Source organism: Mesorhizobium sp. B2-4-17 (assembly GCF_006441275.1).
Taxonomy (GTDB): Bacteria; Pseudomonadota; Alphaproteobacteria; order Rhizobiales; family Rhizobiaceae; genus Mesorhizobium.
In genome coordinates this window covers 56298-113112 of the sequence record NZ_VFUX01000004.1, presented here as the reverse complement: position 1 = coordinate 113112, position 56815 = coordinate 56298, and the positions used below count along the sequence as shown (strand labels likewise).

Genomic DNA, 56815 nt, shown 5'->3' with positions numbered 1-56815 from the left:
CTTTGCCGACGACCAGCGCTACTACAAGATGGCCAACCGTTCCTATCTCGACTTCGCGGTCCAGATGGGTTTCATCACCGAGGCGGAGCCAATCGTCTTCCAGCTCTATTCCGAACCGCTGCAGCGCTTTCGGCTGGCCGCGCGCGGCCACGGGCGTGTGCAGCCCCCGGAGGCCGCCGAGCGACAGCGCATCGAGACCTACATGGATCCGCTGCCGTTCTGGTACATGCCGTTCGAGGAAGCAGTCGTCGATCTCGAAAAATATCCGCTGCACGCGCTGTCGCAGCGGCCCATGCACATGTATCACTCCTGGGGCTCGCAGAATGCGTGGCTACGGCAGATCACCAGCCAGAACCGGCTGTTCGTGCATCACCGGACCGGCGCCAGCCTCGGTCTCGTCGACGACGACTGGGTGTGGATCGAAAGCATCAATGGCAGGGTGAAAGGGCAGATCAAGCTGATCGACGGGGTGAACGAAAGCACGGTCTGGACCTGGAACGCCATCGGCAAAAGGCGCGGCAGCTGGGGGCTTAAGGACGATGCCGCCGAGAGCAATCGCGGCTTCCTGCTCAACCACATCATCGGCGACCAGACATCGGCTGACGCCAGTGGCAGACGCTATTCGAATTCCGATCCGGTGACCGGCCAGGCGGCCTGGTTCGATCTGCGCGTGCGCATCGCCAAATGCGCGGCGGAGGAAGCCGGTTTCACCGAGCCGCAATTCGAGCGTTTTCACCAGCCGCCGCATTTCGAGCCTTCGCCCGACACGCTCCGTTTCGGCGCCGAATTCCGCCACGAGAGAGAAGCCACCGAATGACCTGCCTGCCCTCTCATACGGACAAACGGCTCGGCCTTGTCATCGATCTGGACACCTGCGTCGGCTGCCAGGCCTGCGTCACCGCTTGCAAGGAATGGAACACCGGTGGCCACATGGCGCCGCTGACCGACATCGACCCCTATGGCGGCCATGTCGACGGCGTCTGGTTCAACCGCGTGCATAGCTACGAGCACACCACCGAAATGGGCGGCCGCACGGTCAACTTCCCACGCTCCTGCCTGCATTGCGAGACGCCGGCCTGCGTAACCGTCTGCCCGACCGGTGCCTCCTACAAGCGGGCCTCGGACGGCATCGTGCTGGTCGACGAGGATAAGTGCATCGGCTGCAAATTGTGCAGCTGGGCCTGCCCTTACGGCGCGCGTGAGTTCGATACCGATGTCGGCGTGATGAAGAAATGCACGCTCTGCGTCGATCGCATCTACAACGACAATCTGGCAGAGCAGGACCGCGTGCCGGCCTGCGTCGCCGCCTGCCCGACCAGCGCCCGGCATTTCGGCGATCTCGGCGATCCCCAGTCGGCGGTTTCGCAGCTGGTAAGAGAACGCGGCGGTGTCGACCTGATGCCGGAACTCGGCTATCGCCCAACCAACAAATACCTGCCGCCGCGCGCCCACACAACGCGCGCTGCATCGGTGGCCGCTCCGGCCTTGGAGCCGGTACGGGCTGAGGGCGGGTTCCTTGGCTGGGTCGACCGCATGCTTTCGAACTAGCCTCGCCAGACCATGCATCCCGCCTTCTCCGTCGTCTTCTTCACCACCGCCACCGGCGCCGGCTACGGCCTGCTCGCGCTGCTTGGCGTGCTGGCGTCGCTTGGGTTCATCCCGGACGATTTCTGGCTGGGCTTGGTCGGCCTGGGACTGGCGCTCGGACTGATTGTGGTCGGACTGTTGTCCTCAACCGGCCATCTCGGACGGCCGGAGCGGGCCTGGCGGGCCTTTTCGCAGTGGCGCAGCTCCTGGCTATCGCGTGAAGGTGTTGCCTCCATGGCCACCTTCATCCCGGCAGGACTGTTCGGCATCGGCTGGGTCATTCTTGGCCGCCTCGACGGCTGGGTGGCGGCCGTCGGGCTTCTGGCCGCCACTAGCGCCATCGTTACGGTCTGTATGACAGGCATGATCTATGCCTCGTTGAAACCCATCGCCCAGTGGCACAGCCCCTACACCTTGCCCGGCTATCTCATCTTCTCGGCGATGAGCGGCAGCGTGCTCCTGAACGCGGTGTTGCAAGGTTTTGCACTGCGTTCGAAAATCTTTCTGGCGTCTTCCGTGCTGCTCGTCCTGCTTGGCTGGATCTGGAAACTGGCAACCTGGCGCTACAACGACCGGCTGGAAATCGCGACCACCGCCAACACCGCGACGGGGCTTGCCGGCGGCACGGTGCGGACGTTGGAATGGCCGCATACCGAGGAAAATTACCTGCTCAAGGAAATGGGCTTTCGCATCGCGCGCAAGCACAGCGCGAAGCTGCGCCGGATCACGCAGGCACTGGCCTTCGCATTGCCCATCCTGTTGCTGGTCGCCGCCTTCGCCTTGCCCTGGCCTTTCGGCGCGGCGCTATCAGTGCTCGCCGCGATCGTCCAATTCGTCGGCATGCTGGTCGAGCGTTGGCTGTTCTTCGCCGAAGCGAAGCACACGGTTACCTTGTACTACGGACGTTAAGCTCAGCCGGGGCGCAACATCGAACCGGAGATAGCGAAGATGCGGTCGGTGCCAAGCATGTACGCCATCAGCGATTCCAGGCGGAACAGCCCGGCATAGGCGCGGTCGAGCACGTTGAGCGAACCGGTATAGGCGCCGAAGGCGGGCATAATCATGCGGCCGCCATCGCCGGCGAAGCAGCGCCTGCGCACTGAGCGCCCGCGCTGCACGATGCGGGCGCAAGGGTGGAGATGGCCCGCGATCTCGCCTTCGACCCGCAGCTTCGACGGCTCATGCCGAAACAGCAGCGAGCCGATGGCCAATTCCCGCACCGTTTCGCCCGCCAGATCGGCGGGCGCTTCCGGATCATGGTTGCCGGCGACCCAGAACCATTGGCGACCTCGCATCAGCGCTTCCAGCCGCTCACGAAAGCTCGCATGCATGCGCTCGGCGCCGCCGCCGTCATGAAAGGAGTCGCCCAGGCTGATGACGATCGACGGCTGATAGTCTGATATCACGACCTGCAGTCTGAGCAAGGTCGCGCCTGTATCGTAAGGCGGGATCAGCGTGCCGCGCCTTGCCAGAGACGACCCCTTTTCCAGATGCAGGTCGGAGACCGCGAGCAGTTTTAGCTCTGGAAAATAGAGCACGCCGCGCGGATCGCAGACCGCACGCTCGCCGGCAATGCCGACAAGGTCGGCCTCGGCGATCAGCGATGCACGCGCCAGCGAGAAATTCATGCCTCACTCATTCCCGGGCCCATGGCCTCTTCGACCAGTGTCGCCGCATCCATCAAAAGTGTTTCATCGGCTTCGCCGTTCACCGGCATTCTGCCAATCTCAAGCATGATCGGCACCGCGAGCGGCGAAATCTGCTCCAGATTCTTATGCATGATTCGACCCTGGATGCGCGAGAGCATGTCCGCAAGTCTACTGACATCCAGCAGACCGGCCGCCGCGTCCGCGCGCGTTGCCTGAAGCAGGATGTGGTCGGGCTCGTGGCTGCGCAGAACGTCATAGATCAGGTCGGTGGACACGGTGACCTGGCGGCCGCTCTTCTCCTGGCCCGGATGCCGTTTTTCGATCAATCCTGAAATCAGGGCGCAATTGCGGAAGGTGCGTTTGAGAAGCCAGCTGTCGGCGAGCCAGGCCTCCAGATCGTCACCCAGCATGTCCTGGTCGAACAGCGCGCCGAGAGACGGTTTGCGGGCTTTGAACATCGCCCCCATGTCGCCCAGCGACCATATGGCCAACGCATAGTCGGTGGCGACAAAGCCGAGCGGCCTGGCACCCGCCCGGTCGAGGCGACGGGTGAGCAACATGCCGAGCGTCTGGTGGGCGAGCCTGCCCTCGAACGGATAGGCGACCAGATAGTGGCGGTTGCCACGCGGGAAGGTCTCGATCAGCAGGTCATCGCGTTTGGGCAGAATCGATTTGTCGGCCTGGAACCGCAACCAGTCGGCCACTTGCTCCGGCAATTGCTTCCATCGCTGCGGATCGTCCAGCATGACGCGTACTTGTTCGGCGAGGTATGTCGAAAGCGGAAACTTGCCGCCGCCATAATAAGGCACCTTGGCATCGCTGCCGGGCGCGTTCGACACGAAACATTCGCTTTCGCGGATGCCTTCGAAACGAAGAACTTTGCCGGCAAACATGAAAGTATCGCCGTGGGTCAGCGTTTCGAGGAAGGCCTCCTCGATCTTGCCCAGAACCCGACCGCCGCGCGACGCCGAGCCCTTGCTGCCGGCCTGGACGTACCTCACATTGAGCGCAGGCACCTCGATAATGGTGCCGACATTCAGCCTGTATTGCTGGGCAACGCGCGGGTTGGAGACCCGCCATAATCCGTCCTTGTTCAGGCGGATGCGGGCGTAGCGCTCGTAGTTCTTCAGCGCATAGCCGCCGGTGGCAACGAAATCGATGACGCGGTCGAATGTCTGGCGATCAAGATCAGCGTAGGGCGCGGCCGTCCGGATCTCCTCGAACAGCGCATCGGCACTGAACGGCGCACCGCAGGCGCAGCCCAGCACATGCTGCGCCAGGACGTCGAGCCCGCCATTGACCAGCGGCGGCGTGTCCTGCGCCCCGAGATAGTTGGCGTCCAGCGCCGCCCGGCATTCCAGCACCTCGAAGCGGTTGGCCGGGATGAGGATCGCCTTCGAGGGTTCGTCCATGCGGTGATTGGCGCGGCCGATGCGCTGCGCCAGGCGGCTTGCTCCTTTCGGCGCGCCGACATGCACGACCAGATCGACGTCGCCCCAGTCGATACCCAGGTCGAGCGTGGAGGTGGCGACGATAGCGCGCAGTGTGTTGTCACCCATGGCCTTTTCCACGCGCCGGCGTTGCGCAACGTCAAGCGAGCCATGATGCAGCGCGATCGGCAACGTATCCTCATTGACCCGCCACAATTCCTGAAACAGCAGCTCCGCTTGGCTGCGCGTGTTGACGAATAGCAAGGTCGTCTTGTGGCGCTTGATTTCGCGGTAGATTTCCGGCGTAGCATAACGAGCCGAATGTCCGGCCCAGGGCACGTGCTCTTCCGAATCGAGGATCGATATTTCGGGCTTCGCACCGCCGGTGACGACGATCAATTCGGCCATTTCGCTGGGTGGGTTCTGGCTGACCAGCCAGCGCCGTAACTCATCCGGTTCGGCGACCGTCGCCGAAAGGCCGATCGTCTGCAGGCCAGGAACAAAGCTGCGCAGCCGCGCCAGGCCGAGTGCCAGGAGATGGCCCCGCTTGGAGGTCACCAGCGAATGCAGTTCGTCGAGCACGACATAGCGCAGATCCTCGAAGAAGCGCCTGGCATCGGGAGCCGCGATCAGCAGCGCCAGTTGCTCTGGCGTGGTGAGCAGGATGTCGGGCGGCACGAGTTTCTGCCGCTGGCGCTTGTGGGAAGGCGTGTCGCCGGTGCGCGTCTCGATAGTGACGGGCAGCCCGATCTCTTCCACCGGCTTGCCGAGATTGCGCTCGATGTCGACGGCCAGCGCCTTCAGCGGCGAAATGTAGAGCGTATGGATGCCGCGATGCGCGTGCCCTGGTTTTCGCCTCGGCCGGACGGCCAGTTCGGTCAGCGACGGCAGGAAGCCTGCCAGCGTCTTGCCGGCGCCGGTCGGTGCGATCAGCAGCACCGATTGCCCGGCTTGAGCCTTCGCCAACAATTCGATCTGATGGGCGCGCGGCGACCAGCCCTTCTCGCCGAACCATTTTACGAATGGCTCGGGCAGGGCGATCGCGGCAATCTGGTCTGCGAGGCGTGGCTGCTCTGTCACACGCCAGAGGTAGCGCGGCAGCGGCCAGTCGCCAAGCAGAATCGGAACAAAAGGGGATCGCGCTATCTACTTCGCCATAAGAGATTGGCGAAATGTTCGGGGAAAGCACCCCTCGCCTCGTTTACGGGGAGAGGATGCCGGCAGGCAGGTGAGGGGCAGCGCCAACGGGTCCGAGGTTCGCGCCGCCCCTCATCCGCCCTTCGGCACCTTCTCCCTGTATAGTGACTGGGAGAAGGAAGGAAACCTACGGCCGCCGAAACCCTGTCGGGCCGCCATAGAGATAGCCGATGCGGGCGATGGCATCCTTCAGCCCTTCGCGCGAGACCAGCATGGTGTGGCCGTTGGCGTGGATCATGGTCTCGGCATCGGTCATGATGGCGACATGGCCTTTCCAGAAGACGAGGTCGCCCCGGCGCAATCCAGCATGGTGCGGACCCGGATCGAGCGGCTCGCCGATGCTTGCGGCCTGCATGTCGGAATCACGCAGCACGTCCCTGCCGGCCATACGCATCGCCAATTGCACCAGGCCCGAACAGTCGATGCCGAAGCCGGAAACACCACCCCAGAGATAAGGGGTGCCGATAAACGTCTCGGCAACCGCGACATAGTCGGGGGCGACTTCGGTGATCGGCCGCAGGTGTCCCGCGATGATCGTCTCGCCGGAGGGCAGGACGGCATAGTGCGTGCCGCGCGTCTTGGCGGCACCGGTCACCGTCACCGTCGATCCCATCGACAATTGGCCCGCGACCGGAAAGCGCAGGTCCGGGCCGGGATAGAGGAAAGTGCGCGGGACTGAGACGATATGGGTGGGTGCATGGTCTCGTCCGCCCAGCATGGTTTGGGCGACATAGCCGACATAGCCGTCGCGTTCGGCCTGAATCCAGGCCCAGCCTTCGGCATCCTCAAAAACCAGCACATCGTCGCCAAAAAGGGCTTGCGTGTTGACGCCCGCGTCCGGGCGCGGCGCCTTGCGGATATCGGCCACAGGAACCGAAATCCGCACCGGCCGGCCGGCAACGAAGCGGTCGGCAACGACCTCTCCTTTCAGCCTTGCATCGGCGAGATCGGAACGGAAGGCGTGAAGGCGTGCATCGTGAGCGGTCAAAATCGGCAACCCTGTTGTATGGGCAATACGGTCAGATCGGCAGTTCCTGAGCCCTGGCGATGATACCATCGCCGAAGCGCTCGACAAAGAGCGCGCCCTCGACCGTGCGCTTGATCAGCACATTGCGCTTGTCGAGTTCGTCACGATGGCGCGACACCAGCTTCAGCGCCCCCATCGTGTCGAGCGCGCGCGTGATGACCGGCTTGGTGACGTTGAGGCGCGCGGCGAGCCCGCGCACCGTATGCGGCGGCGGATCGAGATAGATGGTGAACAGGATCGCCGTCTGGCGCATGGTCAGGTCGGGCGCGTCTTCGCGCACCTGCGACAGCATCACCTGCTGCCACAGTCGCAAGGCCTGGCTGGGGCGCATCGCAATCGACATCCGCCCAGCATGACGGCAAATTGTTTCGGTTCCGTTTCAGTTTCAGCAATTTGCCGGCTCTGCCCGCAGCCGCCGAATCAGCCAAACCGTGCCGAGATGACCCGCTCGAGGGCGCGGATGCCTTGCGCCTCGCCCCCGGCGGGACCGTATGCACGATCGGCTGGGTTCCAGGCGAAGATGTCGAAATGCACCCAGTTCGCCGTCTTCTCGACAAAGCGCTTGAGGAACAACGCCGCCGTGATCGAACCGGCGAAACCGTCGGTGGTGACATTGTTGATGTCGGCGACCTTCGACGACAGTTTCGCATCGTAAGGTCGCCACAGCGGCATGCGCCACAATGGATCCTCGACGGCCAGCGATGCCGCCGCGAGCTCCGAGGCCAGCGCCTCCTCACCGGTATAGAAGGGCGGCAGGTCGGGGCCGAGCGCGACACGGGCGGCTCCGGTCAGCGTCGCCATGTCGACCAGGAGCTGCGGCTCTTCGTCGTCGGCCAGCGCCAGCGCGTCCCCCAGCACGAGCCTCCCTTCCGCGTCGGTGTTGCCGATCTCGACCGTGATGCCCTTGCGGCTCGCCAGCACGTCGCCCGGCCTGAAGGCATTGCCGGCGATCGAATTCTCGACCGCGGGGATCAGCACCCGAAGCCGCACGTTCAGCCCGGCAGCCATGATCATCGAGGCCAGCCCAAGGACATTAGCCGCACCGCCCATGTCCTTCTTCATCAGCAGCATGCCGGAGGACGGCTTGATATCGAGGCCGCCGGTGTCAAAACAGACGCCCTTGCCGACCAGCGTCACCTTCGGCGCGCCCTGTTGCCCCCATGTCATGTCGATCAGACGCGGCGCGCCGGTCGAGGCACGGCCGACGGCATGGATCATCGGGAAATTCCGCGCGAGCAGGTCGTCGCCCTTGATGACCGAGACCTCGGCCTTGTGGGTCCCGGCCAGGGTCCGCACCGCCTTCTCCAAGTCGTCCGGTCCCATGTCGCTGGTCGGCGTGTTGACTAGGTCGCGCGTCAGGAAGACGCCGTCGGCGATGCGGCGCACGCGAGCCGCGTCGACACCGGCCGGTACGTCAAAGCGCAGCGCCTTGCCCGGTTTCTTGCCGTAGCGGGCAAAAACATAACCGCCGAGCGCCAACGCGAGCGCCGCCAGTTCCGGCTCGGCCGGTGTCGAAGCGAAATGCCAGTCCCCCTCCGGCAGGGCTTTCGACAGCGCGCCGAGAGCGAGCGCGCCCTCTCCATCGCCAACACCGAACAAGGCGCCGGCAAGTGCGCCGTTTTCGCCGGGCACGGCCAGCGTCCTGCCTGCTTCACCCGAAAATCCATTAGCCTTGGCCCAGGCGATCGCGGATGGCGCAAGGCCCGCGGCTTCCAGGCCATCACGAGCGACCAGATGCACCGGCAACGCGCCATCCAGTTTCTTCTCGACGAGTTCAACAGGCATTCGATCTTCTCCCATGCCGAGCTCAGGCCCCGAGTCGGCGGTTTTTAACTCTCCGTTAGGGTTAACAGAATATTTCTGCGGGAGGGAAGATGGCCACGCGATGGCTACGCGTATGAATGGAGGCTTAGGTGCCGATGCCGACCAACCGCACAGTGAATGCAAGGGCAAAACGGCTTGTCACCACCGCCCTCATGCTGGCGCTCGCGGCGGGCGTCGCCGGTTGCGGAACCAGCAAGCTCACGACTGGCTCGATCAGCCGCACCAGTGGCAAGCCGCTGGAGTCCATGTCGGCTGGAGAATTGCATAATGCCACCGCCGCACTTGGCCAGTCCTACGCCAGAAACCCCAACGACAAGCGTATAGCGACCAACTTCGCGGCCGCGCTGCAGATGGACGGCGATGCCGACCAGTCGCTTGCCGTGATGCGCAAGCTGGCGATCGCCTACCCCAAGGACCGCGACGTGCTCGCCGCTTATGGCAAGGCGCTCGCCGCCAATGGTCAGTTCGAGGCGGCGCTCGACGCCGTGCGTCGCGCACAGACGCCCGAGTATCCCGACTGGAAGCTGGTGTCGGCGGAGGCGGCCATCCTCGATCAGACCGGCCAGAAGGACGAAGCGCGCCAGCTTTACCGCAAAGCCCTCGAACTCAAGCCGAACGAACCCTCGGTTCTCTCCAATCTCGGCATGTCCTACGTGCTGGAAGGGGATCTGCGCACCGCCGAGACCTATATGCGTTCGGCCGCCCAGCAGCCTAATGCCGACAGCCGCGTGCGCCAAAACCTGGCGTTGGTCGTGGGCCTGCAAGGCCGTTTCGACGAAGCCGAGAAGATCGCCTCGCAGGAACTCTCGCCCGAACAGGCGCAGGCCAATGTCGCCTATCTCAGGCAGATGCTGGCCCAGCAGAATGCCTGGAGCCAACTCAAGGATCAGGACAAGGCGAAAGCCGCGACCAACTAGATCTAGAATTGCTCAACGGTTCATCGTTTTCACGGAAACGCCGAGCCGCCTCATCTCTTTACTTTGCGCAAGTCCCATGACGACAAAGGCGGCGCTGCAAGTACGCGGCGGCCAATCGCCGAACCATGCCGGACAGGAAGATCGCCGCGCTGCACGCCGCGCGGCCATCTTCCTTGTCCAAGCGGATACGTCACTGGCTATTGGACTTGTGCTGATCGCCGAAGATGCCGCGCTGGCTGACCTGGATGCCGGCAGGGCCTAGGATGATGGCGAAAAGCACCGGCAGGAAGAACAGGATCATCGGCACGGTGAGCTTGGGCGGCAAGGCCGCGGCCTTCTTCTCGGCGGCGTTCATGCGCATGTCGCGGCTTTCAGCGGCAAGCACGCGCAGCGCGTGCGCCACCGGCGTGCCGTAGCGCTCGGCCTGGACGAGCGCCTGCGACACAGATTTGACCGATTCCAGGCCGGTCCGGCTTGCGAGATTCTCGTAGGCCTGCTTGCGTTCCTGCAGGTAGGAAAGCTCGGCGTTGGTCAGGATGAACTCTTCCGCCAGCGGCACCGACTGCGCGCCGATCTCGTCGGCCACCTTGCGCAGCGCTGCTTCCACCGACATGCCTGATTCCACGCAGATCAGCATAAGGTCGAGCGCATCAGGCCATGCCAACTGGATCGACTGCTTGCGCTTGGTGGCGCGGTTGTTGACGTAGAGCACTGGTGTGTAGAAGCCGCCATAGGCAACGAGCACGCAGACGAACAGCCGGACGACCAATGGCTTGTCCGGCAATCCCCCGAGTATGAACATGTAGACCAGAGCCAGCGCGAAGCCGACGAAAGGGAGCACGAGACGGAAGAAAAGAAACCGCGTCAGCGGATTCTGCCCACGAAAGCCGGCGACCTTGAGCTTCTGCAAGGTGCTTTCGTCGGCCAAAGCGCGCCGCAGATCGAGCCGGTCGACAATGTTGCGCATGCCGATCGACTGTTGCTCGCGCAGGCCCTTGCGGCGGCGATCGGCCTCGCTCGCAAGCCGCGCGCGCTGCTTGGCGCGAAGCTCATCGCGCTCCAGCGCCACCGATTTCATGCGCGCCTTGAGCTGGTTTCCGCCCAAGGCCGGCAGCAGCGTAAACACGGTCGCGAACACGGCGATGCCGACCAGCAGCGCGATCAGAAGGCTGGGATCCGTCAGTGACTTGACGACTTGTTCGCTCATGCCGCGGCCCTAGACTTCAAAGTTCATCATCTTGCGCATCACGAAGATGCCTATCGACATCCAGACGCCGGAAACGCCGAGGATCAGATTGCCAATGCTGGTGGTGAACAGCGGCATCAGGTAGTTGGGGCTGGAGAGATAGACGAGAAAGGAGACGATGAAAGGCAGTGCGCCGATGATCGCGGCGGAAGCCTTCGCCTCCATGGACAGCGCCTGGACCTTGGCCTTCATCTTCTTGCGATCGCGCAGCACGCGCGAAAGATTGCCCAGCGCCTCGGAGAGATTACCGCCAGCCTGCGACTGGATCTGGATGACGATGCCGAAGAAACCCGCCTCGGTGCATGGCATGGTTTCGGGCATGCGCAAGGTCGCATCGGGGATCGACAGGCCCATCTGCTGTGAATCGACGATACGACGAAACTCTGCCTTCACAGGCTCGGGGGATTCGTTGGCGATCAGGCGTATGGCATCGTTCAGCGGCAGGCCCGACTTGACCGCGCGCACGATAATGTCGAGCGCGTTCGGAAATTCGTTGAGGAATGCCTTGACACGGCGCGCACGGCGAAACGAGACGAACCAACGCGGCAGGCCGAACGCACCAGCCACCAGCACACCGGGCAGGACCAGCAGCGGCGCTCTAAGCATGAAAGCGACAATGGTCAGCGCGAGGCCGCATATCACGGAATAGATATAGAAGCGCTCGATCGTAACCTTCATCCCGGCCTGCCGAATCTGCACCTTGAGCGGCGGCTTCTTGACGGCGTTGTCCTTGAATTTTTGCTTCTCGTCGAGCTCCTTCAGCGAATCCTGCACGGATTTACGGCGCTTGGCCGCATCCGTCGCGCGGTCGCGCGTGGCTTTGACGATGGAGCGGTCGGTCTCGGCGGCCTTGATCGTTTCCAGCCGCTTGCCGGCCTGTTTCTCGTTGCTGATCCGTTTGAACAGGAATGCATAGGCGACCGCGCCGGCGCTGAAGCCGGCGAGCACGACAAACGCCAATACGGTGCCGTCAATTCCAAACATCGACCAGAACCTTCACGCCTGCGGATGCGTCAGTCAGCACGTTTCTCCATGGCCTCGAGCGCATTGGCGAGACGCTGCTCCTCGCCGTAGTATCGCGCCCGATCCCAGAAATGCGGGCGGCCGATGCCGGTCGAGACGTGCTCGCCCAGCAGCCTGCCGTTGGCGTCCTCGCCCTTGATGTTGTAGAGAACGATGTCCTGGGTGATGATGACGTCGCCTTCCATCCCGATCACTTCGGTGATGTGGGTGATGCGCCGCGACCCATCGCGCAGACGCGCCGCCTGGATGATCACGTCGATCGAGCCGACGACGATTTCGCGCACGGTTTTCTGCGGCAGCGAATAACCGCCCATGGCGATCATGGATTCGATACGGTTCAGGCATTCGCGCGGGCTGTTCGAGTGGATCGTTCCCATCGAGCCGTCATGACCGGTGTTCATGGCCTGCAGCAGGTCGAACACTTCGGGTCCGCGTACTTCGCCGACGATGATGCGCTCCGGCCGCATGCGCAGGCAGTTCTTGACCAGGTCGCGCATCGTCACCTCGCCCTCGCCTTCGAGATTGGGCGGACGGGTTTCCAGGCGCACGACATGCGGCTGCTGAAGTTGCAGTTCGGCCGAGTCCTCGCAGGTGATGACGCGCTCCTCGCGGTCGATGTAGTTGGTCAGGCAGTTGAGCAGTGTCGTCTTGCCGGAGCCCGTGCCGCCCGAAATGACGATGTTGCAGCGGACGCGGCCGATGATCTTGAGAACTTCGGCGCCTTGCGGCGAAATGGCACCGAACTTCACCAGCTGATCGAGCGTCAGCTTGTCTTTCTTGAATTTGCGGATTGTGAGCGCGGTGCCATCGATGGCAAGCGGCGGTGCGATGACATTGACGCGGGAGCCGTCGGGAAGACGGGCGTCGCAGATCGGGCTGGATTCATCGACACGGCGGCCGACCTGGCTGACGATGCGCTGGCAGATGTTGAGAAGCTGCTGGTTGTCGCGAAAGCGGATGCTGGTCTGTTCGACCTTGCCATTGACTTCGATGTAGACGTTCTTGGACCCGTTGACCATGATGTCGGCGATGTCGTCGCGGGCGAGCAGCGGCTCGAGCGGCCCATAGCCAAGCACGTCGTTGCAGATGTCCTCGAGCAGTTCCTCCTGCTCGGCGATCGACATCGCGAAATTCTTGATCGCGATGATGTCGTTGACGATGTCGCGGATTTCCTCGCGCGCGCTTTCGGGGTCGAGCTTGGCGAGCTGCGACAGGTCGATCGTGTCGATGAGGGCCGAGAAAACCTGGCTCTTGGTGTCGTAGTAGGTTTCGCTCTTTTCGCGCGGGCCTCGCTTCTGCTCTGGCGCGATGGGCGGCGCATCGACCGCCCGGCGGGCCGGCGGCGCGACAGGGGCGCTCGGCGGAGGCGCCGCCGCGGGCCGGGCAAGCACCGCCGTGTCCGCCGAACCCGCGGCCGCCGGCGTGACCGGCGCCGGTGCCGGCTGGCGGAATTCCGGCTTGAACCGGTTGCCGTCGTCGTTGCCTCTTTTACCAAACATGATCGACTACCGGTCCCAAAAGCGTCACTTCTTGTTGCGCGAGAGCTTGCCGAGGAGGCTACCGAGGCCAGCCTTCTTTTTCGTCCTGATTTCGCTGCGCCCTGTCAGCACATGGGCAATTTCGTTGATGGTGGCGACGACCTGGTTCTTGGCATCCATCTCGCCGAGCATACGCCCGTTGTTGGCTGCATTGCCGAACAGCACCGGATCGAAGCCGATGACCGACATCGGCGTGAGGCCGAGCGGCTCGGCGAAATCGGACGGCGAAATCTCCGGACGCTTGGGAACACCGGCCTGATTGATGATCAGCTTCGGCGGAGGGTCGTTGGGGCGCAGCCGCTTGAGCATGTCGAGCAGGTTCTTGGTGTTGCGCAGATTGGCCAGTTCCGGCGTCGCCGTGATGACGATCTCGTCGGCCTTGACCAGCGTGTTCTTGGCCCAGCCCGTCCAGACATGGGGAACGTCCAGCACCAGGAGCGGCACGCTGCGGAGCGCGGTATCGACAAGCTGAGCAAAGGCATCGGGGTCGAAGTCGTAGACGCGTTCCAGCGTCGAGGGCGCCGCGAGCAGCGACAGGTGTTCGGCGCACTGGGTCAGCAGCCTGTCCAGATAGACCTCATCGATGCGTTCGGGCGAGAACACCGCTTCGGCGATGCCCTGTGCCGGATCCTGATCGAAATTGATGTTGGCCGTGCCGAAGGCGAGGTCGAGGTCGGCAACGACGACCTCGGATTTGAACAGCGAAGACATTGCCCAGGCCACGTTATGGGCGATCGTGGACGAGCCGACGCCACCCTTGGCGCCGACAAAGGCAATCGAGCGGCCGAGCGGCTCGGCCTCCGGATCGACGAAGATCGACGAGACGACACTGACGATATCGGCCATCGACACCGGAGCGATGACATATTCCGAGATGCCGGACCGGATGAGCTCACGATAGAGACCGACGTCGTTGTAATGACCGATCACCACCACTTTCGAGGTCGGGTCGCAGTATTCCGAAAGCTGGGCGAGCTGTTCCAGCAGTTGCTTGGGTTCGCTGCGCGACTCCAGCAGGATCAGGTTCGGCGTGGGCGCCGACTGATAGAATTCGATGGCGGTGGGAATGCCGCCCATATGGACCTTGAGATGTGCCTTGGCCATGCGGCGATCCTCGCCGGCACGCTCGACCGGATTGGCAACGCCCTCCGTCTCGCAGAATGCCTGGATCGAAATGCGCGGAACCGGCCGCAACGCCTGCATCGCGGCGATGTCCTGCGGCGAGGTATCGCCGCCGTCCACGGTGGCGTCATAGGCAAGGTTGCTCATGGTCATGCTCTTTCCGTGGCCCGTTCTTTCGCTGGCTTCTTTTTCCCGAGGGCGGCTCAGTAGGTCACTTCCGAATTGCCGAGGAATTCACCCGAAATGCCCCTGTTGCGATAAACGTCGATCACCGCGCCACGATTTTCCGCGTCGATTGTGGTCTGCTTGCGCGGACCAATCAGGTCGGCCGGGTTGGCCATCTGAGCGGCGAGATTGTTCTGGTAGGAGCAACCGAAGTCGGCGTAGTGCTTGTTTTCCGACGTCTCGACCAGGTCATCGGGCCAGCGTCCGCATTTGTCGGTCTGGGCTTTTACCGAGATATAGGCGACGCGAACCGGAGCGGATATTTCGCTCGATCCGGCCTGGTAGGCGACCACGACGATCCGGTTGCGCTTGACGCCACTGGCGATCGCGAGCCTGGCGAAATCACGACCGGCCGCCGTCGCGGCAACCTCGTTGGCCGATCCGCGGGGAATCTGGATCGTCAGCGTCGGTGCGGCACTCTTGTCATAGCCGTCGAGGAAACCCAGAAGCGTATCGCGCTGCGAACCGGTCATGCCGCGGTCGCCAGCGCCGACGGGAAGGTCGATCTTTTGATTCTTCTCCGCGATGACGATCGGATGGTTGGTGCGATAGTCATCCGGAATGGCACCGACAGTGACGCTGTCGCGCTGGGCGCAACCGGCCAGCAAGGCCGTCGCCGCAACTGCCAGGAACGGGAGGACCCGCAGGCGCGAACGGCTGGTGCTCGTCGTCTTGGTGGTCGTTGTCTTCAACGCTGACTGAGACATGTCCGCTTCCTCATTCACTTGTAGATGAAGCCGACAACGCCGTGATAGCGGCCGTTGGGCCTGTCGGTCTGCATGGTGCCGTAGACGCGATTGACCTTGCCAAGGAACATAGCGGCACCATCGCTGGCCGCGTTGAAATTGTCGTCCGGCTTGGCGAGCTCGTTGCGTGCAACCGGCCGTGCCAGATAGGGCGTGATGATGATGACGAGCTCGGTCTCGTTGCGCACGAAGTCCCTGCTGCGGAAAAGCGCGCCGAGCACCGGGATCTTTGTCAGTCCAGGCAACCCAGTGACGGCTTGCCTGACGTCGTCGCGAACCAGGCCGGCGATCATCATGGAGCCGCCCGAGGGCAGTTCAACGGTCGTATCCGCAAGACGCTTGCGCAGTGACAAGGCATTCATGCCGATACTCCTATTGTCCGTGGATGACGATACGGACCCCTCGGTTGTCGGTTCGGAAACCGAGGTTCTGACTTTCAGGCTTATGCGACCGGGCGACAGAACCACCGGCTGGAACTCCAGGCCGATGCCATACTCGATCTTATCGACGGTATAGGTCTTCAGACCGGTCTGATTGTCGGTGGATACGTTGGCGCTGACCCCGCTCACCATGTTGTATTCGCCGCCGACCTTGAAGGTCGCCTTCTCCCCGGACACGGCGGTCAAGGTCGGCTCGGCCAGGGTCTTCATGACCCCGGACTGCTCCATCGCGTTGATATAGGCTTGCAGCCCCGACGTGCTGATATTGAAGCCCGCGTTTGATAGCGGCTTGCCGAGACCAGCGAAAGGATCACTGAGCGCGCCGTAGCTGATGCCGTTGCTGCCGCCGCTGCCGACCATATTGACGCCGAGCTGCTTCATCACGGACCGGCTCACTTCGGCGACCGTCACCTTCAGCGTGACCTGGTCGTCACCGATGATCTGCAAGAGATTGACGATCTTCGAGGTACGGCGCTCCTGGTCCGGGTTGTTGATGTCGACACCGCTCTGGGCCGAGCCGCCGGCCGCGGTCTGCGAATACTGTCCTGTCGTCGCTTCACCGCCCGAGACGAAGATCGTCGCCAGGTCGACCGCCCGTTTGGCGTCCAGCGGCGTGTCGACCGTCCCGGTCAAGATGACGTTGTCATTCAGCAATTCCACCTTGATGGCCGAAGTCGGAAGGAAGCGCTTGATGTAGTCCTCCAGCCCGGCGACGTCGCGTTCGACCGCCAGGTCCAGGCTGGCGATCTGTTCGCCATTCGGACCGAAGACGAAGATGTTGGTCTCGCCGACCGCCTTGCCGAACAGGTAGATCCGCCTCGCGGTCCGGGTTACGGCATCGGCAACTGTCGGGTTGGCGACAAGGATGTCATAGGCATCGCTCGGCAGGTCGATGACGACCGATTTGTTGAGGCCAAGCTTCACGCGCTGGGCGGCCGTCGTAGCCGATACCCGCGTACTCTTCGCCTCGACGACGCCCTGAACATTCATTCCGACGAGCAGCAGGCCGAATGCCGCGGCTATGATTGCCGGGAGTTTACCGCTTAGCCTCATTTCCTTGCCCCTACTTCGGAAACTTCACCCGACTTGATCAGCCTCACTGTTCCTCTGCGGCCATTGCCAGAAACGAGATAGTCGGCCTCGCCCGGATTCTTCTCCTGGGTGTCCGTGATCGACCGCAACGCCAGGGTCAGGCGATCGGCCATCTGCTGGGCAACGGTGATGATTTCCGCCTGCCGGGGGGTCAGCTCCAGCGTGGCGGTCTGGCCCACCCTGGTCTTCTTGCCTTCTTCGTCCTCCTGGATGGTCTGGTCGATTGCCAGGACGCGGATGTTCTTGAGGATGGTTTCGGTGTTGAAACCGGTGCTGCCGCTGCTGGCATCCGCTTTGCGGGTCATGATCACGTCGACGAAATCGTTTGGAAGGATGAAGCCGCCAGCCGAAGTGTCAGCCGATATGGTCGTGGCGACCGCCCGCATCCCGGAAGGCAGGATCGACGACATGAAGCTCTGCCCCTCGCCGATCAGCTTGGAACGCCGCACGGGCTCGCCCGCGTACATCGTCACGCGGGCTATCGACCCTTTCAGTTTCTCGAGGGCGTCGGGGGCGGTGGCCTTGGTGATGAAATTGGCGTTGATGCCGTCAGCCGGCCAGGATTGCCAGGTGATATTGTTCCCGAGCGCGCTGCCCATCGCGACATCGCCCGACAGCACAAGCACATCCTGCAGAGGTACGGCAGGGGCCTTGGGACCGGATTCGACGACGATCTGGGGCGGCGGCGCAGCGACCATGTTTTTCGCGACATAACCAGCGCCACCCGCCGCGGCCACCGCCACGCTTAGAATAATCAGTCGGGATGCTGGCATTTTGTCCGAACCTCGCCTTGGCAAACCTAGCCAAGCCGGACTTTGCAGCGGCAATCGTCAAAACAAGGTTAATGTAATGCTTACGATCGTGATTAATTTAAGGTTTACATAAATTAGATGGATTGCGTCGCCTTGCGTGCAAGTATCGGCCGGTTTCCTTCAAAGCCAGGTCGGACAACGCGGTAGGGAATAGGGAAATTAGATCGTGTTCAGCCGGCCAGCCTTGCCAGCGCCCACACCATCAAAGGCGAATCCGGATAGGTCAGCAATCCGCCCAGGCCGAGCGCGATCCCATAAGGAACCCCCGCTGACTCTTCCGCGAAGTGGCGCAGGAATGGATTGCAGCCGGTAAATACCGCCAGCGGCGACTTCCGGTAAAGTAGGATGGCGAGCGTCAAGAGGCCGCCAATGAATGTCGAGACGACAAGGTATTCAACGAGATGCACGTTGAGCCCCATCCACACGGCCGTAGCGGCGAGCAGTTTGGCGTCTCCTCCACCCATGCCACCCATCGCGAACAAACCGAACGTCACGGCCAGAACCAAGGCCCCGGCGGCGAAATGCCAACCAAAGGCTGCCCATTCCATGCCCGTCAGCGGCGCAACCAGCGCGAAGACGACGACAAGCAGCACCGGCACGCGATTGGCGATCGTCATCGACAGCATGTCGGAGATCGCGGCAAACAGCATGCAGAACGGAAATACGACGAAGATCAGGGCTTCAAGCATCGGCGCTATGCCTATTGTCCAGGGGCTCAATCTAGAATGGATCGATTAACGATTGATGAGGCCTGCAATTGATGAGGCCTGCAATTGACGAGGCCCGCAATGCAAACACGACCGTCGTCAGCCGCGACATGAACACGCAACGCAAAACAGGGGCCACCACTTGGCGGCCCCTGTCCAGAACACGATCTGAACGTTCAGCAATAAGCCGATCAGCTGCCGCTGGAGTTCAGGGTGGTTCCGATCGAGGTGAACTTGGCGTTGATGGCATTGCCGAGCGCGCCAGCGCCGGTGATGATGGCGAGTGCGATGAGAGCGGCGATCAGACCATATTCGATAGCGGTCGCGCCGGATTCGTCCTTCACGAAACGTGCAATGAGATTAGACATTCGAGAGCTCCTACTCCACGTGTTACAGCACTTCCGTCAACTTCTGTGATGGTTGATCGGATGCTGCCAATCTAGGGAGAAGCTCTTTCGATCGGCTTAATAAACAGCCTTACCGATTCCTTTCCCGGATCGAACATAGTGCGTGGTTAACTCCGCACTAAGCGCCGGCTAAAGCACCATTTCCCAGGCCAACGCCGCAGAAGGCAAGGGCTTGGCGAAGCTCGCGGCCCGGCGCCTGGACCTGGCCACGCGAGCAGCGATGCCGACCGCGACAACGGTCGGCGGCGGTCGACTTAACCGTTGGTTCACCAATCTCGTTCATGTTCCGTTGAACAGTCCGCCTGCGTGGAGCGCCATAATGGCCTTGCCGAGACCTTCAATCCTGATTGCCGTGCTCCTTGCGACCGCGAGTTTGATCACGCCGGCCAGGGCCGGCGCCGGTATCGAGGTCACCATGAACCAGGCCAAGATCGTCAAATTGTCGCGCCCCGCCGACACGGTTGTCGTCGGCAACCCGGCAATCGCCGATGCCTCCGTCCAGGACGCCTCCACGATCGTGCTCACAGGCAAGGGTTTCGGCGTCACCAATCTCGTCGTGCTCGACCAGGAAGGTAGCCCGATCGTCGACGCGCAGGTTACCGTCGTGCGGCAGGCAGCCTCGTCTGTCCGCATTTATCGACGTGCCGAGGTCCAGACCATGTCTTGCACGCCCTATTGCGAAAGCTCCTACAAGAGCGAGGCGGAAAAATCCTCCGAGGCTGAAATGAGCGTCAGCAAATAGGCTGCGCGGCAGACCGGCGGCCGGGTTACCGCCCGGTTAAGACGCCCGCGCCGACTTTAATGATCATTCAAACCGGACCTCAATCGGTTTGCGTTAGTACCCCTGTCGCGACCGTCCAGGGATGGCAGGAACAGGTATGGGCAAGGCAATCGGTTCGACGGATCAACGCAAGACGGCGCGCGCCCGGCCTTTCAGGCGCTTCGTTCGCGACCGGCGCGGCAGCACTGCCCTGGAATTCGCGCTGCTTGCATTGCCTTTCGCTCTCCTGGTGTTCGCCATCCTCGAGAGCTGCATCTCATTCGCCGGGCAGGAGGTGATGGCCAACATCACCGACGATGTTGCCCGCCAGCTGCGCACCGGCCAGTTGCGGCCGGCCGATGTCGCCGGGAACAATTTGACGACCCTGATCTGCAACAAACTGGAAATCATCGTCTCCACGGATTGCCCACAACAGCTGCTCGTAGATCTTCGCCAGTATTCGACTTTCGCCGACGCGGCCCAGGCTGGCTTCAAGATCCAGAACGGTGATGTCGTGCTGATGCAAGGCACCAGTTCCCAGACATTCGTGAACTCCCCGGGGCCGGCGGAATCGAAGAACATGCTGCGGGTCTTCTACAAATGGCCTGTCATGACCGATCTGATGGCCAAGTCGATGGCCAATCTGAGTGGCGGCAGGACGCTGCATTTTGCGTCGGTGACCTGGCAGAACGAGCCGTTCAATTGAGTTCGGAAGCACCGACAAGAAAAAGGGCAATGGTATGATGCGTGCGGGGGCACATCTGGAAACTGCAGGGATCTGGAGCAAGACGGTTGGGTTCTGGTGCAATCGCCGCGGCGTGGCGGCGGTCGAGTTTGCCCTGATCGTGCCTATCCTGCTGATCCTGTATTTCATGACCATGGAGGCTTCGCAGGCTATCGAGACCAGCAAGAAGGTCAGCCGTATCGGCAGCATGGTGGCCGATCTCGTCACGCAACAGCCGACCGTCGTGAAGGCGGATCTCGACGCCATCATGCAAATCGGCACGTCGACCATTCAGCCCTACAACCGCTCGACGCCAAACATCACCATCACCGCAATCCAGGTCACCACCGACACGCCGCCCAAAGTGCTGGTGGCGTGGTCACGCAGGGTGGCCAACGGCGTCAACAGCGTCGGCGCCGCAGCAGGCTCGGCCGCAACGGTTCCGACAACGCTCAACGTGGCCGGCACCTTCCTGATCCGCGTCGACAGCACATTGGGCTACCAGCCGATCATCAGCTGGACCACGGACACTCAACAGAAGCTTGGATTGACAGCCGCCCTCGCCAACGGCATATCGATGGGCGAGACTTACTATCTGCGTCCCCGCAGAAGCCTGACGATCCCTTGCAGCGACTGCTAGAGCAATTCCAGGGACATCACGCCATGTGCCTTTCGTCCGGAATTGCGTAAAAACAAGGGCTTGGAGCGGCTCAGCGATTCCATCAGACACTGAACCGCTGGGGCTTTTACCGCTGCCCACCATCGGGCGAGACCATCCGCACGATGGCTTCCGCCGTCGCATAATCCTTTGGAGCCACGGTCAAAAAACCACCAGAGTGCTTCGTTTCCAGGAGATCGTAGACATCCGGCGTCGTCGATTTGAGGTTGGTGAGGAACACGGTCAGCCGCCGCTTGGCTTCCGGGTCGAGATCGCTGCGCACGGTGTGGGGACCGTATCTCAGCAGGGCCGATATCCACACGACCTGGAGAGCGGATGCCGAAAGGCCGGCCGCCTCAAGCCTTGCCCGCGTGCCACCAGATAGTTGCGGCTGGCCATCGGCCGCGGCCCTGACCCAGCCGAACATGGCGTCGGCCTTGCCGTCGACGAGTATCATTTCCGCCGCCGACGCTGAATCCGCGTGGATCAGAAACGGTGCATCTTCGGCAACCTTGACATGCTCGGCGGCCAGCCCTGCCAGCGGCAAAAACGAGCCCCCGACACTGTCAGGCGGCGGCATGACGATCCGATGGGTCTCCATATCAGCCAGGCCAGGCAGCTTGCCATCCCTGGTCAGCAACACGGAGCGGATGCCCGCCGCACCGTCGGAATCGACCGGAGCCACGAGCGGCTCGACGCATGCGCAGCGTTGCTGCGCCGTGGCATAGGCGGTCGCCGAATAGATGGCGTATTCGATCCGGGCATTGGCCTGCGCCTCGATCAGCGAGGCATAGTCGCGGGCAACGACGAACTCCACCTTCATGCCCAACGCATTGGTAAAGGCTTGCGTCAACTGCGCCAGACCCGGAACGGTGTTGCCGCCATTAGGCTCGGCGACAATGCCGATGCGAAACGTGCCGATATCATCGCGCCAGTCGGCCCGCGCCTGCCCGCACCACAACATGCCGTGCATGACCATGAGGGTAGCCCAGGTCCTCAGCGCAGCCTTCATGGCAAGACTGCCCCGCGTTCTGTTTGATTGACGACCCGTGCCCGCAGCGCCGCGACATTCATCTCTTGTATCGGTGCCATCTCTCGTATCGGTGCATGTCGTCACCCCAAAACCGCCGCACACTTTTGGGCGACATGCACTCTTGCTGTCCATATCGTTCCCCCAAAACCGCTGCGCACTGTTGGGCGACATGCACCGGATTATCGCGCCAAGCCGTTGCCGTTCGGTTTCCGATTTGCCAATGCCGCCGTGGAACCCTATGTCTGGTCGTCCACACTGGCAACAATGATCCGATGGCGCGCGCTTTCCTCTTCGTCCTGGATTCCTTCGGCATTGGCGGCGCGGCCGACGCCGAGCGCTATGGCGACGCCGGCGCCAACACCCTCGCGCACATCGCCGAAGCTTGCGCGGAAGGCCGCGCCGATCGTGAAGGGCTTCGTCAGGGCCCGCTGTTTGTTCCCAACATGGCATCTCTCGGGCTTGGCAAGGCGGCCGAGACGGCGACAGGACTGGGTTTTGCCCATTTCGGAACGGATGTGCTCGCCAATGCCTTCCATGGCGCGGCGCAAGAGGTTTCGAGCGGCAAGGACACCCCTTCCGGTCACTGGGAGATCGCGGGCCTGCCGGTCCGCTTCGACTGGGGCTATTTCCCGGATACCGTTCCCGCCTTCCCCGCCGATCTGACCGAGGCGATGATCCGCGAGGGAAAGGTGCCTGGCATTCTCGGCAACTGCCATGCGCCGGGCACCGAGATCATCGAGCGGTTCGGCGAGGAGCACATCCGCACCGGCAAGCCGATCTGCTACACGTCGATCGATTCGGTCCTGCAGGTCGCCGCGCATGAAGTCCATTTCGGGCTGGAGCGGCTTTATGAATTCTGTCAGGTGGTGCGCCGACTGGTTGACCCATTGAGGATCGGCCGCGTGATCGCACGGCCGTTCGTCGGCGAGACGACCACAACCTTCGCTCGAACCTACAACCGTCACGACTACGCCGTGCCACCGCCGGAGCCGACCTTGCTCGATAGATTGACGGCGCGGGGAAGCCGCGTCATCGCCGTCGGCAAGATCGGCGACATCTTCGCCCATCGCGGGATTTCGGAAGTGCGCAAGGCCGCCGGCAACATGGCCATGTTCGACAAGGCGCTGGGCGCAATGGATGACGCCGGCGACGGCGATCTCGTCTTCGCCAATTTCGTCGATTTCGACACCGAGTTCGGCCATCGCCGCGATGTCGCCGGCTATGCCGCCGCGCTCGAGGCCTTCGACCTGCGGCTGCCGGAGGCATTCGCAAGGCTGCGGCAAGGCGACCTTCTCATCCTGACGGCCGATCACGGCAACGATCCGACCCGGCGGGGCACCAACCACACGCGCGAACGCATTCCCGTGATCGGCACCGGGCCGGATCTGAAAGGCGGCGACATAGGGCTGAGGGCAACCTTCGCCGATATCGGCGAGACCGTCGCCGAACATCTCGGACTGGCGCGCGGCCCCCACGGCACTTCTTTCCACGCGACGATTGGCGGCCATGCCTGAATTGCCCGAAGTCGAGACGGTCCGGCGCGGCCTGCAGCCGGTTCTCGAAGGCGCCCATCTGGCCAAGGTCGAGGCGCGGCGGCCGGATCTCCGGTTTCCGTTTCCCGAACGATTCTCGGAACGGCTGGCCGGCCGAACGATTACCGCGCTCGGCCGCCGGGCGAAGTACCTGACCATGCATATGCAGGATGGTCCGGTGCTGATCTGCCATCTCGGCATGTCGGGCTCCTTTCGCATTGAGATCGACGACGACCGCGAGATGCCGGGCGTGTTCCACCACGAACGCTCGAAAAGCACGGTGCACGACCATGTCGTCTTCCACGTCGAATCGGCCGCCGGCACTCGGTCCCGAGTGATCTTCAACGACCCGCGCCGCTTCGGTTTCATGTTGTTTTCAGAAGGGCTGCCGGAGACGCATCCCATGCTGGCCGGACTGGGCGTCGAGCCCACGGGCAATGCGCTGGACGGCGTGCTGCTCGCCTCGCTGCTGAAAGGCCGCAGATCGCCGCTCAAGGCAGCGCTTCTCGACCAGAGGCTGATCGCGGGGCTTGGCAATATTTATGTCTCGGAGGCGCTGTGGCGTGCCGGCCTGTCGCCCCTGCGCGAGGCGGGCACCATCGCCAAGCCCGGCAAGAAGGCGAAGGAACAGAGCGAACGTCTCGCCGGGGCGATCCGCTCGGTCATATCAGACGCCATCGCCGCCGGCGGGTCATCGCTGCGTGACTATGTGCACGCCGACGGGTCGCTGGGCTATTTCCAGCACTCCTTCGCCGTTTACGACCGCGAGGGAGAGCCTTGCCCCAAGCCCGGCTGCGGCGGTCACGTCGAGCGCATCGTGCAGAGCGGACGCTCGACCTTCTATTGCCGGACGTGTCAGAGCTGAGTTAGACCGGGGTCGAGCGAGGAGAAGCAGCCATGGCCCATGAGACGATCATCACCGAGACGCGCGGCAAGGTCGGGCTGATCACGCTGAACCGGCCGCAGGCGCTCAACGCGCTGAATTCCCAAATCCTCAATGAACTCGTCGCAGCCGTAAACGGTTTCAGCGCCGATCCCGGGATCGGCGCCATGGTTGTTACCGGCTCCGACAAGGCCTTTGCCGCCGGTGCCGACATCAAGGAGATGCAGGCGATCTCCTACGTGGACGCTTACAGCCAGGACTTCTTCGCTGGCTGGGAAGAATTCACGCGGGCGCGAAAGCCAATTATCGCGGCGGTGGCCGGCTATGCGCTGGGAGGGGGGTGCGAACTCGCGATGATGTGCGATTTCATCATCGCCGCCGATACGGCCAAATTCGGCCAGCCCGAAATCACGCTCGGCGTCATTCCCGGCATGGGCGGGTCGCAACGATTGACCCGGTTCGTCGGTAAGTCGAAGGCCATGGACATGTGCCTGACCGGGCGGATGATGGATGCGGCGGAAGCCGAGCGCTCGGGCCTGGTATCGCGGGTCGTGCCTGCGGGCGAGCTTGTCGAGGCGGCCGTCAAGGCGGCTGCCAAAATCGCTGATTTCTCGCTGCCGTCGGTGATGATGGCGAAGGAAGCTGTCAACCGTGCCTATGAAACGACGCTTGCCGAGGGATTGCGGTTCGAACGCCGCCTGTTCCACTCGCTTTTCGCGCTCGAAGACCAGAAGGAAGGCATGGCGGCCTTCGCCGAAAAGCGGAAGCCGAATTTCACCAACCGGTAGGGCATCGGCGGCCGGGGCCGAAACCCTGTGACGCCGGCCAAAAAGAACGCCGGGCAGCGTTGACGCGCCGGAAAAGCTGAACTATAAGCCGCACCAACCGAGGCGGCCCCGTGGCTGCCCGTTTGTTTTTTGCGCCCTGCGGCATGCCGCGTGCGCCGACCAGATTAGAAGAGAGGCATCATGGCCAACACATCCTCGGCCAAAAAGGCAACGCGTAAGATCGCCCGCCGCGCGGCGATCAACAAGAACCGCCGGTCGCGCGTTCGCACCTATATCCGCCAGGTCGAGGAGGCACTCGCCTCCGGCGACAAGGCAGCCGCCCAGGCCGCTTTCAAGGCCGCCGAGCCGGAATTGATGCGCGCCGCGACCAAGGGCGTGATCCACAAGAATACCGCGTCCCGCAAGGTGTCGCGGCTGGCCCAGCGCCTCAAGGTGCTGTCGGCCTGAATCGACTTTCCAGGTTGATCTTCTTTAAAACCCGGCCGATCGTGCCGGGTTTTTTCGTTTGCCGGCAAGTACTTAAAAAGAATACTGAGAAATGGCGTCCAATACGGAGTCCAGGGTTCGAAATGCTTTGCCGGCACATGCATGCCTACTGATGGTCGACATGCTTGAAAAGTGCAGGCTGCAAAATCCCTGGTCAGCATAAATAACCAATATTTTTCAATCAATTAGCGGTAGTCATCCACAACTTGTCCACAGCACGCCGAGGGGACGGGAGGACAACTGGCTGTCAAGCGAATTATTTCAGAAAATTTCAAACCCGCCCGGCTTTTTCATATTCGCGGGAAAAGGGTTTGAATCACAATGGCTTTGTTAAAACATACCGCCGCAGCATGGCGCCTGAACCTGCCCGAGGTAACCAGATTCCTTAAAAATCCGTTAGACGTGGCCTTGCCCTATCCACAGCGATTTCGGTAATGTCCATCCATCGAAAGGGACGGGGTCCTGAGCCCTTAACCCAGCCTGAATCGGGCCAGCTTAAATTGGCGGGATTTGCGACGCGGATCAAGTCCGCGGACGGTTTGGTTTGCTCTTTTTCGATACGGTAGGGGACTGGCGTAACTAGACATGGCAGGTAGACAGCGCGCCGGCGCTCTTTCGCCGGACGGTGTTGTGTTGCCCTGAAATACCCAACGCGGACTGGCTTCCATGGGCCGGCACCGGTTCCCCGGATAATGGGCGACGTTCATTGCCGGCGGCGGCAAGGAGCTTCGTAGCGAAGATACAGTCGCTGGCAAAGGATGCAGGAGGCGCATCCCCAGCGGAAAAACAGGTACAGAAAGGCAAGGAACTCGATCATGCAGAGCGGCATCGAAAGGGAGCTTACGGGCGACCTCCCATTTCCTGGAACTTTGATCGGAGCAAACGAGATGGTGGTCTCCAGCGACGCGGAACAGAAGTTCGACCGGGTCAAGACCCAGTTGAAGGCGCGTCTGGGGGCTGAAGTCTATTCGAGCTGGTTCGGCCGCATGAAGGTCGCGGAGGCTTCCAAGGGCATTGTCCGCATCTCGGTGCCCACCGCGTTCCTGCGCTCGTGGATCAACGGTCATTATCACGACCTTATCTCCGAACTGTGGAAGCAGGAGGATCCCGAAGTCCTCAAGATCGAGATCGTCGTCCGCACGGCCACCCGCCAGGGGCGCAGCCATGCCGAACCGGAATTAGCGCCGGCGCGCAAGATGACGCGGCAGACGCAGACAGCGCTGGCCGCCGGCACCGTGAGCCCAGGCAGGGTGGAGCGGCCTCCGGTGCCGCGGCCGGGCGCTTCGGCCGAGAACGAGTTCCGCCACAATGTGCTGGGGTCGCCGCTTGATCCGCGCTACACTTTTGGCTCCTTCATCGAAGGACCGTCGAACCGGGTGGCGTTCGCGGCCGCCAAGGCCGTAGCGGAATCGCAGTCGAGCGCGGTGCGCTTCAATCCGCTTTTCCTGCACGCAACCGTCGGGCTCGGCAAGACGCACCTCCTGCAGGCCATCGCGGCGGAATCGCTGAAGCAGAATCCCAAGTCCCGCGTCGTCTATCTCACCGCCGAATATTTCATGTGGCGCTTCGCCACGGCGATCCGTGACAACAATGCGCTGACGCTCAAGGAGCAGCTGCGCGACATCGATCTCCTGATCATCGACGACATGCAGTTCCTGCAGGGCAAGTCGATCCAGCATGAGTTCTGCCACTTGATCAACATGCTGCTCGACAGCGCCAAGCAAGTCGTCGTCGCCGCGGACCGGCCACCGTCGGAGCTGGAATCGCTGGAGCCGCGGGTGCGTTCGCGCCTCAATGGCGGCGTCGCGCTCGAAATGTCGGCGCCCGATTTCGCCATGCGCCTCGGCATGCTCAAACTGCGCCTGGCCACGGCCAGGACCGACGACGCGTCGCTCGACATTTCCGATGAAATCCTCAATCACGTCGCCCGCACCGTGACCGGCAGCGGCCGCGAACTCGAGGGTGCGTTCAATCAGCTGCTGTTTCGCCAGTCGTTCGAGCCGCAGATCACCATCGACCGCATCGACGAGATCCTCGGCCACATCTATCGCACGGGCGAGCCGAAGCGGGTTCGCATCGAGGACATCCAGCGCATCGTGGCGCGCCACTACAACGTGTCGAAGACGGAACTTTTGTCCAACCGGCGCACGCGCACGATCGTCAAGCCCAGGCAGGTAGCCATGTATCTGTCGAAGGTGATGACGCCGCGCTCCTTGCCCGAAATCGGGCGGCGCTTCGGCGGCCGCGACCACACCACGGTGCTGCATGCCGTGCGCAAGATCGAAGACCTTTCTGGCGCCGACAACACGCTGGCACAGGAACTAGAACTGCTGCGGCGCCTGATCAACGACCAGGCCTGACCGGTACCGCGACAGGCAAGCCAGAACGGTTCTGGAATTCAATGGCTTGCCTGCCCGGCCGTGAACCCGAAATGGGCCCACGGCCTTGCCGGGAGACGATCCGGATTCCGGATTCGCCGCATCGGCCGGCGGACTTCGCGCCCTTTATCCCCAGAAAGCCTGTGCAGCCGGCCTGAACCGGTGGCGCGGGCTTGCGTTTGCTGGCTTTTTCCTGTCAGTTTACGCAGATTCTGAGCCTGTTCAGACGTTTCGCGGGGCGCCGCCAGCCGGAGACCCGCTCATCCTTTCAAGCGAGCCTGTTTCGTCATGCGTGTTATCCTGGAACGGTCAAATCTCCTGAAGTCGCTCAACCACGTCCACCGCGTGGTCGAACGGCGCAACACAATACCGATCCTGTCCAACGTGCTGCTCAGCGCCGAGGGCGCCAGCCTCGAAATGAAAGCCACCGACCTAGACCTGGAGGTGACGGAAGCGACGCCGGCCAAGGTGGAGCGCGGCGGGGCGACGACGGTTCCGGCCCACCTTCTCTATGACATCGTGCGCAAACTCTCCGACGGCGCCGAGGTGATGCTGAAGACGGATGAGGACGGCAACGCCATGACGGTGACGTCGGGCCGCTCGAGCTTCCGCCTGCAGTGCCTGCCGCAATCCGACTTCCCGGAGCTTTCGGCCGGCTCCTTCTCGCATATCTTCCGGCTCGACTCGGTCGCCCTGAAGGGGCTGATCGAGAAGACGCAGTTCGCCATTTCCACCGAAGAGACGCGCTACTATCTCAACGGCATCTACCTGCACACACATGAGGTCGGCGGCAAGCTCAAGCTGCGCTCCGTGGCCACAGACGGCCACCGCCTGGCCCGTGCCGAGATCGACGCACCGGCGGGTTCCGAGGGCATGCCGGGGATCATCATTCCGCGCAAGACGGTCAGTGAGCTGCAGAAGCTGGTCGACGATCCGGATATCGCCGTGACCACCGAACTGTCGGACACCAAGATCCGCTTCACCATCGGCAGCGTGGTCCTGACCTCGAAGCTGATCGACGGCACCTTCCCCGATTATCAGCGCGTCATTCCGACCGGCAACGACAAGAAGCTGATCCTCGACCGCCAGAGCTTTGCCGCCGCGGTCGATCGCGTCTCGACCATTTCCTCCGAACGCGGCCGCGCGGTGAAGCTTTCGATCAGCGAAGGCCAGGTGACGCTCGCCGTCAACAACCCGGATTCCGGCAGCGCCACCGAGGAACTGGCCGCCGACTATTCGGCGGACCCGATCGAGATCGGCTTCAACGCCAAATACCTGCTCGACGTCGCCGCACAGCTGACCGGTACGGAAGCCAAATTCATGCTGGCCGACGCCGGTTCGCCGACGCTGATTCACGACATGGCCGACGAGACCGCGCTCTACGTGCTGATGCCGATGCGCGTATAGCCGGCACCTGTCGTCAGGCGGCTCCGCCGCAGCCGGTAGCGAGAATGATGGCGACTTCTACAGGCGGATAGCGGTTGCCGGTACAAACCCATATAAGTAAGCTAATACTTACTAACTTTCGCAATTATGCGGCGCTGGCGATCGATCTCGCCCCCGGCCTTGTGGTCTTTTCTGGTGACAACGGCGCCGGCAAGACCAACCTTCTCGAAGCCATCTCCTTTCTGACGCCGGGACGCGGCCTGCGCCGCGCTCCTTACGCGGATGTCGCGCGCGAGGGCGGCGACGGCGGTTTTGCGCTGCACGCCCGGCTCGACGGACCTGGCGGCCAGATCGAGATCGGCACCGGCATTTCCGGCGGCGAGAGCGAGGGCGGCAGGCGGGTGCGGATCAACGGCGCCAACGCGCGGTCGGCCGAGGACATGCTGGAATGGCTGCGCGTCGTTTGGCTGACGCCCGCCATGGATGCGCTGTTCACCGGACCGGCGGCGGATCGCCGGCGCTTTCTCGACCGGCTGGTGCTGGCGATCGACCCTGGTCACGGCCAGCGCGCCCTCGACTACGAGAAGGCGATGCGCGGCCGTAATCGTCTGCTGACCGAAGGCTCGCGCGACGACCGCTGGTTCGACGCGATCGAGACCCAGATGGCCGAAACCGGGGTGGCGATCGCCGCGGCGCGCGCCGAGATAGTGCGCCTGCTGGCCGCCATGATCGACAGGCTGCCCGACAGGGGACCGTTCCCGCAGGCCGACATCGGCCTCGCGGGCGATCTGGAAGCCGAGATCGCAAGCGCGCCGGCGGTCGATGTCGAGGAGCGGTTCCGGCGGACACTCATGGAAAGCCGTGACCGCGACCGCGCCGCCGGGCGCACGCTCGAGGGGCCGCACCGTTCGGATCTCGTGGTCCGGCACCGGCCCAAGGCGATGCCGGCAGAGCTCTGCTCGACCGGTGAGCAGAAGGCACTGCTGGTCGGCATCGTCCTGTCGCATGCAAGGCTGACCGGCGAGATGTCCGGCATGACGCCGATCCTGCTGCTTGACGAGATCGCCGCGCATCTCGACGGCGGACGGCGGGCGGCGCTATTCTCGATCCTGGAGGAATTGAACTGCCAGGCTTTCATGACGGGAACCGATGCGGCTCTGTTTTCCAGCCTGCTGGGCAGGGCGCAGTTCCTGACGGTCGACCACGGCAAGGTTAAGCCAACCGCCTAGATTGCATGCATGTAGCCCAAAACCGCTCGACACTTTTGGGCGACGCGATCTTGTCGCATGCATGTCGGTACCCCAAAACCGCTCGACACTTTGGGCGACATGCATGAAGACCTGACAAGGTTTTTCGGCCACGATATGGTCCTGATATGACCACTGCGCTCACCACCGACGAGATCGAACGTTATGCCCGCCACATCGTGCTGCCCGAGGTCGGCGGCGCGGGCCAGCAGAAGCTCAAGCAAGCGCGTGTCCTGGTGATCGGCGCGGGCGGGCTGGGGGCGCCGGTGCTCGAATACCTTGCCGCGGCCGGCGTCGGCGCGCTTGGCATAGTCGACGACGACACCGTGTCGCTCTCCAATCTGCAGCGTCAAGTCATCCACGGCACCGATACGGTCGGCATGCTGAAAACCGATAGCGCCAAGGCGGCGATCATCCGCATCAATCCCAACACCACGGTCGAGACGCACACATTGCGGCTGAGCGCGGACAACGCCCCTGCCCTCGTCGCCCGCTATGACATCGTCGTCGACGGCTCCGACAATTTCGAAACCCGCTATACGGTGGCCGACGCCTGCGCGAGCGAAAGAAAGCCGCTGGTGCATGCCGCTGTCGGACGCTTCGACGGTTCGGTGACGGTGCTGAAGCCATTCGAGGACGGCAAGGATGGCAAGCCGAACCCGAGCTACCGCGACCTCTTTCCCGAAGCCCCGCCGCCGGGCCTCGTGCCGTCCTGCGCCGAGGCCGGGGTGCTCGGCGCGCTGACCGGCGTCGTCGGCACGCTGCAGGCCATGGAGGCGATCAAGCTGATCACCGGCATCGGAGAACCGCTGGTCGGCCGGCTGCTGCTCTACGATGCGCTCGCCGCGCGCTTCGAAACGATCCGCTACACAAGGCGCTGATCTTGAAGCAGACCGTGCTCTTCTCCCTCACCCGCATTCCCGCCGATTTCGACCGCTGGGCTGATGTGCTTGCCCTGATCATGCAGGCCTTCGCCTTCATGGACGGCGTCATCGACCCGCCATCCTCGGCCCATTTGCTCACCGTCGACACATTGCGTGACAAGGCTCGGCGGGAGACCGGCTTCGTGGCCCTCAACGACGGCAGGATCGTCGGCTGCGTCTTTGCTCTCGAACGGGGGGACGACTTTTATGTCGGCAAGCTCGCCGTCGCACCGGACTGGCAGGGGCAAGGCATTGGCCGGCAGCTGATGCGGGCGGTCGAATGTCTTGCGCTCGACCGCGGCAAGGCGGCGCTGGAACTTCAGACACGGATCGAACTCATCACGAACCATGCCGCCTTCGCCTGCCTCGGCTTCCACGAGACCGAACAGACGGCGCATGAAGGCTACGCCAGGCCGACCTCGATCACCATGCGCAAAACCATTTCGTAAGCCTTGGCTTTCACTTGAAGGAAGGCGAGCCGTCAGGTCCTGAGCGGCAGTACGCGGTCCGGCGGACGATGCCCGTCAACGAAGGCCCTGATATTGATGATGACCTTCTCGCCCATGTCGATGCGGCCCTCGAGCGTCGCCGAGCCCATATGCGGCAAGAGCACGACCTTGCCCTTGGCGGCGAGCTTGAGCAGCTTGCCATTCAGGGCCGGCTCGTGCTCGTAGACGTCGAGGCCGGCGCCGGCGATCTTGCCGTCCTGGATCAGCTTGACCAGCGCTTCTTCATCGATGATGTCGCCGCGCGCGGTGTTGACGACATAGGCCGTGGGCTGCAGCAACGCCAGTCGCCGCGCCGACAAGAGGTGAAAGGTCGCGGGCGTCGACGGACAGTTGACCGAGATGATATCCATGCGGGCCAGCATCTGGTCGAGGCTTTCCCAATAGGTCGCCTCCAGCCCGTCCTCGACCGCCGGCAGCACGCGATGGCGATTGTGATAGTGGATGGAAAGGCCGAAGGCCTTGGCCCGCCGGGCAACGGCCGTGCCGATGCGGCCCATGCCGACAATGCCGAGCCGCTTGCCCCAGATGCGCCGGCCAAGCATCCAGGTCGGCGACCAGCCGGCCCATTTCTTGTCTCCGGTCAGCACGTTGGCGCCTTCCGCGAGCCGGCGTGGCACCGCCAGCATCAGCGCCATGGTCATGTCGGCGGTATCTTCCGTGAGCACATTGGGCGTGTTGGTGACGGTAATGCCCCTCTTGGCCGCCGCCGCCACGTCGATCTTGTCGACGCCATTGCCGAAATTGGCGATCAGCTTGAGGTTGTCGCCGGCCTGGGCGATCAGCGCCGCGTCGATCTGGTCGGTCACGGTCGGCACCAGCACGTCGGCTTCCTTGACCGCGGCAACCAGCTCCGGCTGCGTCATCGGCCTGTCCTCGACATTCAGCCTTGCATCGAACAACTCGCGCATGCGGGTCTCGACCGGGTCGGGCAGCTTTCGCGTGATGACCACGAGAGGCTTCTTTTTGCCTACCATTGTTTCCCTCGTTGAGACCTCTTTAACCAAGACCGGCGAAACTGAAAGCCGGTCGCGGTAGCCGATTTACCCATGTAACAAGCGGTGCCGCCGAAGACAAAGAAAAAGGGGCGCCGCAGCCGCCGGGCCGGCACCGAAAGGAACGAAAGTGTCTGGTTTCGCGTCGCTTCGCCTGACCCTCAGCGCAGCATTTCTCGGCGCTCTCCTTTATTCTCCGCTTGCCATGGCGCAAAGCGCGGCGGCACCGGCCCAGAGCGCCGTCACGCTCGGGCCGAGCGGCCTGCCACTGCCGCGATTCGTCAGTCTCAAATCCGGCCGCGTCAACTCGCGCGTCGGGCCGGGTGCCAATTATTCAGTCGACTGGATGTACCTGAAAGCCGGGCTGCCTATGGAGATCATCCAGGAGTTCGATACGTGGCGCCGCGTGCGCGATGCGGACGGTTCGGAAGGCTGGATCAACCAATCGCTGCTCTCAGGCCGACGCACCGCCATCATCGCGCCCTGGCAGCGCGGCAAGGGCGCCCAAGTCAATCTTCTCAAGAGCCCCGACAAGGATGCCAGGGTGGTGGCCATCGTCGAGCCGGGCGTCATGGGCACGATCAAGGCCTGCGACGGCCAGTGGTGCGAAATGACGCTCGCCGGCCATACCGGCTGGCTCTCCCAGTCCGCGGTGTGGGGCGCCTATCCAGGCGAGCGGGTCAAGGACTGAGCGTCTCGCGTTTACGCCCGATACGGCCGAGATGGGTGTCCTGGAAACCGGTTGACAGCTTGAGGCCATAGCCAAGCGCACGGTCGATGGCGATGTGAGCGATCCAGATCAGTGCGACCGCGATTGCCGTCGCATTGCCGGCCAGGCGACCAGCGAGCAACAGCAGCACCGGTACGATCACGATGTGCAGGGCGTTGTAGGCGATGGCACCGATGCGCGGGCCACCGAGATAGCCCAACATCGACAGGTCCGGTGCCAGGATGAGCAATCCGAAGAGCCACCAGGAAACCCCTGTTGAGCCGTAGAAGACGACAGCGGCCATGGTCACGACAGCCCATTCGAGCCGGACTATCAGGTCGAGCGGTTTCATCCCAGGCAGATTATTCTGTCCGGGCCGATTATTCGGGCCGGGCCGACTAGTCTGGCCCTCGCCTGTCATTCCTGGCGCTTGGCGCGCAGCCTCACGACGATGTCGACATTGGCGATTTCCATACCCTCGGGCGGGTCCGGCAGGTTGGTGACCGTCACCGGGCCGTTGGCGATGTCGAAAATCCGGTTTTCGCCTTCGATGTAGAAATGATGGTGGTCGGAGGTGTTGGTGTCGAAATAGGTCTTGGCGCCCTCGACGGCGAGGATGCGCAGCAGCCCCGCCTGGGTGAACTGGTGGAGTGCGTTGTAGACGGTGGCCAGCGACACCGGCACGCCGGCGGCCAGCGCCTCCTCATGCAGTTCCTCGGCCGAGAGATGACGGTCGCCCTTGGCAAAAAGCAGGTTGGCCAGCGCTATGCGTTGGCGCGTCGGCCTCAGCCCCGCTTCCCGTACGCGCTTGTCCACAGCGACATTTTCCTTCCGGCAGCCCCGGTCCATCTGGTCTTCCAAGCTCACAGTCCCGCCTCAAGGCACGCCCAGAATGGCAAAAAAATGAATGTCTGCCGAAACCGGACCCCAGTTGACATATATTCTGTCGTCCGAATGCGATCAATAGCGCGCATTGACCCGGGCAGACTGGCGGGTTAAGCGCAAACGCCGGTTTCCGGCCTGAAACAGATTGTGTTAGGACACCAACGACAAGGGCGCGCTATCGCCCGGACGATATGGGGACGAGATTGATGGCGGGTTCGAAATCCAGCTACGACTACAAAGAATTGCTGGCCTGCGCCCGCGGCGAGCTGTTCGGAGAGGGTAATGCCCAGTTGCCCTACCCGCCGATGCTGATGTTCGACCGCATCACCGAGGTCAGCGAAACCGGCGGCGCCTTCGACAAGGGCTTCATCCGCGCCGAATTCGACATCAAGCCGGACCTGTGGTTCTTTGCCTGCCATTTCATCGGCAATCCGATCATGCCGGGATGCCTCGGCCTCGACGCTTTGTGGCAATTGACGGGTTTCTATCTCGGCTGGCTCGGCGAACCCGGCAAGGGAATGGCGCTGTCGACCGGCGAGGTAAAGTTCAAGGGCATGGTCACGCCATCGGTCAAGAAGGTCGAGTATGGCGTGGATTTCAAGCGCGTGATGCGCGGCCGGCTCGTGCTGGGCATCGCCGATGGCTGGATGAAGGCGGATGGCGAGCCCATATATGCGGCGACGGACCTGAAGGTCGGTTTGTCCAAGCAGTCGGCGGTCGCTTGACCGCAGCCCTGGCCCGCCCTTTGGCCGGCATCCCTGGAAGGAGTTGCGAATGAGACGTGTCGTAGTCACAGGCCTCGGCATCGTGTCGTCGATCGGCAACAACGCCAACGAGGTGCAGACCTCGCTGCATGACGCCAGATCCGGGATCAGCTTTTCCGATTCCTTCGCCGAGCATGGCTTCCGCTGCCAGGTCTGGGGTGCGCCGACACTCGACCCGTCCGCCATGATCGATCGCCGCGCGATGCGCTTCCTGTCGCAGGGCGCGGCCTGGAACCACGTCGCCATGGACCAGGCGATCGCGGATGCCGGCTTGAGCGAAAGCGACATCACCAATGAGCGCACCGGCATCGTCATGGGCTCGGGCGGCCCCTCCACCCGCACCATCGTCGAAGCGGCCGAAACCACGCTCAAGAACGGCAGCCCCAAGCGCATCGGCCCCTTCGCGGTGCCGAAGGCGATGTCGTCGACGGCCTCGGCCACCTTGGCCACGTGGTTCAAGATCCATGGCGTCAACTATTCGATCTCGTCGGCCTGCTCGACCTCGGCGCATTGCATCGGCAATGGCTATGAGCTGATCCAGTGGGGCAAGCAGGACATGGTCTTTGCCGGCGGTCACGAGGATCTCGATTGGACGATGTCGGACCTGTTCGATGCCATGGGCGCCATGTCGTCGAAGTTCAATGACCGGGCATCGACCGCTTCCCGCGCCTACGACGCCAATCGCGACGGCTTCGTCATTGCAGGCGGCGCCGGCGTGCTGGTGCTGGAAGAACTGGAGCATGCCAAGGCGCGCGGCGCCAAGATCTACGCCGAGATCGTCGGCTACGGCGCGACCTCGGACGGCTACGACATGGTCGCGCCTTCGGGCGAAGGTGCTATCCGCTGCATGCGGCAGGCCCTGTCGACGGTTACCGAGCCGGTCGATTACATCAACACCCATGGCACCTCGACGCCAGTGGGGGATTCCAAGGAAATGGGCGCGATCCGCGAGGTGTTCGGCGAGAAGATGCCGTTCATCACCTCGACGAAATCACTGACCGGCCATTCGCTGGGCGCGGCCGGCGTGCAGGAATCCATCTATTCGATCCTGATGATGCAGGGCGGCTTCATCGGCGAAAGCGCCCATATCGAGACGCTTGATCCTGAATTCGAGGGCATGCCGATCGTGCGCAAGCGCATCGACGACGCCAAGATCGACACCGTCCTGTCAAATTCCTTCGGCTTCGGTGGCACCAACGCAACGCTCGTTTTCCAGCGCTATTCCGCATAAGGCCTGGTTTTTGTAGAAGGATTGGCGGCCATGGACGGATTGATGAAGGGCAAGCGCGGGCTTGTCATGGGGGTCGCCAACGATCATTCGATCGCCTGGGGCATCGCCAGGAAATTGTCCGAACATGGGGCGGAACTGGCGTTCACCTACCAGGGTGAGGCCTTCGGCCGCCGGGTCAAACCGCTCGCCGACAAGCTCGGCGCCTCACTGGTCGTTCCCTGCGACGTCGAGGACAGCGCTTCGGTCGCCGAAACTTTCGAGACGCTTGGCAAGGCCTGGGGCGGGCTGGACTTCGTCGTCCATGCTATCGGCTTTTCCGACAAGAATGAGCTGAAAGGCCTTTACGCCGACACCAGCCGGGACAATTTCATCCGCACCATGGTGATCTCCTGCTATTCCTTCACCGAGGTGGCCCGCAATGCCGCGCCGCTGATGAAGGATGGCGGCTCGATGATCACGCTGACCTATGCCGGTTCGGTCCGCGTCATGCCGAACTACAACGTGATGGGCGTCGCCAAGGCCGGGCTCGAGGCCAGCGTGCGTTATCTCGCCAACGACTACGGCCCGCGCGGCATCCGGGTGAACGGCATCTCGGCGGGACCGGTGCGCACACTCGCCGGCGCCGGCATTTCGGACGCCCGCCACATGTTCTCCTACCAGCAGCGCAACTCGCCGCTGCGCCGTACCGTGACCATCGACGAGGTCGGCGGGTCGGCGCTTTATCTCCTCTCCGACCTCGCCTCCGGGGTCACCGGCGAAATCCACTATGTCGATTCCGGCTATCACATCGTCTCGATGCCGACGCTGGACGAATTGAAGCAGACGGATGGCTGAGGAGCGGATTGCGGCCACCCGTTTTGCGCGACATGTATCCCGGCGTTTGGAAATCGCTTCATTCCAGGAAAGAAATAGTCCTCTCCGGTAAAATTGGATGCATTCGCGGAAAGCCATTTTAAGAAGGCTCCCGCTATAGAGTCCCGCAATCTGGGGACCTTTCAATGCCTGCTGTCAGCAACCCGAAGCGAACACCGGTGTTCCGACTGCTCACGATAGCAAGTTCGGGTATCGGCAGTTTCATCCTCGGCATCTGGGGCCTGAAGCACGGTCTCGGCAACGGGTTTGCCGGCATGTCGGTGGACATGATGGTCGCGATCACGGCCGCGCTTTGCGCGCTGGCGGCATCGGTGGCAGCAATGTCTTTCTTCGCCGGCATCGATGAATCGGCGGATTTCGTCTTCAACGAGACCCATTTCGACAAGCTGACCGGGTTGCTGGCCCGCCCGGCGATGGTCGGCAAGATCGCCGAGGCGGCATGCACCACGCGCCGGACCGGAGAACCGGTGTTCCTGATCGACATCGACATCGACCGGTTCAAGCAGATCAACGACGCGATCGGCTACACCCAGGGCGACGAGTTGATACGCGCCTTCACCAAGCGGCTGAAAACCTGCGTTCCCGCGCGCACCGTGATCGGGCGCATTGGTGCCGGCGAGTTCGCCGTGCTGCTTCAGGATCACCAAATCCAGGGAACGATGGAAAGCATGCTCGAGAGGCTCATCGACGAGATGATGGAGCCCTATGAACTCAGCAGCCATCAGCAATCCGTGAGCCTTTCGGTGGGTATCGTGGCCATGCCCAAGGATGGCATCGACCCGGTCCTCATCCTGCGCCGCTCCAACCTTGCGCTGCAGAACGCGCGCGCCAGCGGCGTCGGCAACTGGTCGGTCTTCAACAGCGAGATGGGGCGGGTGGCCGACTATCGCCAATGGGTCGAATCCGAACTGCACACCGCCTTCGAACGCGGAGACTTCGACCTGCACTATCAGCCGCAACTCGATCTGCCGACCGGCCGCATCGTCGGCTATGAGGCGCTGATCCGCTGGAACCATCCAGAGCGTGGCATGATCCCGCCGATGGAGTTCATCCAGATCGCCGAGGAGACGGGGATGATCAACCCGATCGGCGAATGGGTTCTGCGCAAGGCCTGCAGTGACGCCAGCCATTTGCCGGACGACTGCTTCGTGGCTGTCAACATCTCGCCGGTCCAGTTCATGACCAAGGACTTCGTCGGCATCGTGCGCGATACGATGAGGACCACCGGCATCCAGCCGTCACGGCTGGAACTGGAAGTCACCGAGACGGCGATGATGCAGGACCGTGACCGCGCGGCCGCCATCCTGAAAGAGCTTGCCGAGATGGGCATATCCGTGGCCGTCGACGACTTCGGCACCGGCTATTCGAATCTCAGCTACCTGATCGACTTCTCGTTCGGCAAGCTGAAGATCGACCGCTCCTTCGTCAGCCGCATCGATACCGATTCCAGTTCCGGCGCCGTCGTCTCGACCATTGTCGGGCTTTCGCGCGCGCTCGGCGTCAGCATCATCGCCGAAGGCGTCGAGACCGAGAGCCAGGCAACGCTGCTGCGGGCGGCAGGCTGCGAAGTCGTGCAAGGCTACCTGTTCGGGCGGCCGGCGCCGCTGAAGGTCGGGGTCGCCGATGGGCACGCCGGCGAGGACATGCGGCGCGTCGCCACTCTGCATTGAGGGCGCCCGCTTATATCAGCGCCGAGCGGAAAACACCTTGAACATACCGTCGCGGGCAAGCTCGGCGTGGCTGGCAAAGGTGGCCGACAGCACGGGCTCGTACGGAAGCTGGCGGTTGGCGACCATGAACAGCCTGCCGCCGGGCTTCAACGCCTTGGCTGCGGCACGGATCATGCCGGCGCCGATCTCCGGCTCCGCCGCGCGGCTGCGGTGAAAGGGCGGGTTCATGGCGATGACGTCATAGCAGCGCTCGACAGGCTCGGCGAGCAGGTCCGTCCAGAAAAAGCCCTGTGCCACGGTGTTGGCCAGGTTGCCTTTGGCCGCCTCCAGCGCATCGAAATCGGCCTCATAGAGATCGAGAGCCGACAGGCCTGGCGAGCGGGCAGCCATTTCCGCCGCCACATAGCCCCAACCGGCGCAGAAATCGGCCGCGCTGCCACGCAGATCACCAGGCAGGTTGTCGACCAGCAGTTTCGAACCCGCGTCGACGCGGTCGAAGGAGAACATGCCGGGTGCGGTGTGGAACCGGTCCTCGACCCGCAAAGCCGGGTTGGCGACGCGTAAAATGGCGACAGCTTCCATGTCCATCGGACGGCGCAGCCAGAAGGCGATGCCGTGATACTTCGGCATATGGCCGTCGAGCGGCACAAGCTCGTCGATACGCCTGCGCAGGCTGGCAATGCCGTCGTCCTTGCTTCCGGCAATGACGATCAATCCGCCCGGCGCCACGCGCTGGAGAGCCTCCGCGACGCGCAATTCGTTCTGGCCGCGATGGCGGCCGGCGATCACCAGCGCGGCTTCAAAACCATTACCCGCCGGTTGCGGCGTGACCGCGAAGCCAGCCGCCTGCAATGCACGGAAATAGGGCCGGAAGCCTTGGACAAGATGCAGAGTGGCGGCGAAGCCCTGGGGCAAGCGCAGGCCGGGTTCGGCGCCGAGGAAAAGGACGCGTTCGCCCTTGCCTGGCAAGGCAAGAGCCTCGGCCTCGAACGGATAAAAAAGCGTCTTCAGCGCCTCAGCAGACATGTTCCCCTGCCCTTTGGTGTCTTGCGCAATTCCGGACGGAAAGCCGCTTCGCACCTTTCCTGGAATTGCTGCAAACGAAAACGGGCGCGACAACAGCCGCGCCCGCTTCGATTTCGTTGTCAGACCGCTCAGGCGGCGTCTTCTTCGCCTTCGGCCTTCTTCTCGCGCACGATTTCCTTGCCGGTCGCCTGGTCGACGACCTTCATCGACAGGCGAACCTTGCCGCGCTCGTCGAAGCCCATCAGCTTGACCCAGACCTTATCGCCTTCCTTGACGACGTCCGAGGTCTTGGCGACGCGCTCATTGGCGAGCTGTGAGATGTGGACGAGACCGTCACGCGGGCCAAAAAAGTTGACGAAGGCGCCGAAGTCGGCGGTCTTGACGACCGTGCCTTCGTAGATTTCGCCGACTTCCGGCTCGGCGACGATGGTGTGGATCCACTTCTTCGCCGCCTCGATCTCCTTGGCGTTCGAGGAAGCGATCTTGACCGTGCCGTCGTCCTCGATGTTGATCTTGGCGCCGGTCTTCTCGACGATCTCGCGGATGACCTTGCCGCCGGAGCCGATGACGTCACGGATCTTGTCGGTCGGGATGTGCATGACCTCGATGCGCGGCGCGAACTCGCCGAGCTCGGCACGTGCGCCGGACAGCGCATGGGCCATTTCGCCGAGGATATGCAGGCGACCGTCCTTGGCCTGGCCGAGGGCGATCTGCATGATCTCCTCGGTGATGCCATCGATCTTGATGTCCATCTGCAGCGAGGTGATGCCGTTGGCGGTCCCGGCTACCTTGAAGTCCATGTCGCCGAGGTGATCCTCGTCGCCCAGGATGTCCGACAGCACGGCGAAGCGCTCACCTTCCTTGATCAGGCCCATGGCGATGCCAGCAACCGGCTTGGCCAGCGGCACGCCGGCATCCATCAGCGCCAGCGAGGTGCCGCAGACCGTGGCCATCGACGAGGAACCGTTGGACTCGGTGATCTCCGAGACGACGCGCAGCGTGTAGGGGAACTGGTCGGCGCTCGGCAGCATCGGGCGGATGGCGCGCCAGGCGAGCTTGCCGTGGCCGATTTCGCGGCGGCCCGGCGAACCCATGCGACCGGTTTCACCGACGGAGTAGGGAGGGAAGTTGTAGTGAAGGAGGAACTTCTCCTTGTACATGCCGGTCAGCGAATCGACATACTGCTCGTCCTCGCCGGTGCCGAGCGTGGCAACCACCAGCGCCTGGGTCTCGCCGCGGGTGAACAGCGCCGAACCATGGGTACGCGGCAGGACGCCGACTTCGGAGACGATCTTGCGGACAGTCTTGAGATCACGGCCATCGATGCGCGAGCCGGTGTCGAGGATGTTCCAGCGCACGACCTTGGCCTGGAGTTCCTTGAACACGGAGCCGATCTGCTCGGAAGTGTATTTGGGATCCTCGCCCTCGGCCGGAGCAAATGCGGCCTTGACCTTCGCCTTGACGGCGTCGACGGCGGCATAGCGCTTCTGCTTGTCGGTGATCTTGTAGGCGTCGCGGAGTTCGTCGCCGACGATCTTCAGCATCTCGCCTTCGAGCTCGGAATAATCCGGCGCGGTGAAGTCGCGCGGATCCTTGGCGGCGACTTCGGCCAGCTTGATGATGGCGTCGATTACCGGCTGGAAGCCCTTCTGGCCGAACATCACGGCGCCGAGCATCAGCTCTTCGGAAAGTTCCTTGGCTTCGGATTCGACCATCAGCACGGCGTCGGTGGTGCCGGCGACGACGAGGTCGAGCTTGGATTCCTCCATCTCGTCAATGTGCGGGTTGAGAACATATTCGCCGTTGATGTAGCCGACGCGGGCGCCGCCGATCGGGCCCATGAAGGGAACGCCAGACAGGGTCAGCGCGGCCGAGGTGGCGACGATCGACAAGATGTCCGGGTCATTTTCGAGATCGTGCTGAACGACGGTGACGACGATCTGGGTGTCGTTCTTGTAGCCGTCGGCGAAAAGCGGCCGGATCGGGCGGTCGATGAGGCGGGAAACCAGCGTTTCCTTCTCGCTCGGACGGCCTTCGCGCTTGAAATAGCCGCCCGGGATCTTGCCGGCGGCATAGGTCTTTTCCTGGTAGTTGACGGTCAGCGGAAAGAAATCGAGGCCGGGCTTGGGCTCCTTCATCGAAACGACGGTGGCGAGAACCACGGTCTCGCCGTAAGTGGCAAGCACGGCACCGTCAGCCTGGCGCGCGATCTTGCCGGTTTCGAGGATGAGCGGGCGGCCGCCCCATTCGATTTCCACTTTGTGTTGATTGAACATGTCTTGTCCTTTGTATGAGGAAGGGCCGCGCCGTTTTCATCATGCGCGGGTGCCCTTTCCTCTGGCTTCCTTTCTCGGGCAGCCACGGGCAAGACAACGGGAAGCTCGGGTTTGACCGGCACAATGGCCATACGAGCGTCCTGCAATCCTGCCCCATGACCGTCCATGGGTGACTTCGAGTGGCCCTCTGCGCGCTCGAAGCCGGATATGGCCAATCGATCGACTGGCCTGCGCATGACCCCGAAAACCACGGCTTACGGAACGCGTCATGCGCAAATTCAGCTTTTCGGAGCGTCCGTCCGGCATCCAGATGGGTGCGCGGCGCTCCAGTCCTGCATTCGAGTTCGGGTTGGCCCGATGCTCAAATGCGCGACCGGCGGACTCCCTGTGGGAGCCCGCCGGTCAATTCGTCAACGGCGCAGACCGAGCTTCTCGATCAGTGTCTGGTAGCGCGCGTCGTCCTTGCGCTTGAGATAGTCAAGCAGGCTGCGGCGCTGGGACACGAGAGCGAGCAGACCACGGCGGGAATGGTTATCCTTCTTGTGGTCCTTGAAATGGTCGGTCAGGTTCTTGATGCGCTCGGAAAGGATGGCCACCTGGACTTCCGGAGACCCGGTATCGCCCTTGGCGGTAGCGAATTCACCCATCAATTCCTTCTTGCGCTCGGCAGTAATCGACATCGTGTTTTTCCTTATCTGTTCGAGGAAACGGGTCGCCCTCAGCCGGGATGTCGTCCAGCAGGGGCCGGTGCAAGCAAAGCGTCCTAGCGCTATGCTGCGGCGCATATAGTGCAATTCCCGGCAAAACACCAGCCCAATTCACGAAGCCGGCTTTTCAGCTCAAGTACCAAACTTTGTACCGGTTACAGCCATTTCTTCCATTTGAAAAAGGCGATCAGCCCAGCGGCGATAACGGCCATGAACAGCAACGACGCGGGATAGCCGTAATAGGCCTTCAGCTCCGGCATGTTCCAGGGCGAACTCCCGGGATCGAAGTTCATGCCCCAGACGCCAACCAGGAATGTGAGCGGCATGAAGATGACCGAGACGATGGTGAGATAGCTGATGACATCGTTGGTGCGCGCCTGGCTCAGCGACAGATGCATCTCGATCAGTCCGGTCAGCATGTCGCGCTGGGTCTCCACCAGCTCGATCAGCCGGAGCGAATGGTCGAGCGTGTCGTTGAGGAAGACCTTGGTCTCGGCTCTGACACAGGCCACGTCGTTGCGGATCAGCGTCGCCAGGGCATCGCGCATCGGCCAAAGCACGCCCTTCAGCACATTGGCGTCGCGCCGCAATTCATGCAGCTGCCGCATCTGGTGCTTGTGCGTCGAATGCAGCATCTGGTCCTCGATGCCGTCGACCAGGTCGCCGGCCGCCTCGATCGGCGGGAAATAGCTGTCAACGATGGCGTCGATCAGTGCATAGGCCAGATAGTCGGCGCCGCGCGTGCGCAACCGATTGGGCGCCGAACTCTCGATGCGCTTGCGCACGGGATCGAACGGATCTCCCTCGCGCTCCTGGAAAGTGACGACGAAGTTCTCGCCGAGGAACACAGCGATCTGTTCGTAGCGATGCGCGGTGATATCGTCGATCATGCGCACGACGACGAAAACATGATCCTCGAAGAAGTCGACCTTCGGCCGCTGGCCGGTGTTGACGACGTCCTCCAGCGCCAGCGGGTGCAGGCTGAAGATGCGGCCGATCTCCTCGATCAGCTGGATGTTGGCGAGACCAGTGCAGTCGAGCCAGATTACCGGCCATTTGTGGCAATTGGCCTCGACGTCGTCGATGCTGGCATTGTCGATGGTCTTGAATTTCTGCGGCGAGATCAGGGTCAGCCGCAGTTCGGAGCGCCGCGCCGCCGGATCGGCGATCAGCGTGCCCGGCGAGGCGCCGACCGGCGGCCGCCGCGTCTTCACCGGCGCCCGCTTTTTCACCGCCTCGGCCTTTGCCATGTGCCCCCCGATCTTAAAGTCCAACCGAAGTTAGACGAGAGCCATCAGCCGGCAAAGACCCGCTTGGGCTTGAACATGCCCTGTTCGATCGCGCCGATGGCAACCAGCTTGCCGCGTGCCGTCGCGCAGGCTTCTTCAGCCTCCACCGGCGCATCGCGGCCACGAATGATGACCGGGTTGCCGAGACGGATCTTGGTCGCGGCGTCATCGCTGATGGCGATCTGCGGCAGGCAATCGAGAGCCGCTGACGTATCGACAAGAAGCGCATCGATCGCGTCGAAGTCGATCGGCGCGTCCGGGGCGTCGCCGCCGTCGTCCGAACCTGACTTGTCTTCACCTTGCGCGCCGAAGCGCGCCGCCTCAAGTTCGGCGATGGTAACGAAATCCTGCGGCGTGAACGGCTCGACCTCGACCCGGCGCAGGTCGGAAACATGGCCGAAGCAGCCGAGGTCGCGGCCCATGTCACGCGCCAGCGAACGCACATAGGTGCCCTTGCCGCATTCGACCTCGAAAACCGTGTAATCGGCGCCGTGCTCGACGACGTCGAGACGCCCGATCTCGATCTCGCGCGGGGGGATGTCGACCGTCTCGCCTTCGCGGGCGAGGTCGTAGGCGCGTTCGCCCGCGATCTTGACGGCCGAGAATTGCGGCGGCGTCTGCATGATGACGCCGGTGTATTTCGGCAGCAGGGCCCGCACCTCGGCTTCGGTCGGACGCAGGTCAGAGCTCTTCGTCACCGGCCCTTCAAGATCGTCGGTGGAGCGCTCATCGCCCCAGGCGACGGTGAAACGATAAATCTTGGCGCCGTCCTGCACGTAAGGCACGGTCTTGGTGGCTTCGCCGAGCGCGATCGGCAGCATGCCGGAAGCCAGAGGGTCGAGCGTACCGGCGTGGCCGGCTTTTTCGGCCTGGAACAGCCATTTGATCTTGGACACAGCCTCGGTCGATCCCATGCCGACCGGCTTGTCCAGCACCACCCAGCCGGAGACCGGCCGACCCTTTTTCTTGCCGCGACGCCCCATTATTCGCTGTCCCTGTCGTCTTTGACCCTGTCGTCTTTGTTCTTGTCGTCGTCCGCATCAAGATCGCGGGCCACTTCGGGCGACTTCAGCAGGTCGTTGATCCTGGCGAAATTGTCGAAGGATGTGTCCAGCCGGAAGCGGAACTCCGGCATGTATTTCATTTGCCTGAGCGCACCGGAGACACGGCCGCGGACGAATTTCGCATGCTTGTTGAGCGCTTCGATGACGGCGCCGGCATCCTTTGCACCGAGCGGGGATACAAAGGCCGTGGCGATCTTGAGATCGGGCGACATGCGCACTTCGGAGACCGAAACGACCGAGTTTTCAATCAACGGGTCGATGATCTCGCCGCGCTGCAGGGTTTCGGAAAGCGCATGGCGCACCTGCTCGCCAACGCGCAGCATGCGCTGGGATGGACCGGATGTGGTGGAACGGGGCATTTTTCTCAATCCTGAAAGCGTGAGGCGCGGGATGGGACCGTGCCGCATGTCTCAAACAGTTCTCAACAGGCTTTGGGCGGCGGTCTTACGACCACCGCCCGATACCGACAAGTCACTCGAACTCAGAGTGTCCGGGTCACCATCTCGACGCGGAAGCACTCGATGATGTCGCCGACGCGCATGTCCTCGTAGTTCTGGAAGGCCATGCCGCACTCCTGGCCGACGGGGACTTCCGCAACCTCGTCCTTGAAGCGCTTCAGCGTCTTCAGCGTGCCTTCGTGGATGACGACATTGTCGCGGATCAGGCGCACGCCCGCGCCGCGCTCGACCTTGCCTTCGGTGACACGGCAGCCGGCGATCTTGCCGACCTTGGTGATGTCGAAGATCTCGAGGATCTCGGCATTGCCGATGAAGGTTTCGCGACGCTCCGGCGACAGCAGGCCCGACAGAGCCGCTTTCACATCATCCACGAGGTTGTAGATGATCGAGTAGTAGCGGATCTCGATGCCCGCGGCCGCGGCCGCTGCACGCGCCTGCACATTGGCACGGACGTTGAAGCCGATGATTGCCGCGCCCGAGGTCTCCGCCAGGGAAACGTCGCTTTCGGTGATGGCGCCGGCGCCGGCGTGGACGATGCGCGCACGCACCTCGTCGGTGCCGAGCTTGTCCAGCGCGGCATTGATCGCCTCGATCGAACCCTGAACGTCGCCCTTGATGACCAGCGGGAATTCCTTCAGCCCGCTCGTCTGCAACTGCGACATCATCTGTTCGAGCGAGCCGCGCTGACCGGCATGCTTGGCAACCGCCTTCTCGCGCGCCAGACGCTGGCGGTATTCGGTGATCTCGCGGGCGCGAGCCTCGTTGTTGACGACCGCGAAGCGGTCACCAGCCTGCGGCGTGCCCTGAAGGCCGAGCACCTCGACCGGCATCGCCGGCGGCGCTTCCTTGATCTGTTCGCCACGATCGTTGACCAGCGCGCGCACCCGGCCCCATTCGTTGCCGGCGACGAGAATGTCGCCCGGCATCAGCGTGCCGGTCTGCACCAGCACTGTGGCGACGGGGCCGCGGCCCTTGTCGAGCTGGGCCTCGATGACGACGCCCTCGGCGGTCCTGTCCGGATTGGCCTTCAGGTCGAGGATTTCGGCCTGCAGCAGGATCGCTTCGAGCAGCTTGTCGAGATTGGTGCCCTTGGTCGCCGACACTTCGACGTCAAGCACTTCACCGCCCATCGATTCCACGAACACCTCGTGGCGCAGCAGTTCGGAGCGCACCTTCTGCGGATCGGCGTCATGCTTGTCGATCTTGTTGATCGCCACGATAATCGGAACGTTGGCCGCCTTGGCATGGCTGATCGATTCGATCGTCTGCGGCATCACGCTGTCGTCGGCAGCCACCACGAGAATGGCAATGTCGGTGGCCTGGGCGCCGCGGGCGCGCATCGCCGTGAAGGCGGCGTGGCCGGGCGTGTCGATGAAGGTGATCTTCTGACCGTTCTTCTCGACCTGATAGGCGCCGATATGCTGGGTGATGCCGCCGGCTTCGCCGGACACGACATTGGCGTTGCGGATCGCATCCAGCAGCGAGGTCTTGCCGTGGTCGACGTGGCCCATGATGGTCACGACCGGCGGACGCGGCACCAGGTCTTCCGGACGATCGGCGATGTTGAACAGGCCTTCCTCGATGTCGGACTCGGCGACGCGGCGGACCGTGTGGCCGAATTCGGTGGCGACCAGCTCGGCCGTGTCGGCGTCGATGACGTCGCCTGGCTTCAGGATCTGGCCCTGCTTCATGAAGAACTTGACGACATCGACCGCACGTTCGGACATGCGCTGCGCCAGTTCCTGGATGGTGATGGTCTCGGGCAAGATCACTTCGCGCATGACTTTCTCGCGCGGTTCATTGTGCATCGCGCGCTTGAACTTCTCCTGACGGCGACGCATCGACGACAGCGAACGGGCCCGCGCATCCTCGTCGGAAAGCGCGGAATTCAGCGTCAGCTTGCCGCGGCGACGGTCTTCCTCGCCTTTGGTCGGTTTGGCCGGACGCGCCACTTCGGGCGTGACCGGGCGGCGTACCGGCGCCCCGGCGCCAGCCCGCTTCGGCTTGACCTCTTCCTCTTCGTCCGATGTCGCCAGTTCGGCGGCCTGCGGCGCGCGGCGGCGTGCCTCTTCCTCGGCGCGGCGGCGGGATTCGGCTTCGGCCTGCAGGCGCGCTTCCTCTTCGGCCTGCCGGCGCGCGGATTCTTCGCGCTCACGCTTGCGGCGCTCTTCTTCCTCGGCGCGGCGCTTGGCCTCCTCGGCGGCGCGCTGGCGGTCCTCGACTTCGCGAACCTTCGAGCCTTCGAGTGCCCTGCGGCGCGCTTCCATTTCACTGCGCGACAATTCGTTCAGCACCATGCCGCTGCGCTCGACCGGAGGCGGCGGGGGCGGCGGCGCCTTGGGCGCTTCCTGCACGACGGGCGCGGCAGCCGCTACCGGCGGCTTCGGCGTGAAAACAGGCGCAGGGGCAGCGGCTACCGGCTCCGGCCTGTCGCCGGGCAGCGAGAACTTGCGCTTCTTGGTCTCGACCACGACCGACTTGGTACGGCCATGCGAGAAGTTCTGGCGCACGGTGCCCTGTTCCATGCCGGGGCGCTTCAGCGTCAAGGTCTTCTTCGGCGTAACACTCAACGTCTTGTCGTCGCCCGATTTCGTATCGCTCATTCCATATCCTCTGCGGCCTCATCTTCGTCAGCAACGGCCGCAAGCATTGCCAGATCGTCCGGGGTACCGCCCCGATACCGGTCGAGCGCAACCATGCGCTTCTGGACCGCCTTACCCGCGTCTCCCGCGAGGACGGCAGCATGTATCACATTTGTACCCCCCAATGCCAAGCTCAACTCGGCCTCGGAGAAAAGTTTGTAGGCAAGGATGGAAGGGCCGCCAATATGGACGGTCGCCCGCCGCGCCTGGCTGATCTTGCGTACGCCATCGTCGGACGCTTCGGTCGCGTGGAGCACGAAAAGCGCCAACCCGCCGCGCACCGCGCTCTCGACCTTGGTGGCACCCAGCGCTATCGCGCCAGCCTTGCGGGCGAGACCCAGCATGCCAAGCGCGGATTTGGAGAGCAACCCGTCGACCATGCCGCCCAGATCGGGCGGCACAACCACCTGTGCCTTGAAGGCGCGGGCAAAGAGGTTTTTGGCCGCCGCCTTGTCGATATGTAGGCGGTCAGCACTCACCCAGCAACCACGGCCGGGCAGATTTCTCTTAAGATCGGGAACGACGGCCGAATCCGGGCCGACGACGAACCGGATCAGATCATCCGGTTCGGCCTGCTTGCGGGTGACGATGCAGGTGCGATCGTTCATCTCGTCCAGGGGCGGGTTCTGTGCGATCCGGTTTCACCTCATGCACCAACGGCTTCGTCAGCCGATGCTTCTTCGGCCGCGAGCTCGTCCTCGGAAATCCAGCCGGCCTTGAGACGGGCGGCGAGCACCATCTGCTCGGCGTCGGCGCGCGAAACGCCGTGATTGGCCAGCACGCCGGGGTACACTTTGGTTTCGCCGTCCTTGCGTTCCTTCCAGCCGGTCAGGTCGTCGGCGGCATAGCCGGCGAAATCCTCGATCGTCTTCACGCCGTCTTCGCCAAGCGACACCATCATGGCGGTGGTGATGCCGGGGATTTCGCGCAGCTCGTCCTTGACACCCAGCGCCTTGCGCTTCTCGTCATGCTGGGCCTCGATCTTCTCCAGATATTCGCGGGCGCGGGTCTGGATTTCCGAAGCGGTGTCCTCGTCGAAGCCGTCGATCGAGGAGATTTCGCCGGAATCGACGTAGGCCACTTCCTCGACGCTGGTGAAGCCTTCCGAGGCAAGCACCTGGCCGACCATTTCGTCGACGTCGAGGGCTTCCATGAACAGCGCCGAGCGCTCGACGAATTCCTTCTGACGCCGCTCGCTCTCTTCCTGCTCGGTCAGGATGTCGATGTCCCAGCCGGTGAGCTGCGAGGCAAGGCGCACGTTCTGGCCGCGACGGCCGATGGCCAACGACAGTTGATCGTCCGGCACCACAACCTCGATGCGCTCGGCATCCTCGTCGAGAACCACCTTGGCGACTTCGGCCGGCTGCAGCGCGTTGACGATGAAGGAAGCGGCCGAGGGCGACCACGGAATGATGTCGATCTTCTCGCCCTGCAATTCGCCGACGACCGCCTGGACGCGGCTGCCGCGCATACCGACGCAGGCACCGACCGGATCGATCGAGCTGTCGCGCGAGATGACGGCGATCTTGGCGCGTGAGCCCGGGTCACGGGCGACCGACTTGATCTCGATGATGCCGTCATAGATTTCCGGCACTTCCATGGTGAAGAGCTTGGCCATGAACTGCGGATGGGTGCGCGACAGGAATATCTGCGGGCCGCGCTGCTCGCGGCGCACGTCGTAGACGTAGGCACGGACGCGGTCGCCATACTTGTAGTTCTCGCGCGGGATCAGTTCGTCACGGCGGATGATCGCCTCGCCACGGCCGAGATCGACGATGACATTGCCATATTCGACGCGCTTGACGGTGCCGTTGACGATCTCGCCGATGCGGTCCTTGTATTCGTCGTACTGGCGGTCGCGTTCAGCCTCGCGCACCTTCTGCACGATGACCTGCTTGGCGGACTGGGCGGCGATGCGGCCGAAATCCATCGGCGGCAGCTGTTCGGCGATGAAATCGCCGAGCTGAGCGTCGGGATTGCGCTCCCGAGCAGAGGAAATGGCGATCTGCGTGGCATAATCGTCGACCTTTTCGACCACTTCCATCAGCCGCTGCAGCTTCATCTCGCCGGTGTTCGGGTTGATGTCGGCACGGATGTTGGTCTCCTGGCCGTACCGCGAACGCGCCGCTTTCTGGATCGCATCGGCCATGGCGGCGATGACGATCGACTTGTCGATCGACTTTTCACGCGCGACCGCGTCGGCAATCTGCAGCAGTTCAAGTCTGTTGGCGCTTACAACCATGTTCTTTCTCCCGAGCCTGTTTGCCGGACCTTCGGGTCCGGCAGCTCAATCAACTTTCCTGTTCGTGTTCTTCCGTGGCGTCCGTTTCCGCACCCTCTGGCACGTCGTCGTCCGGCTCGCCGCGGCGTTTCTTGGCTTCCTTGCGCGCCCTGTTGTCCTTCGACAAGGCATCGCGGATCAGGTCGTCGGTCAGGATCAGGCGCGCCTCCGCGATCGCATCGTAGGGCACGCGCACCGTCGGCTCCTCGCCATAGGCCGCCTTGTCGCGCTCGATCAGCACGTCATTTTCGCCGGCTTCGGCGATCTTGCCCTTGAAGCGCTTGCGGTCGGCGACGACGACCGACGTCTCCATCTTCACCAGGTGGCCAGTCCACGCCGTGAAATCCGACTTGCGGACCAGCGGCCGGTCGATGCCGGGAGAAGAGACTTCCAGATGATACGCCTTCTCGATCGGATCGTCGACGTCGAGCGCCGGCGACACCGCGCGGCTGACCGCTTCGCAATCCTCGACGGTCATGGTGCCGTCCTCGCGCTCGGCCATGATCTGCAGCGTCAGCCCGTTCTGACCGGACAGGCGCACGCGCACCAGGCGAAACCCGATGCCGCGCAGCACGGGTTGGATGATCAGCGCGATGCGCGCATCGATGCCGCTTTCGCGGATGATGCGGTCGTCACCTTCGCTTGCCGTTGCAGTCATCTAATCCCTGTCGTTCTTTTCGAACCTATCGGCAGGTAATAAAAAAGAGCGGGACCGGATGGACCCACTCTTCGTCATACCGACCAAGAATTTGAAGCTGATATAGACGATCCGGGCCGGCGTTTCAAGTCCGCTGTGCCGGGGCGGCAAAAGCCCTCACGGCATCCGCGCTGCTTCAGACGCATGGCCCCACGCGGCAATCCCCCTGTGTGCGCCGACAGGACGCTCCTTTAGCCACGACACGAACAGAATTGCCGCGCGAAAGGACAAGATCATGAGCAACCGCAGAATATTTTCCGCCTTGGGCGATCTCTTCACAACGTTCGGCCGCGCCATCGCCGCATCGCGCGCCGTGGAAGCCGGCGGCAAGCCGCGCGCGGACGACCTGCGCAAGCTTGGCATGGATCCGGCTGTGTTCGACCGAATCGGCCGTTTCTGAGCTGCCGGAAGGCTTATGTCCTGACGAAAGTCAGATAGGCGGGCGGCCGGCCCTCGCGAATGGCCTTCGCCTCGTAACGGGTGCCTGGCCAGCCATCGTAAGGGCGATGCCAGTCCGCCGCTTCCGCGGCCTGCCATGCGAAGGCGCCGTGCGCCCGGCAATGCAGCAAGGTCCAGTTCACATAGGTGTCGATATCGGACGCGAAGCGGAATTTCGAACCCGGCTTCAGGACACGCGCGAAACGGTCGAGATTGACCTGGCTGACGAAGCGCCGCTTCCAGTGCTTCTTCTTCGGCCAGGGGTCGGGATAAAGAAGATCAATGCCCTCCAGCGAGGCCGAGGGCAGCCAGTCGAGCAATTGCGTGGCGTCGTCGTCATAGACCCTGAGATTGGCAAGCGGCCTTTCCCGGACCGCCATCATCATCTTGGCCATGCCGTTGACGAAGGGCTCGACGCCGATGAAGCCGATCGTCGGCGCCTCGACGGCGCGATGCAGGAGATGTTCGCCACCGCCAAAGCCGATTTCGAGCCGCACGGCCGAAACGTCAGCTTCAAACAGAGTGCGCAGATCCGGCGGCGCCGCGGTCGCCAGATCGAGCCGATAGGCGCCAAGGCCGCTTTCCAGGGCCGCGGCCTGCTGCGGGCGAACGGGCTTGCCGCGCCGACGACCGAAAAAGGCTTCGGTCGTACGGCTTGGCCTGTCTTGCGGGCTCATCTGGTTGGGCGCAGGGTCCGTCGTGGCGCTCAGGCCGCGACGGCATCCTTGAGCGCCTTGGCGAGGTCGGTCTTCTCCCAGGAGAAAGACCCATCACGGCCGGCCTTGCGACCGAAATGACCGTAGGACGACGTCTTGGCGTAAATCGGCTTGTTGAGGTCCAGGTGGCGGCGGATGCCCGACGGCGACAGATCCATCACGCTGCGCAGCACGTCTTCGAGCTTTGCCTCGTCGACCTTGCCGGTGCCGTGGAGGTCGACATAGACCGACAGCGGCTGGGCGACACCTATGGCATAGGAAAGCTGGATGGTGCAGCGGTCGGCCAGCTTCGCCGCCACGACATTCTTGGCGAGGTAACGCGCCGCATATGCGGCCGAACGATCGACCTTGGTGGTATCCTTACCGGAGAAGGCGCCGCCGCCGTGAGGTGCCGCGCCACCATAGGTGTCGACGATGATCTTGCGGCCGGTGAGGCCCGCATCGCCGTCTGGCCCGCCGATGACGAACTTGCCAGTCGGGTTGATGTACCACATGCAATCGTCGGCGATCTTGAGGTCGCCAAGCGCCTCGCGGACGTAGGGTTCCACGACCTTGCGGACCTTCTTGGAGTCCCAGGTCGAGTCGAGATGCTGAGTCGACAGGACGATCTGCGTCGCCTCGGCCGCCTTGCCATCGATGTAGCGGACGGTGACCTGGCTCTTGGCATCCGGTCCGAGCTTGCCCGCCTCGCCGTTGTTTTCGTGACGGGCGGCGGCCAGCAGTTCGAGGATCTTGTGGCTGTAGTAGATCGGCGCCGGCATCAGGTCCGGCGTCTCGCGGCAGGCATAACCGAACATGATGCCCTGGTCGCCGGCACCTTCCTCGCCCTGGCGGTCGGCGGCGTTGTCGACGCCCTGGCCGATGTCCGGCGACTGGCCGTGCAGCAGGACCTCGATCTTGGCCGTCTTCCAGTGGAAGCCTGCCTGCTCATAGCCGATCTCGCGGATCGCCTTGCGGGCGACGGATTTGAATTTCGCCGGGTTCACGACAGGGTGCCCCGCCGCGTCCTTGAGGATGTTACCGGCCTTGTCCTTCTTCAGCAGCGTCTCGGGGACGCGCACCTCACCGGCGATAACGACGCGGTTGGTGGTCGCCAGGGTCTCGCAGGCAACGCGGACTTTCCATGGGTCCATGCCGGTTTTCTTGGCTTCACGATAGACCAGATCGACGATCTCGTCGGAGATCCGGTCACAGACTTTGTCGGGATGGCCCTCGGCAACGGATTCCGAGGTAAAGAAGTAGTTCTGCCGCGTCACGGGTGTCCCCTCTTGAAAAACGATCGGCAGGCTGCCGATTTTGGCGCGCCACGTGTTAGCGGGGCAGAGCGCCGCTCGTCAAGCGTTGCCGCCGTTCTGGCATGAATGTCGACGCCGATATCTTGTGCCACCGGCGGCTGGTTGCCGCCGGTTCAAAGCGCATCGCGGATCAGTCGAGATCGTCCGCTGCGAGCGATTTCACCAAGTCGATGATCCTGCGGCGCACCTTGACATCGGCGATCTTGACAAAGGCGCGGTTGAGCTGAAGGCCTTCCGGGCTGCCGCAGAATTCGACGGCAAAAGCCATAGAGGCATCCTCGGCAAAGCCGCGGTTGGCCGCGGACTCCTGACCCGGCGCATCCTCGAAAAAGAAGGCGACGGGCACGCCGAGTATCGAAGCAATCGCCTGCAGGCGGCTGGCGCCGACGCGATTGGTGCCCTTTTCATATTTCTGGATCTGTTGAAATGTGATGCCGAGATTTTCGCCCAGCTTTTCCTGGCTCATTCCGAGCATGTTGCGGCGGAGCCGAACCCGGCTTCCAACATGGATGTCGATCGGATTCGGTTTCTTCTTGTTTTCTTCTGTCATTTTTTCCTCGCCGAATTTTTTCGGCTTTGTGTTTTTTTCCTGCCCAAAGAAAGCCGGAGGCGAACTGCCCCAACAGAACGATCCACTGGCTTCGAGAAATTTTCAGGCGGTACAGTATGAGTTTCTAATGTGCCAACTGTCAATTCACCCGTAGCCTTTGCCTTACATTCAACAGGGCCCCGACCAGCGCAAACAGCAACATAATCAGCATTCCGTTAATGCGTCGCTGGCCTGAGGAAACGACCGTCTGTTCGGAAATCGGCACCTTCACATCGATGGCTCCGCGCGCGTCGATCGCCAGCGCGTCGACGACGCGTCCGTGTCGATCGACGACGGCCGAGATGCCGTTATTGGCAGCGCGCAGCAAGGGCAATCCGTTCTCCACTGCGCGAATCTGAGCCTGCCGGAAATGCTGGTATGGCCCCGGCGTGTCGCCAAACCACGCATCATTGGTAACGTTCACAATAAGCTGCGCTGACGTAGCGTCAACCGCCACGAGGTCGGGAAAGATCACCTCATAACAAATAAATGGCAGGGCATGGATGCCGCCCGGAAGCGTGATTGCGTGGCGCTCGTTGCCGGCCGTGAACGTCATCGGCCCGGCGACGAGCTGGTCGATACCGAAACGGCCGAACAGATCGGCAAAAGGCAGGTATTCACCGAACGGCACCAGATGGACCTTGTCGACGGCGTCAGCGATTTCGCCCTTGTCGTTGATCGCCACCACGGAATTGTAATAGCGGCTGTCAGGGCTGGCCGCCGAGCCGCCCTCCTCGCGAACGACGCCGGCAATCAGCATCTGGCCATCGGCCAGCATATCGCCCAGCGCCGTCAACGCATCAGGCCGCTCGGTGAAGAGGAACGGCACCGAGGTTTCCGGCCACAGGATCAGCTGCGGCTTTCCGTGACCGGGGTCCGGTGCCTTGGCGGACAGGCCTAACAGGGTGGCGAAGATGCGGTCACGCACCGAGGCGTTCCATTTTTCCGACAGGTCCACCGCCGGCTGGACGATGCGGACATCCAGGCTGCGCTCAGCCGGCTTTTCAGGAGCGGCAAGCCTGACATAGCCGAAGCCGACATGGGCGGCGGCAAGCAGCACAAACAGGGCTGCGCCGAGGCGAAGATGCCGGCGCGCCGCCAGCAATGCGGGCAGGGAAAAGAGGAACACGGCAAGAGCGTTCATGCCGATCATGCCGGTCACCGAGACGCTCTGCATCAGAAGGGGCACGGGCATCGCCGCGTAGCCGATCGCATTCCAGGGGAAGCCGGTGAACAAGAAGCCGCGCAGCCATTCCGTCAGCCCGAAGCCGAAGGCAAGAGCGGCGATGCGGCCGACATCGCTGCTCCACAGAAGCCGGGCGACCATCGTCGCAAAGCCATAGAAAAAGGCGAGCGCGAAGGGAATGCCGATTACGGCGAAGGGAAGCGCCCAGGCAAAGCTGTCGGCCTCGACCAGCAGCGCCGAGCCGACCCACCAAAGGCCGGCGAGGAAATAGCCAAAGCCGAACCACCAGCCGACGGCGAAAGCCGGCCGCAGGCGCCGGAACAGGCTGCCGGAGGCTTCGCCGGTTGCGCCGTCGAGCAGCCAGACCAGCAACGGAAACGAAATAAAGCAGGCGGCGAAGAAATCGTATGGCGCCTGGCCGAGCACCGCCAGCGCTCCGGCAAGAAAGGCAACGAGTGCGCGCCGCCAACCCCAAAGCAGAATTATCCGGCCAGCAAGGCGCACCATGCATACTTCCGAGTCGCGCGAATCAGGACGCCAGATTTATCAGGCCGCGGCTTGCACTCCAAACGCCGACGACCGCGATGCCCCGACCGCCGCTCTATCGATGCCAACCCTCGATCCGCAGGCCGCCCAGGTGTTCGGCCTCTTCGCGGGAAGGGGAACGGATCGGCTGCGTGAAGATCCAGGCGTGACCCTCGGGATCGCGTGCCCGATACTGGCGCTCGCCA

General features: G+C 62.9%; 55 protein-coding genes (2 of these 55 only partly in view). 22 read left to right on the top strand and 33 right to left on the bottom strand.

The genetic code is table 11. The annotated features are described in order from the left end of the window. The 3 genes in view from FJ548_RS05155 to FJ548_RS05145 are tightly spaced (at most 12 nt apart) and all read left to right on the top strand, a layout consistent with a single transcriptional unit that may run on beyond the window. Nucleotides 1-817, top strand: the 3' portion of a protein-coding gene (locus tag FJ548_RS05155; RefSeq protein WP_181168715.1) for a molybdopterin oxidoreductase family protein. Its footprint begins 2117 nt before the window's first position; 817 of the gene's 2934 nt are visible here — the last part of the coding sequence; its start codon lies beyond the left edge, outside the window; its stop codon occupies nt 815-817. Beyond that, nucleotides 814-1548 carry a 4Fe-4S dicluster domain-containing protein gene (locus tag FJ548_RS05150; RefSeq protein ID WP_140691401.1) on the top strand — a complete coding sequence of 245 codons (735 nt, stop codon included), beginning with the start codon at nt 814-816 and terminating at the stop codon, nt 1546-1548. Before FJ548_RS05155 ends, FJ548_RS05150 begins: the two co-directional genes overlap by 4 nt. A gap of 12 nt (nt 1549-1560) precedes the next feature. After that, the gene (locus tag FJ548_RS05145) at nt 1561-2496 is read left to right on the top strand and encodes a DmsC/YnfH family molybdoenzyme membrane anchor subunit (RefSeq protein ID WP_140777160.1); all 936 of its coding nucleotides are present in this window, start codon (nt 1561-1563) and stop codon (nt 2494-2496) included. A gap of 2 nt (nt 2497-2498) precedes the next feature. Here the strand turns inward: FJ548_RS05145 and pdeM are convergent, their stop codons facing one another. The 5 genes from pdeM to FJ548_RS05120 all read right to left on the bottom strand — a co-directional run bounded on the left by pdeM (nt 2499) and on the right by FJ548_RS05120 (nt 8675). Continuing rightward, a complete protein-coding gene (pdeM, locus tag FJ548_RS05140; RefSeq protein WP_140777158.1) occupies nt 2499-3215 on the bottom strand; it encodes a ligase-associated DNA damage response endonuclease PdeM in 717 nt (238 codons plus the stop codon). Beyond that, nucleotides 3212-5746 (bottom strand): ligase-associated DNA damage response DEXH box helicase, encoded by a 2535-nt coding sequence (locus FJ548_RS05135; RefSeq protein WP_140777156.1) that lies wholly within the window; start codon nt 5744-5746, stop codon nt 3212-3214. Before FJ548_RS05135 ends, pdeM begins: the two co-directional genes overlap by 4 nt. Before the next feature lie 244 nt (nt 5747-5990). Further along, a complete protein-coding gene (locus FJ548_RS05130; RefSeq protein WP_140777154.1) occupies nt 5991-6851 on the bottom strand; it encodes an NlpC/P60 family protein in 861 nt (286 codons plus the stop codon). Between the two features lie 31 nt (nt 6852-6882). Then, nucleotides 6883-7233 (bottom strand): MarR family winged helix-turn-helix transcriptional regulator, encoded by a 351-nt coding sequence (locus FJ548_RS05125; RefSeq protein ID WP_140607698.1) that lies wholly within the window; start codon nt 7231-7233, stop codon nt 6883-6885. A 77-nt stretch (nt 7234-7310) separates the two neighbouring features. Further along, on the bottom strand, nt 7311-8675 hold the full coding sequence (locus FJ548_RS05120) for a M17 family metallopeptidase (RefSeq protein WP_140777152.1): 1365 nt from the start codon (nt 8673-8675) through the stop codon (nt 7311-7313). Nucleotides 8676-8809: 134 nt separating this feature from the next. Here FJ548_RS05120 and FJ548_RS05115 point away from each other — a divergent pair, with 134 nt between their 5' ends. Beyond that, nucleotides 8810-9631, top strand: coding sequence for a tetratricopeptide repeat protein (locus tag FJ548_RS05115; protein ID WP_140607845.1), 822 nt, complete (start codon nt 8810-8812; stop codon nt 9629-9631). 190 nt (nt 9632-9821) lie between these two features. Here the strand turns inward: FJ548_RS05115 and FJ548_RS05110 are convergent, their stop codons facing one another. From FJ548_RS05110 to FJ548_RS05070, 9 genes are all read right to left on the bottom strand, one after another. Then, nucleotides 9822-10838 (bottom strand): type II secretion system F family protein, encoded by a 1017-nt coding sequence (locus FJ548_RS05110; protein ID WP_140777150.1) that lies wholly within the window; start codon nt 10836-10838, stop codon nt 9822-9824. Nucleotides 10839-10847: 9 nt separating this feature from the next. Beyond that, complete coding sequence (locus FJ548_RS05105) at nt 10848-11861, bottom strand: type II secretion system F family protein (RefSeq protein ID WP_140777148.1); 1014 nt, start codon at nt 11859-11861, stop codon at nt 10848-10850. A gap of 29 nt (nt 11862-11890) precedes the next feature. Next, nucleotides 11891-13399, bottom strand: a complete 1509-nt coding sequence (locus FJ548_RS05100; RefSeq protein ID WP_140607702.1) for a CpaF family protein — start codon at nt 13397-13399, stop codon at nt 11891-11893. Nucleotides 13400-13423: 24 nt separating this feature from the next. Then, nucleotides 13424-14713, bottom strand: a complete 1290-nt coding sequence (locus tag FJ548_RS05095; protein WP_140607703.1) for a CpaE family protein — start codon at nt 14711-14713, stop codon at nt 13424-13426. Between the two features lie 50 nt (nt 14714-14763). Next, complete coding sequence (locus FJ548_RS05090; RefSeq protein WP_140607704.1) at nt 14764-15492, bottom strand: CpaD family pilus assembly protein; 729 nt, start codon at nt 15490-15492, stop codon at nt 14764-14766. A gap of 14 nt (nt 15493-15506) precedes the next feature. Then, entirely contained in the window at nt 15507-17024 is a 1518-nt protein-coding gene (locus tag FJ548_RS05085; RefSeq protein ID WP_140607705.1) for a type II and III secretion system protein family protein, read from the bottom strand. After that, nucleotides 17021-17836, bottom strand: a complete 816-nt coding sequence (gene cpaB, locus FJ548_RS05080; RefSeq protein ID WP_140607706.1) for a Flp pilus assembly protein CpaB — start codon at nt 17834-17836, stop codon at nt 17021-17023. The genes FJ548_RS05085 and cpaB overlap by 4 nt, the downstream gene beginning before the upstream one ends. 209 nt (nt 17837-18045) lie before the next feature. Then, nucleotides 18046-18564: a prepilin peptidase gene (locus FJ548_RS05075; RefSeq protein WP_140777146.1), complete on the bottom strand. Its 519-nt coding sequence runs from the start codon at nt 18562-18564 to the stop codon at nt 18046-18048. 209 nt (nt 18565-18773) lie between these two features. Beyond that, nucleotides 18774-18950 carry a Flp family type IVb pilin gene (locus FJ548_RS05070; RefSeq protein ID WP_140607708.1) on the bottom strand — a complete coding sequence of 59 codons (177 nt, stop codon included), beginning with the start codon at nt 18948-18950 and terminating at the stop codon, nt 18774-18776. A 358-nt stretch (nt 18951-19308) separates the two neighbouring features. On the opposite strand from FJ548_RS05070, the gene FJ548_RS05065 reads away from it, so the two are divergent. The 3 genes from FJ548_RS05065 to FJ548_RS05055 all read left to right on the top strand — a co-directional run bounded on the left by FJ548_RS05065 (nt 19309) and on the right by FJ548_RS05055 (nt 21113). Then, nucleotides 19309-19731: a pilus assembly protein N-terminal domain-containing protein gene (locus FJ548_RS05065; RefSeq protein ID WP_140607709.1), complete on the top strand. Its 423-nt coding sequence runs from the start codon at nt 19309-19311 to the stop codon at nt 19729-19731. Nucleotides 19732-19867: 136 nt separating this feature from the next. Beyond that, the gene (locus tag FJ548_RS05060) at nt 19868-20455 is read left to right on the top strand and encodes a TadE/TadG family type IV pilus assembly protein (protein ID WP_140607710.1); all 588 of its coding nucleotides are present in this window, start codon (nt 19868-19870) and stop codon (nt 20453-20455) included. Nucleotides 20456-20489: 34 nt separating this feature from the next. Then, nucleotides 20490-21113, top strand: a complete 624-nt coding sequence (locus tag FJ548_RS05055; RefSeq protein ID WP_140607711.1) for a TadE/TadG family type IV pilus assembly protein — start codon at nt 20490-20492, stop codon at nt 21111-21113. Between the two features lie 106 nt (nt 21114-21219). Here the strand turns inward: FJ548_RS05055 and FJ548_RS05050 are convergent, their stop codons facing one another. Beyond that, nucleotides 21220-22143 (bottom strand): phosphate/phosphite/phosphonate ABC transporter substrate-binding protein, encoded by a 924-nt coding sequence (locus FJ548_RS05050; RefSeq protein ID WP_140777144.1) that lies wholly within the window; start codon nt 22141-22143, stop codon nt 21220-21222. Nucleotides 22144-22436: 293 nt separating this feature from the next. Between FJ548_RS05050 and FJ548_RS05045 the strand changes: the two genes are divergently transcribed. The 9 genes from FJ548_RS05045 to FJ548_RS05005 all read left to right on the top strand — a co-directional run bounded on the left by FJ548_RS05045 (nt 22437) and on the right by FJ548_RS05005 (nt 32236). Beyond that, nucleotides 22437-23678 carry a phosphopentomutase gene (locus FJ548_RS05045; protein ID WP_140777142.1) on the top strand — a complete coding sequence of 414 codons (1242 nt, stop codon included), beginning with the start codon at nt 22437-22439 and terminating at the stop codon, nt 23676-23678. Beyond that, nucleotides 23671-24561 (top strand): bifunctional DNA-formamidopyrimidine glycosylase/DNA-(apurinic or apyrimidinic site) lyase, encoded by an 891-nt coding sequence (gene mutM / locus FJ548_RS05040; RefSeq protein ID WP_140777139.1) that lies wholly within the window; start codon nt 23671-23673, stop codon nt 24559-24561. Before FJ548_RS05045 ends, mutM begins: the two co-directional genes overlap by 8 nt. Before the next feature lie 32 nt (nt 24562-24593). After that, nucleotides 24594-25367: an enoyl-CoA hydratase gene (locus FJ548_RS05035; protein ID WP_140777137.1), complete on the top strand. Its 774-nt coding sequence runs from the start codon at nt 24594-24596 to the stop codon at nt 25365-25367. Between the two features lie 180 nt (nt 25368-25547). After that, complete coding sequence (gene rpsT, locus FJ548_RS05030; RefSeq protein WP_140607716.1) at nt 25548-25814, top strand: 30S ribosomal protein S20; 267 nt, start codon at nt 25548-25550, stop codon at nt 25812-25814. Between the two features lie 854 nt (nt 25815-26668). After that, nucleotides 26669-28213, top strand: a complete 1545-nt coding sequence (dnaA, locus tag FJ548_RS05025) for a chromosomal replication initiator protein DnaA (RefSeq protein WP_140607717.1) — start codon at nt 26669-26671, stop codon at nt 28211-28213. A gap of 306 nt (nt 28214-28519) precedes the next feature. Then, nucleotides 28520-29638 carry a DNA polymerase III subunit beta gene (dnaN, locus tag FJ548_RS05020; RefSeq protein WP_140607718.1) on the top strand — a complete coding sequence of 373 codons (1119 nt, stop codon included), beginning with the start codon at nt 28520-28522 and terminating at the stop codon, nt 29636-29638. A gap of 74 nt (nt 29639-29712) precedes the next feature. Further along, nucleotides 29713-30846 (top strand): DNA replication/repair protein RecF, encoded by a 1134-nt coding sequence (gene recF, locus FJ548_RS05015; protein WP_140607719.1) that lies wholly within the window; start codon nt 29713-29715, stop codon nt 30844-30846. A gap of 146 nt (nt 30847-30992) precedes the next feature. Further along, nucleotides 30993-31745, top strand: coding sequence for a molybdopterin-synthase adenylyltransferase MoeB (locus FJ548_RS05010; protein ID WP_140777135.1), 753 nt, complete (start codon nt 30993-30995; stop codon nt 31743-31745). A gap of 2 nt (nt 31746-31747) precedes the next feature. Next, entirely contained in the window at nt 31748-32236 is a 489-nt protein-coding gene (locus FJ548_RS05005) for a GNAT family N-acetyltransferase (RefSeq protein WP_246678555.1), read from the top strand. A 32-nt stretch (nt 32237-32268) separates the two neighbouring features. Here FJ548_RS05005 and FJ548_RS05000 read toward each other — a convergent pair whose 3' ends face one another. Next, the gene (locus tag FJ548_RS05000; protein WP_140607722.1) at nt 32269-33270 is read right to left on the bottom strand and encodes a D-glycerate dehydrogenase; all 1002 of its coding nucleotides are present in this window, start codon (nt 33268-33270) and stop codon (nt 32269-32271) included. Between the two features lie 148 nt (nt 33271-33418). On the opposite strand from FJ548_RS05000, the gene FJ548_RS04995 reads away from it, so the two are divergent. After that, a complete protein-coding gene (locus FJ548_RS04995) occupies nt 33419-33979 on the top strand; it encodes an SH3 domain-containing protein (RefSeq protein ID WP_140765024.1) in 561 nt (186 codons plus the stop codon). Here FJ548_RS04995 and FJ548_RS04990 read toward each other — a convergent pair. Both FJ548_RS04990 and irrA read right to left on the bottom strand, forming a co-directional pair. Next, nucleotides 33969-34349: a DUF4260 domain-containing protein gene (locus FJ548_RS04990; RefSeq protein WP_226890478.1), complete on the bottom strand. Its 381-nt coding sequence runs from the start codon at nt 34347-34349 to the stop codon at nt 33969-33971. The two genes, FJ548_RS04995 and FJ548_RS04990, sit on opposite strands and share 11 nt — an antisense overlap. 65 nt (nt 34350-34414) lie before the next feature. Next, nucleotides 34415-34846, bottom strand: coding sequence for an iron response transcriptional regulator IrrA (irrA, locus tag FJ548_RS04985; protein WP_181165535.1), 432 nt, complete (start codon nt 34844-34846; stop codon nt 34415-34417). 242 nt (nt 34847-35088) lie between these two features. Between irrA and fabA the strand changes: the two genes are divergently transcribed. The 4 genes from fabA to FJ548_RS04965 all read left to right on the top strand — a co-directional run bounded on the left by fabA (nt 35089) and on the right by FJ548_RS04965 (nt 39420). Continuing rightward, nucleotides 35089-35607, top strand: coding sequence for a 3-hydroxyacyl-[acyl-carrier-protein] dehydratase FabA (gene fabA / locus FJ548_RS04980; protein ID WP_140777133.1), 519 nt, complete (start codon nt 35089-35091; stop codon nt 35605-35607). 49 nt (nt 35608-35656) lie between these two features. Continuing rightward, a complete protein-coding gene (gene fabB / locus FJ548_RS04975) occupies nt 35657-36877 on the top strand; it encodes a beta-ketoacyl-ACP synthase I (protein ID WP_140607730.1) in 1221 nt (406 codons plus the stop codon). 30 nt (nt 36878-36907) lie between these two features. Continuing rightward, entirely contained in the window at nt 36908-37711 is an 804-nt protein-coding gene (fabI, locus tag FJ548_RS04970; protein ID WP_140607732.1) for an enoyl-ACP reductase FabI, read from the top strand. A gap of 164 nt (nt 37712-37875) precedes the next feature. Continuing rightward, on the top strand, nt 37876-39420 hold the full coding sequence (locus FJ548_RS04965) for a bifunctional diguanylate cyclase/phosphodiesterase (RefSeq protein ID WP_140777131.1): 1545 nt from the start codon (nt 37876-37878) through the stop codon (nt 39418-39420). A 15-nt stretch (nt 39421-39435) separates the two neighbouring features. Here the strand turns inward: FJ548_RS04965 and FJ548_RS04960 are convergent, their stop codons facing one another. The 10 genes from FJ548_RS04960 to rimP all read right to left on the bottom strand — a co-directional run bounded on the left by FJ548_RS04960 (nt 39436) and on the right by rimP (nt 51821). Next, nucleotides 39436-40446, bottom strand: a complete 1011-nt coding sequence (locus FJ548_RS04960) for a class I SAM-dependent methyltransferase (RefSeq protein ID WP_140777129.1) — start codon at nt 40444-40446, stop codon at nt 39436-39438. Nucleotides 40447-40574: 128 nt separating this feature from the next. Further along, nucleotides 40575-42722: a polyribonucleotide nucleotidyltransferase gene (pnp, locus tag FJ548_RS04955; RefSeq protein WP_140607738.1), complete on the bottom strand. Its 2148-nt coding sequence runs from the start codon at nt 42720-42722 to the stop codon at nt 40575-40577. Between the two features lie 410 nt (nt 42723-43132). Beyond that, nucleotides 43133-43507: a 30S ribosomal protein S15 gene (gene rpsO / locus FJ548_RS04950; RefSeq protein ID WP_281406662.1), complete on the bottom strand. Its 375-nt coding sequence runs from the start codon at nt 43505-43507 to the stop codon at nt 43133-43135. A gap of 77 nt (nt 43508-43584) precedes the next feature. Beyond that, on the bottom strand, nt 43585-44679 hold the full coding sequence (gene corA / locus FJ548_RS04945) for a magnesium/cobalt transporter CorA (protein ID WP_140607740.1): 1095 nt from the start codon (nt 44677-44679) through the stop codon (nt 43585-43587). Nucleotides 44680-44723: 44 nt separating this feature from the next. After that, complete coding sequence (gene truB, locus FJ548_RS04940; RefSeq protein WP_140607742.1) at nt 44724-45701, bottom strand: tRNA pseudouridine(55) synthase TruB; 978 nt, start codon at nt 45699-45701, stop codon at nt 44724-44726. Then, nucleotides 45701-46141 (bottom strand): 30S ribosome-binding factor RbfA, encoded by a 441-nt coding sequence (gene rbfA, locus FJ548_RS04935; RefSeq protein WP_140607744.1) that lies wholly within the window; start codon nt 46139-46141, stop codon nt 45701-45703. Before rbfA ends, truB begins: the two co-directional genes overlap by 1 nt. A gap of 122 nt (nt 46142-46263) precedes the next feature. Beyond that, the gene (infB, locus tag FJ548_RS04930) at nt 46264-48843 is read right to left on the bottom strand and encodes a translation initiation factor IF-2 (RefSeq protein ID WP_140691342.1); all 2580 of its coding nucleotides are present in this window, start codon (nt 48841-48843) and stop codon (nt 46264-46266) included. Then, nucleotides 48840-49490, bottom strand: coding sequence for an RNA-binding protein (locus tag FJ548_RS04925; RefSeq protein WP_140765035.1), 651 nt, complete (start codon nt 49488-49490; stop codon nt 48840-48842). Before FJ548_RS04925 ends, infB begins: the two co-directional genes overlap by 4 nt. 38 nt (nt 49491-49528) lie before the next feature. After that, on the bottom strand, nt 49529-51124 hold the full coding sequence (gene nusA / locus FJ548_RS04920) for a transcription termination factor NusA (protein WP_140777127.1): 1596 nt from the start codon (nt 51122-51124) through the stop codon (nt 49529-49531). Nucleotides 51125-51173: 49 nt separating this feature from the next. Continuing rightward, nucleotides 51174-51821, bottom strand: coding sequence for a ribosome maturation factor RimP (rimP, locus tag FJ548_RS04915; protein WP_140607752.1), 648 nt, complete (start codon nt 51819-51821; stop codon nt 51174-51176). 274 nt (nt 51822-52095) lie between these two features. Between rimP and FJ548_RS04910 the strand changes: the two genes are divergently transcribed. Next, the gene (locus FJ548_RS04910; RefSeq protein WP_140777125.1) at nt 52096-52260 is read left to right on the top strand and encodes a hypothetical protein; all 165 of its coding nucleotides are present in this window, start codon (nt 52096-52098) and stop codon (nt 52258-52260) included. 13 nt (nt 52261-52273) lie between these two features. Here the strand turns inward: FJ548_RS04910 and FJ548_RS04905 are convergent, their stop codons facing one another. The 5 genes from FJ548_RS04905 to FJ548_RS04885 all read right to left on the bottom strand — a co-directional run. After that, on the bottom strand, nt 52274-52975 hold the full coding sequence (locus tag FJ548_RS04905; protein WP_140765044.1) for a tRNA (guanosine(46)-N(7))-methyltransferase TrmB: 702 nt from the start codon (nt 52973-52975) through the stop codon (nt 52274-52276). 29 nt (nt 52976-53004) lie between these two features. Beyond that, the gene (metK, locus tag FJ548_RS04900) at nt 53005-54270 is read right to left on the bottom strand and encodes a methionine adenosyltransferase (protein WP_140607756.1); all 1266 of its coding nucleotides are present in this window, start codon (nt 54268-54270) and stop codon (nt 53005-53007) included. Between the two features lie 169 nt (nt 54271-54439). Beyond that, on the bottom strand, nt 54440-54859 hold the full coding sequence (locus tag FJ548_RS04895; RefSeq protein WP_140607758.1) for a helix-turn-helix transcriptional regulator: 420 nt from the start codon (nt 54857-54859) through the stop codon (nt 54440-54442). Nucleotides 54860-54998: 139 nt separating this feature from the next. Further along, a complete protein-coding gene (gene lnt, locus FJ548_RS04890) occupies nt 54999-56591 on the bottom strand; it encodes an apolipoprotein N-acyltransferase (RefSeq protein WP_140777123.1) in 1593 nt (530 codons plus the stop codon). 94 nt (nt 56592-56685) lie between these two features. After that, nucleotides 56686-56815: the 3' end of a VOC family protein gene (locus FJ548_RS04885; protein ID WP_140777121.1), read on the bottom strand. Its footprint extends 341 nt past the window's final position; 130 of the gene's 471 nt are visible here — the last part of the coding sequence; its start codon lies beyond the right edge, outside the window; it ends in the stop codon at nt 56686-56688.

Coding starts and splice junctions, on each gene's coding strand:
- infB (WP_140691342.1), bottom strand. CDS start 48,843: ATGAGCGATACGAAATCGGGCGACGACAAGACGTTGAGTGTTACGCCG.
- irrA (WP_181165535.1), bottom strand. CDS start 34,846: ATGGACCGGGGCTGCCGGAAGGAAAATGTCGCTGTGGACAAGCGCGTA.
- FJ548_RS05115 (WP_140607845.1), top strand. CDS start 8,810: ATGCCGACCAACCGCACAGTGAATGCAAGGGCAAAACGGCTTGTCACC.
- dnaN (WP_140607718.1), top strand. CDS start 28,520: ATGCGTGTTATCCTGGAACGGTCAAATCTCCTGAAGTCGCTCAACCAC.
- FJ548_RS04960 (WP_140777129.1), bottom strand. CDS start 40,446: ATGTCTGCTGAGGCGCTGAAGACGCTTTTTTATCCGTTCGAGGCCGAG.
- corA (WP_140607740.1), bottom strand. CDS start 44,679: ATGGCAAAGGCCGAGGCGGTGAAAAAGCGGGCGCCGGTGAAGACGCGG.
- mutM (WP_140777139.1), top strand. CDS start 23,671: ATGCCTGAATTGCCCGAAGTCGAGACGGTCCGGCGCGGCCTGCAGCCG.
- rbfA (WP_140607744.1), bottom strand. CDS start 46,141: ATGCCCCGTTCCACCACATCCGGTCCATCCCAGCGCATGCTGCGCGTT.
- nusA (WP_140777127.1), bottom strand. CDS start 51,124: ATGGTTGTAAGCGCCAACAGACTTGAACTGCTGCAGATTGCCGACGCG.
- FJ548_RS05050 (WP_140777144.1), bottom strand. CDS start 22,143: ATGAAGGCTGCGCTGAGGACCTGGGCTACCCTCATGGTCATGCACGGC.
- FJ548_RS05150 (WP_140691401.1), top strand. CDS start 814: ATGACCTGCCTGCCCTCTCATACGGACAAACGGCTCGGCCTTGTCATC.
- FJ548_RS05070 (WP_140607708.1), bottom strand. CDS start 18,950: ATGTCTAATCTCATTGCACGTTTCGTGAAGGACGAATCCGGCGCGACC.
- pnp (WP_140607738.1), bottom strand. CDS start 42,722: ATGTTCAATCAACACAAAGTGGAAATCGAATGGGGCGGCCGCCCGCTC.
- FJ548_RS05000 (WP_140607722.1), bottom strand. CDS start 33,270: ATGGTAGGCAAAAAGAAGCCTCTCGTGGTCATCACGCGAAAGCTGCCC.
- FJ548_RS04905 (WP_140765044.1), bottom strand. CDS start 52,975: ATGAGCCCGCAAGACAGGCCAAGCCGTACGACCGAAGCCTTTTTCGGT.
- FJ548_RS05105 (WP_140777148.1), bottom strand. CDS start 11,861: ATGTTTGGAATTGACGGCACCGTATTGGCGTTTGTCGTGCTCGCCGGC.
- FJ548_RS05065 (WP_140607709.1), top strand. CDS start 19,309: ATGGCCTTGCCGAGACCTTCAATCCTGATTGCCGTGCTCCTTGCGACC.
- FJ548_RS05035 (WP_140777137.1), top strand. CDS start 24,594: ATGGCCCATGAGACGATCATCACCGAGACGCGCGGCAAGGTCGGGCTG.
- FJ548_RS04925 (WP_140765035.1), bottom strand. CDS start 49,490: ATGAACGATCGCACCTGCATCGTCACCCGCAAGCAGGCCGAACCGGAT.
- fabA (WP_140777133.1), top strand. CDS start 35,089: ATGGCGGGTTCGAAATCCAGCTACGACTACAAAGAATTGCTGGCCTGC.
- fabB (WP_140607730.1), top strand. CDS start 35,657: ATGAGACGTGTCGTAGTCACAGGCCTCGGCATCGTGTCGTCGATCGGC.
- FJ548_RS04910 (WP_140777125.1), top strand. CDS start 52,096: ATGAGCAACCGCAGAATATTTTCCGCCTTGGGCGATCTCTTCACAACG.
- FJ548_RS05075 (WP_140777146.1), bottom strand. CDS start 18,564: ATGCTTGAAGCCCTGATCTTCGTCGTATTTCCGTTCTGCATGCTGTTT.
- lnt (WP_140777123.1), bottom strand. CDS start 56,591: ATGGTGCGCCTTGCTGGCCGGATAATTCTGCTTTGGGGTTGGCGGCGC.
- FJ548_RS04895 (WP_140607758.1), bottom strand. CDS start 54,859: ATGACAGAAGAAAACAAGAAGAAACCGAATCCGATCGACATCCATGTT.
- FJ548_RS05085 (WP_140607705.1), bottom strand. CDS start 17,024: ATGAGGCTAAGCGGTAAACTCCCGGCAATCATAGCCGCGGCATTCGGC.
- FJ548_RS04965 (WP_140777131.1), top strand. CDS start 37,876: ATGCCTGCTGTCAGCAACCCGAAGCGAACACCGGTGTTCCGACTGCTC.
- truB (WP_140607742.1), bottom strand. CDS start 45,701: ATGGGGCGTCGCGGCAAGAAAAAGGGTCGGCCGGTCTCCGGCTGGGTG.
- FJ548_RS05045 (WP_140777142.1), top strand. CDS start 22,437: ATGGCGCGCGCTTTCCTCTTCGTCCTGGATTCCTTCGGCATTGGCGGC.
- FJ548_RS05145 (WP_140777160.1), top strand. CDS start 1,561: ATGCATCCCGCCTTCTCCGTCGTCTTCTTCACCACCGCCACCGGCGCC.
- FJ548_RS05095 (WP_140607703.1), bottom strand. CDS start 14,713: ATGACCATGAGCAACCTTGCCTATGACGCCACCGTGGACGGCGGCGAT.
- FJ548_RS05100 (WP_140607702.1), bottom strand. CDS start 13,399: ATGTTTGGTAAAAGAGGCAACGACGACGGCAACCGGTTCAAGCCGGAA.
- FJ548_RS04990 (WP_226890478.1), bottom strand. CDS start 34,349: ATGAAACCGCTCGACCTGATAGTCCGGCTCGAATGGGCTGTCGTGACC.
- FJ548_RS05010 (WP_140777135.1), top strand. CDS start 30,993: ATGACCACTGCGCTCACCACCGACGAGATCGAACGTTATGCCCGCCAC.
- FJ548_RS05090 (WP_140607704.1), bottom strand. CDS start 15,492: ATGTCTCAGTCAGCGTTGAAGACAACGACCACCAAGACGACGAGCACC.
- FJ548_RS05125 (WP_140607698.1), bottom strand. CDS start 7,233: ATGTCGATTGCGATGCGCCCCAGCCAGGCCTTGCGACTGTGGCAGCAG.
- rpsO (WP_281406662.1), bottom strand. CDS start 43,507: ATGCGCCGCAGCATAGCGCTAGGACGCTTTGCTTGCACCGGCCCCTGC.
- cpaB (WP_140607706.1), bottom strand. CDS start 17,836: ATGCCAGCATCCCGACTGATTATTCTAAGCGTGGCGGTGGCCGCGGCG.
- dnaA (WP_140607717.1), top strand. CDS start 26,669: ATGCAGAGCGGCATCGAAAGGGAGCTTACGGGCGACCTCCCATTTCCT.
- rimP (WP_140607752.1), bottom strand. CDS start 51,821: ATGACTGCAACGGCAAGCGAAGGTGACGACCGCATCATCCGCGAAAGC.
- FJ548_RS05060 (WP_140607710.1), top strand. CDS start 19,868: ATGGGCAAGGCAATCGGTTCGACGGATCAACGCAAGACGGCGCGCGCC.
- pdeM (WP_140777158.1), bottom strand. CDS start 3,215: ATGAATTTCTCGCTGGCGCGTGCATCGCTGATCGCCGAGGCCGACCTT.
- fabI (WP_140607732.1), top strand. CDS start 36,908: ATGGACGGATTGATGAAGGGCAAGCGCGGGCTTGTCATGGGGGTCGCC.
- rpsT (WP_140607716.1), top strand. CDS start 25,548: ATGGCCAACACATCCTCGGCCAAAAAGGCAACGCGTAAGATCGCCCGC.
- FJ548_RS05055 (WP_140607711.1), top strand. CDS start 20,490: ATGATGCGTGCGGGGGCACATCTGGAAACTGCAGGGATCTGGAGCAAG.
- FJ548_RS05120 (WP_140777152.1), bottom strand. CDS start 8,675: ATGCCTGTTGAACTCGTCGAGAAGAAACTGGATGGCGCGTTGCCGGTG.
- FJ548_RS05110 (WP_140777150.1), bottom strand. CDS start 10,838: ATGAGCGAACAAGTCGTCAAGTCACTGACGGATCCCAGCCTTCTGATC.